This is a genomic window from Bacillus sp. ISL-46, assembly GCF_018613205.1.
Window position 1 is genome coordinate 1 of record NZ_JAGGQR010000025.1, and the last position, 47,439, is coordinate 47,439.

Below are 47,439 nucleotides of genomic sequence, written 5' to 3' on the forward strand. Positions count from 1 at the left end.
CGTGTTACTCACCCGTCCGCCGCTAATCAACAGGAGCAAGCTCCTATTGATTCGCTCGACTTGCATGTATTAGGCACGCCGCCAGCGTTCGTCCTGAGCCAGGATCAAACTCTCCAAGAAAGTTGATTAGCTCATTTTGTTACGTTGGCTTAGTTTCTTAATTGAAACTAAAATTTTTGTTTGTTTGCACGATTTTGTTTGTTTAGTTTTCAAAGAACAATTATTAAAGGTAATTTGGAGCGGGTGAAGAGAATCGAACTCTCATCATCAGCTTGGAAGGCTGAGGTTTTACCACTAAACTACACCCGCATAAAATATATTCAACTGGTCGGGAAGACAGGATTCGAACCTGCGACCCCTTGGTCCCAAACCAAGTGCTCTACCAAGCTGAGCTACTTCCCGTAAAAATGCGCCCTGAGAGATTCGAACTCCCGACCTTTTGATTCGTAGTCAAACACTCTATCCAGCTGAGCTAAGGGCGCATGTATTGAAGTCAACTTTTAAAGTATACCAGACTCGGTATTGTTTGTCAACAATTTATTTGGTGCGGCCGAGAGGACTTGAACCTCCACGGGGTTGCCCCCACTAGGCCCTCAACCTAGCGCGTCTGCCATTCCGCCACGACCGCACGATAATTAGCGACAAAAAACAATCATAACATACTAACCAAATTAATTCAAGTAAAACATTTGGTGCGGGTGAAGGGAGTCGAACCCCCACGCCTTGCGGCGCCAGATCCTAAGTCTGGTGCGTCTGCCAATTCCGCCACACCCGCATTTAATATTGATTTATAAAAAAATGGCTGGGCTAGCTGGATTTGAACCAACGCATGTCGCAGTCAAAGTGCGATGCCTTACCGCTTGGCTATAGCCCAATATTGATGTTTATAAAGATTAAGAAACAGGAAATGAATCAATGTCACTCCCCGTCCCAGATGACCCCTACGGGACTCGAACCCGTGTTACCTCCGTGAAAGGGAGGTGTCTTAACCGCTTGACCAAGGGGCCGAAAAATTATATGGCGGAGAAGGAGGGATTTGAACCCTCGCGCCGGTCACCCGACCTACACCCTTAGCAGGGGCGCCTCTTCAGCCTCTTGAGTACTTCCCCATATGGCTCCGCAGGTAGGACTCGAACCTACGACCGATCGGTTAACAGCCGATAGCTCTACCACTGAGCTACTGCGGAATAATACTATTAAAAACCTTAAATCAATTAGGCAATCACCTTATCGACTCTTTACATTATAATGACGTTATAATAGAAAGTCAATATAGTTTTTAGATAAAGATTTTTTCCAAATTCTTACGTCATTTAAAATTATTTCTTTTATTTTCGTCAACTTTCCCCTACATTTTCCACAAACATATCTACTTGTATCAATGCTTCTTTTTCGCCTGTAAGATAGCTGACATTTCGTGCATTGATATAGAAGAATTTTTTTGGATGTTCGCTTTACTGGTCTATCGGGTAATTGTGCACAAAATCGCGGTGCTCCTACTTTTTTTAATAATTGCTTAAACTCTTGGTCTCTATGCTGATACCCCTTCCCTTCAAGGTGAAGATGATAATGGCATAGCTCATGTTTAATAATCCCCACTAATTCTTTTACACCTAGCTGCTCGTAATATTTTTTATTTATTTCAATATTATGTGTGCCAAGAAGGTATCTGCCGCCTGTTGACCTTAGTCTTGGATTGAAAGACGCTATGTGTCGAAACTGCTTCCCAAATGATTCAACAGATATCTTTTCAACTAATGATTGAAGTTCTTGTTGTTCCATTTCGGGACCCTCACTTTCTTCGCGAACATGACAACCTATTATAGCATATATTGTATATACCTTTAATAATGATGTACTTTTCGGGAGGTTTTATTATGCCAACTTGGTTGCAAAACCAAATGAAAAGAGCTTTCTATGAGAAGGATCGCTATCAGATCAAGATGCTAAACCAGTGCTGGTTCTTTTACAGAAAAAAACACTTCTCTTAAGTTCATGAGGACAATTTATGCACTTCTCTTCCTATTTTTGTCCTCATGAACGCCTCATGAGGACAATTTACACCATTCTCTTCCTATTTTTGTCCTCATGAACGCCTCATGAGGACAATTTACACCTTTTCATTCCTATTTCTGTCCTCATGAACATCTCATGGGGACAATTTACACCTTTTCCTTCCTATTTCTCTCCTCATGAACATTTATGAGACCCTTTCCCTTCACATCTAATAATTATTTCTAAGAGTTAGTTGATTGGGACAAAAATAAAAAAGAAGACCCACTCGCTTTGCGAAATGGTCTTCTATAATGCTGATAATGTTATTACAGGAACCCGTTACTTCCAACTAGTTCGAAGGCGCCAGCATTGTTAACGCAACCCGGCCTTTTTTCATATCAACGGAATCCACCCATACAGTGACTACATCCCCTACTGACACAATGTCCAATGGATGTTTTACAAATCTATTGCTTAGTTTGGAAATATGCACAAGCCCGTCCTGCTTAACGCCGATATCAACAAATGCACCGAAGTCCACAACATTCCGAACCGTACCTTGCAGCTCCATACCTGCTTGTAGATCTTCTAACTTAAGGACATCTTTTTTCAAAAGAGGGCGTGGTAAATCATCGCGCGGATCTCGTTCCGGCCTTACCAAAGCATCAATAATATCCTTTAGGGTTAATTCCCCGATAGCAAGTTCTTCTGAAACAGCTTTTAAATCAATCCCATTAAGAGCAGTTATTAACTCATCCGAACCAAGGTCATCAGTTGTAAATCCTAGACTCGCTAATAATTTCTTCACTTCGTCGTAATTTTCCGGATGAATCCCTGTTCGGTCAAGCGGCTGCTTGCCATCTAATACGCGCAAGAACCCAATCGCCTGCTCATAGGTTTTTGCACCAAGACGAGGTACTTTCTTTAATTGAACCCTGCTCGTAAATTTCCCTTCCTCTTCACGCTTTTTGACAATATTATTTGCAGCAGTCTTGTTAAGCCCCGCTACATACTGTAAAAGTGATGGAGAAGCAGTATTCACATTTACACCGACCCTGTTAACGGCTGTTTCGACCACAAAATGCAACGATTCTGACAGACGTTTCTGGGAAACATCATGCTGGTATTGACCGACACCAACCGATTTTGGGTCAATTTTCACCAATTCCGCTAATGGATCCTGCAAGCGGCGGGCAATGGAGGCTGCACTTCTTTCTTCTACCTGCAGATTTGGAAACTCTTCTCTAGCAAGTTCAGATGCAGAATATACACTGGCACCGGCTTCATTAACAATTAAATAGAAAATCTCCTCATCCATTTCTTTTAAGATATCAGCCACAAACTGTTCTGTTTCTCTTGAGGCTGTGCCATTTCCGATGGCTGCCATTTCAACTTTGTACTCGCGGAGGATGTGAATAAACTTTTCGCGCGCTTCTTTGGCTTTGTTAACCGGTGGGTGGGGATAGATCACATCTATCTTCAGCACCTTACCTGTTTCATCTACTACTGCTAATTTACAGCCTGTCCTGTAGGCAGGGTCGACACCGATGACGACTTTGCCTTTCAACGGTGGCTGTAAAAGTAAGTTACGAAGGTTTTCAGAGAATATATGTATGGCTTGCTCTTCACCCTTATCCGTTAATTCACTGCGGATTTCCCGCTCAATGGAGGGCTGAATTAATCTTTTGTAGCTATCCTCCATCGCTTCTAGCACAATGGGTGCTGATGGTGAGTGCTGGACACGGATCCATTTTCTCGACAAATATGACAGGATTAAATCGGCATTCATTTTAATCGAAACTCTTAAAATGTCCTCTTTTTCACCGCGATTTAAAGCGAGAATTCGATGCGGAACAATTTTATTTACAGGTTCTTCATATTCATAGTACATTTCGTAGACGTTTTTCTCGTCTTTTTCCGCTTCTTTAACCACCGATACAACTGCACCGGATTTAAACGTTTCTTTACGAATCCATTTACGGCTTTCAGCATCATCAGAAACCCATTCCGCAATAATGTCTTTCGCGCCTGCAATCGCATCCTCAACCGTAAGGACTTCTTTTTCTTCTGATAAAAATTGTTTTGCTTTTTCCTCCACACTTTCTTTTGTAAAAGTCAGAAGCCACTCTGCTAAAGGTTCCAAGCCCTTTTCTTTTGCAATCGTCGCTTTTGTCCGTCTTTTTTGTTTATATGGCCTGTATAAGTCTTCAACCTCTTGAAGCTTTTCGGCTTTGGTAATCGCCTGGTTAAGTTCATCTGTTAATTTCCCTTGTTCAGCAATGATTCGAATAACCTCTTCTTTTCTATGCTCAAGGTTTTGGATATACTGCCAGCGTTCTAAAATATTGCGAATCTGTACTTCATCAAGCGCTCCTGTCATTTCTTTACGATATCGAGCAATAAAAGGAACTGTATTGCCTTCATCTAATAAAGAAATCACACTCTTTACTTGTTTATAAGAAATTGTCAGTTCAGCAGCAATTTTCTTTAACAATTGATCATCTTTTACGATTGTATCATTCACAAAACAATCCTCCATTCCTTTTCATTCTATTGTATCAGAATCATTAGACCGTTTCATTAAAGTGCCTTCTGCAATTTATTCAAAAAAAATAGGCGAGCATATGAGCTCGCCTAAGCAGAAGTAGAAAATGAGGTCAGGATATGTATGAAAAAACGCTCTTCCTAAAAAGAGCGTGCTTTAAATTAAAATTCGATGAGACCCAGGCTAACCTGCAAGGCTTCATACACTTTTTCCATCATTTCGTCATCGAGATGGGTGATTTTATCGGTTAACCGCTGCTTATCAATTGTACGAATTTGCTCTAACAGAATGACCGAGTCTCGTTCAAATCCGTAGCGCTTCGCATCAATTTCTACATGAGTAGGAAGCTTGGCTTTTTGAATTTGAGCTGTAATCGCTGCAACAATCACTGTGGGACTAAACCGATTCCCGATGTCGTTTTGGATGACAAGTACAGGTCGGACGCCGCCTTGTTCAGAACCAACAACTGGGGATAGGTCCGCGAAATAAACGTCACCACGTTTGACTATCAAAGGATTATCCTCCGCTTACAAGACGTTCAACTGTGTGTTCTGCCTCATATTCTGCTAAAAATGCTTCTGATGCAATTCTAAGATTTATCTTTGCCATTTCCATGTATCCACGTCTCATCGACTCGCGAATTTGTCTCTTTTTTCGTTCGCGTAAATACATTTTTGTTGCTTGGTAGATAAACTCGCTGCGGTTTACATTTTCTTGTTTAACAAAACCATCTAATTCCGTTAAAAGATGTTGCGGTAACTTCACTAAGATTTCCGTAGTTGCGCCTGACTCAGCCACAAACATACACCTCCACCATCACTACACACCATTTTTATCTAACCTGAATTCCTTCTGACGCATAAATTTAACACACTACATGAATCGACCCAGAGTTTGTTTCATACAGTGAGTTTCACTTATCTATCTGTACCATATACAATAATAACACTTATCAAACTTATTGCATAGACTATTTATAATACTACTGTATTATAAGCCAATAAAACACTCTTTTATGCACAAATTACCGCAATATCATAAATATGACTGGAAATCTTCATTTAGCCCATTAATCTTCAAGAAGGTAATTTTTTAAATCGACAATTTTCCCACCCTTTTTATAAAGGCGCGGAACTCGATTTGCAATGATACATGGAACTTCATAATTAATTGTGTCAAGCTTTTGGGCGATTTCATTAACGGAAATAAACTGATCCTCGTCCCCGCCGATTAATGTTACGGTGGTCCCAATTGGAACATGATATGGGAGACGAATCATACATTGATCCATACAGATTCGACCGACAATCGGCGACCTCGTCCCCTTAACAAGCACCTCTTGACCTTGCAGTTTGCGAATCCAGCCGTCTGCATAACCAATCGGAATGGTCCCAATCCACTCTTCTTCACCGGTTTCATACGTTGCCCCATAGCTCACTTTTTCGCCCTTTTGCAACTTCTTTACATGGACAAGTCGTGACCTGAGTGAAAATGCTTCCCGGAGCGGAAAAGGAATTTCACTTTCCATTTCAAGTGAAGGTGTCAGGCCATACATTGCAATGCCAATCCGAACGGCATTAAAATAAGCGCTAGGATATCTTAGTGCAGCAGCACTATTGCTTGAGTGGATATACTTCGGTTGTTCTTTTAGCCCATTTGCCATACTGTCAAATAACGCTAATTGCTGACGAAAATAGGTTTCATCCAGTTCATCAGCCGTAGCAAAGTGTGTATAAATCCCTTCCAATATAAATTGGTCATTTTCGGAGATGATTTGTTCGATTGCAGTTAACTCTGGTAAGCTGCGAACACCAATTCTCCCCATCCCTGTATCTACTTTGATATGAAAAGAAATGCGATCCTCTGTCTTTAGATGTTTTATGGCCTCTTGCAGCCATTCCTTCTGGAAAGCAGTAAGGGTAATATTAAATTTCGCTGCCACTTGAACATCTTCAGGCCGTGCAGCACCCAAGACAAGAATAGGAGCAGTAATTCCTTTCTTTCTTAAGGCTATCGCTTCATCCATAAAAGCAACAGCTAAATAGGCTGCACCTGCTTCAAGGGCTGTTTCTGCCACTTGAATATCCCCGTGGCCATATGCATTTGCTTTGACAACTGCGATCATATTCACGTCTTGAGGCAAATGCTTTTTGACGGAGGCAACATTGGCAAGAATACAATCTAAATCTATTTCCGCCCATGTATCTCTATAAAAAAAACCTTGCTCTTCCATGTTTCCACTTCCTAATAGCTTTAATTAAATATCATTCCATTTTATCACAAAAATTATCATACTGCTGTTTACTTTCATTTACAAATAAAAACAGGCCCTGTAAAGAGCCTGCTAGTATCAATATTTATTTTACTGCTTCACCTTGGACAGATGCTGCAACTTCAATCATTTCTTCCTTCGTTAGGTTTTTCGATGCAATCAAGTAATCCACACCATTATGCGACCAAGAGAGGGAGTGTTCCGAAACTGCTCCGATCGTCATACCTAAGTCGACAATATCACCTTCAATATAAGTTGGATTCGCAGACGCTGTTTTTGCTGTTACCTTTTCCTGGACAAGCGTGAACGATTTTTTGCCATCATAGGTGAGGACAACCCTCTTGCCATCTTCTAGCGCCACTTCTTTTTCCTCAATCAATTTTGTCCCTTTAAGTTCTGTAGTTGGATACATAACGGTAAAGGCATCATCGCCGCCATCTGCCATAGCAGGCAAATTAAGCTGCGCACGTGTCATGTTTTTCTTCATATCGAAATCATCCTTGTCAAAGCTAGCATTAAATTTCACTTTGGAAAACTCAACAGTTACAAGGGCATTTCGATCCGGATCCATTACTTTTACCATAGCAGGTGATAAATCACTCTTATTCAATTTGATTTCTTGGAATGGCAGCATTGTATTGTTTTGATAGCGGGTCTTCGTTTCGAATACATAATATTCTTTAGTGGTGGAGAATTTTGCACTTTTATCGGCAACAATATCCTTAATCAGCGATTCATACAAGTAGGCCTGGCTGCTGTTTTGCGGCCAATCGCTTTGGAAGCGGAAGCTCTTATTTAGAGCAGGTGTAAGAACAAATACCCCTTCGTTATTCCTTAATATCATCTGACTTTGGTCTTTTTGAGCATTTTTCAAATTCACACGGTAAAAGGTAGGATCCTTATGCCAAATTTCAACCTTATAAATTTGTGAATCAGATCCCATTTTCAACGTCATTTTTGCATTCACCTTATAGCCACTTAAGTCATCTAGTTTCCCCGTTAGCTCTTTTACCACATCACCTTGTGATTTAGAACCGCAGGCCGCTAGTACAAAAATGACCATGAGCCCCGTGATTAGCAGCAATAACTTTTTCCTCATTCCTTCAACCCCTTCTTGTCTCATTTCATATGATTATAGAGAAGAGAAAGGCAGGGGTCAGGCAATGGAGTTTGCTTTCCAAAATGACCATGGCTGACCTTGTCTCTCCTGTTTCCCTATGAATATATGAGACAACCTAAAGGAATATGATAAGGAGTTGCCAAGCTATTTAATTTTACAGCTATGTTAAATCCCATTGTTAAATCAACATACAAGTTTAACAAAACTAATATTATAAAAATTTATATGCACTAAATTTCTTCAATAATTACATGCGCTACGGCGTAATCTCTACTATGTGAAATAGATAAATGGGCATGCCTCTCTGGCTTTGCAAAAAAGGGTTTTCCAGATCTATCATTTTCAATTTCAATATCTAAAAATGATAACTCTTCTCCAATACCTGTGCCATTCGCTTTTGAATACGCTTCTTTCGCCGCAAAGCGCCCTGCTAAAAATTCTACTTTTCTGACATCCGATAAATCTTCAAATTTTAGCCGCTCATTTGGAGTTAACACGCGGTCCACAAACTTCTTTTGTCGATTGAGGATGTCCTCAATCCTTGAAAGTTCAATAATATCGATCCCAATCCCTTTAATCATCGTTCATCTTCCTTCTATTTGATATACAATGAGCATAAGTAATAGTGTACGAGGACGGAAATTAGTTTATTAATAGTTAATGTGAAACTCAGGAGGTTTTTATCATGTTTACGAGAACGGAAAGTTTTCGCGATTTTATCCGCCTTTATCCGATTGTTTCTATTATTATTACCATTCATGTAGGATTATATCTTTTAACGAGTATAACCATCTTCCCTAACTCTTGGTTCTTTGAAAATCTTTCTGGAGTTAATCTTTATATTAAGGAAGGGGAATATTGGCGGCTGATTACACCAACCCTTATTCATAGTGGTTTTTCACACATGCTGTTTAATAGCTTTTCACTTGTGTTATTTGGACCGGCACTGGAGCGCATGCTTGGAAGCGGCAGATTTTTATTTGTCTATCTGCTGTCAGGTTTTATTGCAAATGTCGCCACACTGCTGCTCCAGCCGCTCACCTATACCCACGTTGGCTCAAGTGGAGCGATATTTGGTTTGTTTGGTTATTACCTGGCGGTTATTATGTTTCGGAAACATATGCTTTCTAAGCAAAACTCGCAAATAATCCTTACTCTTTGTGTTGTCAGTCTCATTATGACATTCTTACAGCCGAATATTAATATTACCGCCCATCTTTTTGGATTACTTGGTGGTTTTTTAATGGGGGCGATTCCTTATTTTAATAAAAAAGATTTATCCGATTCGATTCGAGGCACCGCGAACTGGGCCAGCAGTAAGAAAAGCAGCATCTCCTATCAATCTCCATTGAAAGTGATCATTTGGGCGTCGATTATTATCATTGCTATTCTTGGATTACTAGCACAAAAATAACAGGGATTTGCAGTCGAAACTACCTTTCACTGCAAATCCTTTTTTCTTTGCCGCTAGAATACCAATCATAAATTTTCGCTAGATCGCCCTTTTCTATATCAACGACAGTGCCGCCTGCATCACCGACGCCCGATTTCACAAAGGCTTCGAATGTTCCTAGTTCTTGTTTCTGCTGAAAATAACTTTCTCTTATTTCCAAGCTTTGAATCTTATTTTTCTTCATTATAACCGTCGTTCGAATCAACATTAACGTCCGGTATCTTAGCGTTAGCTGCTGTTCAGCAAGAGTCCAACCAGCTGCCTTATATTTTAAAACAGCCCCAAGCGTCATCGCACCAAGCAGAATGATGGAAAGAAGGCCCCAAGTCTTCAAAAATATTAGGGACACAATCACGATCGGAATAGCAATGTACCAGTGCCTGAATATATAGCGCCACATCGACCGTTTCGGTAGTGGGGTAAAGGTGGTCGGGACAAGGTAATCTGTAATGGCCGGTTCAAGGATGGAAGCGATCTGATCTAGCTTGACGATCGGCAAAAGGGTCACTTTAGAACCCTCTTGATTGGCCGATGACCCGCCAGCACTTTCCGCATATACGGTCGCATAACCGAGGAGTTGTCTGACAATATTTTCACTGATGCGAATCGCTTGGATCCGCTTCAATGGAATTGTTATTTGTCTTCTCTCCAACAGACCCTGAGTAATAACTAAATCATTGTCTTTTTTGATCACAGTAAAATTAGCATACTTTAGCATAGTACCAATGAGCGCGATTACCCATGCGAGAAAAAATCCAATAACCACAAGGATCATAAGCAGGATCAGACTAGGGGCCGTCCATTTTTCAATTCCGCTGGCTAATCTTCGAAAGGGAATCAGGTCATCCACTTGACTTAATAACGCAAGGACAGCTGAGATGACCACCCCAACACCGCCTGAGGTTAGGGAAAGAATCAATAATTGTCCGGTGGAAATTTTATAAACGGATTGACCCTCAGGTAGATCTTTTCCTTCGATTGCCCCGTTCCCTTTAGCTGCTGCCGTAAATTCCTGGATTACCAGAGCCTCCTCTTTCGATATCCCAGAAAGGACGGCTTCCGCTTCTTCTGCTCCCATTCCGCCAGCCGTTTCAATTTGGAGTTTTACCAACCCGAACAATCGTTGTAAAATACCTTCGGAAAGATCGATACTTTGAATTCGTTCATATGGAATGTATCTTTTCTTTCGAATGAAAATCCCATCTTTAATCCGGAGTTCATCCTGTTCCAAATTATATGTATACCGTAACCACGAGAGGAGACTGGTGATAAAAATAATAATAATCGATATAAAGGATACACCCAAGGCGAATAATAACGGGCGCCCACTATCGCGAGTAACCGAAAATGTAAAAGCAGCAATTGGAAAAATAAAGTTTTTTATTCTTTTACCCATATATCCCAAAATGGCTATGGGATGAAGTCGTTTTGGTTTAGACATCATCTTCAGCAACCCTTGCTAGTTTCGATATATTGAACCTTAATTGTTCTGCTTCTGTTTCTTCCAAAGCAGGAATTTGATGGGCTGTGGCCGCCGTATGAACAATCACTGAGGCTAATTTGTACTTCCTTAGGATAGGTCCTTGGACGGTATCTACATGCTGGACGCGAACCATTGGAATTAAGGTACGACTCCGGATAAAGAAACCCTCCTGCAGCTCTATTTCTTCCTCACGAACTTCATATCTCCACCATTTCCATCTGAGAGTAGGAAACAGAAAAATATGTAAATATGTAAAAATAACTCCTAATATGATAAGGGTAAGCGAAATCCAGAAGGGGCCATTGAAAATGTCTAATAGTAAAACAACAACTGCTGTGATCACCCATTCTATGACAACCTTGATTACCGCAGAGATTCTCCATACCTTTAAGGCCTTTTCCGAAAGTCGATTTTGCGGTTCAACCATGCATCTCTCTCCCTACTTCACAATCTCCAAATCAATTTAAGTATACATGGTTGGGGAGTACGGCACTACTACTTATTCGATAATAAAACTGGACTGGTCGATCCACGTAACTCCTTCACGCTCTTGCAAATCCTTTACCAGTTGAAAAAGCGCCGCATCTTTTTGCTTCGCTTCAATCATACAGTGGATCTCTGGAACCGTTCCCTTAACTTGATTTAAAAACCGAAGAAACATTTGTGGATCAATTGTGTCCGCATGGGCTCTAAAATCCTTTTCGGAGCGCGGACTGGATATATGTATCTTTATTGGCAGAGGAGACTGTGTCCAGGTCGCAACAATCCGCTCCCAATCAGCCGTCCAGTCTTCCTCTTCATGATTAGCAAGATGATGATGATAATCAAACACCATCGGCAAACCCAACTTTTCACAAAGGTATAGTGTCTCCTTTATTGTAAATGTCGTATCATCATTTTCGAGCATAATCATTTTTTGGATCGCAGGGGAAACATAGGCCCAATTATGAATAAAGTACTCCAGGGCTTTCTCCTTATCGTTATACCCTCCACCGACATGAAGTACGCAACGGTGTTCCGTATCAATTTCCATTCCTTTTAGGAGTCTTTCATGCATGGCAAGCGTCTTTAAGGAATTAATCAAAATATCCTTATTCGGTGAATTAAGCACCACAAAATGATCTGGATGAAAGTCAATCCTAGAAGGGTGCTCTTTTATATAATTGGCTAGTTTTTTGAGTGGTTCTTTCAATGGTTTGATGTAGTCCCAGTCCAGTAATTCCTCATGATTAGCCAGGGGAATGACCCGCGAGCTTAGCCTGAAAAAATGAATTTGGTTACCCTCATTGTGCTTTAATAACCGCAAGCAATTTTCTAAGTTCGATATAGCGATTCTCTCTAATTTCCGAATCGCTGCGTCCCGGTCTTTTATTTTTTCAAATTGAGCAAATGTCATCGTTTGTGAGGGGGAAGCATTCTGAAGCTCTACACTCATTGCAACATATCCAAGTTTTACAATCGTCATAAAATCACCCCAACTAGAATGCGTTTATGTTTACTGTTCCCCTTTTGGTCAAATAAAAAAAGCATGAACGATATCGTCCATGCTTTTGTATTTTAGTGGTTAAAAGTTCTTGGCTTTGATGCTGACTTACCGCCGCCGCCAGTTCTTTTTTCACCACTGCGTGGCTTTGCTGGTGCTTTTTTTCTATTACGGTCCCCACCGTATGAACCTGAACCTCTAGAATCATCTCTTCTTCTACGGTCACGATCTTGGGGTTTTCTTTCTCGCCTTTGTGGAAGCTGTTCTTCTGTCAGCTTAACCGGTGTTGTATCCGGTTCTTTTGTTAACATTTTCAACACAGCTGCGATAACAGTTGCTGCATCATTTTCTTCCAACAATTCTTGAGCTGCTGCTTTATAATAATGTAAGTTGTTCGATTCAATCGTTGCAACGATCTTTTCTACAACTGCTTTTTGTTGACCTTCTAAAGCTTCATCAAGCGTAGGAGCTTTCATTTTTTCCATCTTGCTTCTAGTAGTTCTTTCCACGACAGCAAGATATGATTTTTCACGTGGTGTAATAAATGTTAAAGCTACACCCTTTTTACCAGCACGACCTGTACGTCCAATACGGTGAACGTAGCTCTCAGGATCTTGAGGGATATCAAAATTGTATACGTGAGTTACTCCGGAGATATCAAGTCCCCTTGCTGCTACGTCCGTTGCAACAAGCACGTCAATTGTTCCTTCTTTAAATTTACGAAGAACTGACATACGCTTTGCCTGAGTTAAATCGCCATGAATTCCTTCTGCAGTATAACCCCTTAAAGTTAATGCTTCTGATAATTCATCGACCCGGCGCTTCGTACGACCAAAAACAATCGCTAGTTCAGGGGATTGAATATCAAGAAGTCTTGTTAATACATCAAACTTATTTCTTTCCACTACTTCAAGGTAATACTGTTCAATTGAAGGAACGGTCATTTCTTTCGTTTTGACACGAATAATTTGCGGATCCTTCATGAACTTTTCTGCCATTCTTTGAATCGGCCCTGGCATGGTTGCAGAGAAAAGTAATGTTTGACGTTCTGCTGGTGTTGAAGCAAGAATCGATTCAATATCTTCAATGAATCCCATGTTTAACATTTCATCTGCTTCATCAAGAATCACTGTGTTTACCGTTTCGAGGCGCATCGTTTTTCTGTTGATATGATCTAATACACGACCTGGAGTACCAACAATGATATGTGGTGCTTTCTTTAATGAGCGAATCTGGCGGCTAATATCCTGCCCGCCATATATTGGCAGTACGCGAACTCTTTTGCCTGAACCTAGTTTATATAGTTCTTCTGATACTTGAATCGCAAGTTCACGAGTTGGCGCAATAATGATACCTTGGATTGCATCCGCACTAATATCGATTTTTTCAATCAATGGAATCCCAAATGCAGCTGTTTTACCTGTTCCTGTTTGAGCTTGCCCGATCAAATCAATACCTTTTAGCCCCAATGGAATAGTTTCTGTCTGAATTGGTGTTGCCTCCTCAAAACCCATTTTGAGGACAGATTGTAACGTGGCCTGACTTAGACCTAATTCTTCAAACTTTGTCAATGTTTTCATTCTCCTTCATCTATGTGAAAATATTTTTTAAGTGCTGAATATTTTCGCCTAATACTCAGAAAAGCGGAAGCGCCTGCTCTTAGAGGCGAAAAGCGCTGGAGGGCCCAAGTTGAAGTCCTATTTTGACTTAATTAAAAATGGTATAGGTTATATTTCATCTTTGATCAAGTAGGTTTAAAGTTCATCAAGGATAAAATAAGTTTAAAATTTTATCACATGGATGGCAGTGGATTTTTATACTTCATCTTAGGCAGGACCGAAACGGCTCAGTCCCTTTGGCGCTTGAGCGGACACGCATCAAAATGCCGTAACTAGGTAACATCTTTATTTTACCAAAAAAAAACATGCTCCCTCAAGGAGTATGCCCTTTAATAATCGTTCTTTAGACACGTTGATGAATATCATACCACTGTTGCTAGTATTTTGCAATAAAGACAAGTTTGTTACAATTTCAAACCGATCCTATTACTTCATCAAATTGTCCAATACTCGATAAGAAGGGCAACTTCTCCACACAAGGGGGGTCTCAGTTATTTTTCTTTTATCAAGCTTAAATCATTCATAAATTCGTCAGTTTTATTTTCCTTTATTTTTTTTGCAAAGCCGTAACGATTTCCTCTAATTTCATACCTCTTGATGCTTTGACAAGGATTAATGTGTTTTTATTTACATGCCGCTTTAATTCTTGAATAAGTGGTGCTTTTTCTGTAAAAGCAAATACTCTTTCTTCTCCCAAAACAGTTCGGGCTGAGTTTGCAATGTGCCCCCCTAAATTTCCAAAGGTGAACAGAAGATCGACTTTATCACGGTTTAAAGCAGTTCCAATTTGCTGATGATACTGTTCTTGCTGTGGACCAAGCTCTAACATGTCCCCTAAGACAAGGATTTTTCGATCATACCCTTTAAGATTGGAAACTAATTCGATAGCCGCCATCATGGAAGTGGGACTTGCATTATAAGCATCGTTAATTATTTTTTCGCCCTGTTCCCCTTCTACTAACTCCATACGCATATTCGTTAACTTAATACCAGCTAACCCCTCATTCATTTTTTCGAAAGGGATTGAAAAATAGTTAGCGATCAACATCGAGGCAAGTGCATTTAAAATATTATGCGTTCCTAATACAGGAAGTTCGAAAGTAGTCTTTGAAGCGTTGATTTTGAAACGATTCCCATTCTCTAACTGAGTAATATCAGTTGGATATAGATCATTCGTTTCATTTCTGCCGAATGTTTTAACCTGTACATTGCCTTTATGTTGTTGAATTCGTTCCATCAGCAGTGGTTCATCACCATGGAGGACAGCAAGTCCACCTTCTTTTAGCCCTTGGAGGATTTCAAGTTTTGCTTCCGCAATACCTTCTCTTGAACCAAGGTCGAGAAGATGTGATTCACCAATATTGGTAATCACCACAGCATCTGGGCAGGCAAGCTTCGTTAGGAATTCAATCTCACCCCTGCCGCTCATTCCCATTTCAAGGACGGCAATTTCAGTGTCTTCGTGTAAGCCTAAAACCGTTAATGGAAGACCAATATGATTATTATAATTTCCTTCTGTCTTTTGAACCTTATAATGCGTGGCAAGTATGCCGGCAGTCATATCCTTTGTCGTCGTTTTCCCATTGCTTCCTGTGATACCAACCACTTTTACGTTTAATTGTTTTCGGTAGTTTCTTGCTAATTCCTGTAAGGCCACAAGACAATTATCGACAATCAAAATGGGCAAATGGGTAGGCGGGTTCGGCACATCCTTTTGCCAAAGGGCAGCAGCCGCTCCTTTACTGATGGACTCTTCGACATATTTATGTCCGTCAGAAACCTCTCCTTTAAAAGGAATAAACAAGTTTCCATTTTCAATCTTACGAGAATCAATAGAAACACCCGTGATCATCGTTTCAGCAAACGGACTCATATCATTTTGGGCAGCAACCATTTCAGCAATTTGTTTTAACGATCGTTTTATCATTGATATCCTCCTTTTTATTTATTTCTTTGAACTTTGTTTACTGTCTAGCTACAGCGCCCAGCGGCTAGTGGACTTTGCTAAACGGGCGCTTTCGCTTTTCTAATAGAAATGGACACGGCACTTCAGCCGTGTCTCCGTTTTTTAAAAAGTAAACTTTATCTGTTGTTTCTCCGCATGTCTTTCTTTCGCCAGACTAACTAATCGTTCTATCAGTTGCGGATACTCTAACCCTGTGTGCTTCCACAAGAGCGGGAACATACTAAATGGGGTGAAGCCAGGCATCGTATTTACCTCATTAATTAGCGCTCTTCCATCTTTTGTTAAGAAGAAATCGGCACGGACCAAACCAGAACAATCTAAAGATTTAAAAGCTTGGATTGCCATTTGTTTAATTTGTTGTGATTCTTCGTCTGTTATGTCAGCAGGGATGATCAGCGCTGTATCCCCACTTTCATATTTCGCTTTATAATCATAGAAATCCTTTTTCGGAACAATTTCACCGGCAACCGAACATTCAGGCTCATCATTCCCAAGAACCGCCACCTCGATTTCACGAGCAACGACGCCTTCTTCAATGATGACTTTGCGGTCAAATTGAAAGGCCTCGGCAAAGGCGGTTTCTAATTCCGCACGATTTGTACATTTGCTGATTCCGACACTGGAACCAAGATTAGCAGGCTTTACAAAGCAAGGATAGCCAAGTTCTGTTTCGACCTTGCTATACGCCTCTGCTTTTGCTTTCTCCCATTCACTTTTAATAAAAGCAACATAGTTTACTTGAGCAAGCCCTGCCTGTGCAAATACATTTTTCATCATAACCTTATCCATTCCTGCCGCTGAAGCTAGTACTCCATTGCCTACGTATGGCAGGTTTAATAGTTCTAATAAACCTTGTACCGTTCCATCTTCCCCGTTTGGTCCGTGTAATAACGGGAAGATGACATCAAGTGTTTCCTGCTTTTCAGCTTGGAAAAGTGCTGGGGCTAACGATAAAGGAGATAATTGATTCCCCTTTGAAAATTCAAGCGCCTTCACGTTTTCAACCGGTTCACTTAACTGCGGTCCTTTAATCCATTTTCCTTCTGTATTTATGTAAATAGGATGAATTTCAAATTTTTCAAGGTCTAACGCTCGAATGACAGCCAGTGCTGTCTGCAGAGACACCTGGTGTTCGGCTGATTTTCCTCCATATAATAAACCTAATTTTGTTTTCATACGAAAACCTCCATTTTCTCATTGACGGTTATATTTTAACACTTATTTTAAAAAGAAAGGAAATGTAGTCCACCAATTTTTTATATGTTTTTTCCTACTGAATATTTTATGATGGCCATAGCTTGCTTAAAAACTAGCGCTGGTTAAATTGTCAATTTTCTCATTCTCATTTATCCTAATATTTCATGTATAATTATTTTAAAACGCTAATCTGGAGGCACATAATGACGGGATCACTTTTATCCATATTATTATTAGGCTTTTTGCTGGGAATTAAGCATGCAATCGAGCCTGATCATGTTATTGCAGTTTCAACCATCGCAAGCGAATCAAAAAATTTAAAGCGCTCGATCTTTGCCGGTGTTTACTGGGGTATCGGGCACACGGCTACACTTTTCATTGTCGGAATGTTTTTGATTGTCTCCAAAAACACAATCACAGACATGGTCGCTCTGAGTCTCGAATTTATCGTGGGGATCATGCTTGTTAGTCTCGGCCTAAATAGTATTTTGGCATTTATGAAACATCGCCATCATCACCCACACACCCACGATAACCAGAACCATGGAAAAAAAAGTCGGACTCATTTTAAATCCTTTTTCATTGGGCTCATTCACGGGCTTGCCGGCAGTGCAGCAATGGTTCTACTTACAATGAGTACCGTTACGACCGCGTGGCAAGGTGCTTTATACATACTTATTTTCGGTTGCGGCACCGTTGTTGGTATGCTCAGCTTTTCAACTGTTATTGGTATCCCCTTTGTTTTGACATCCGGTAAACAGTTGAATAGGTATTTGAATCATCTCGCAGGCATTATCAGCATATTATTCGGAATTTATTATATGTATAACTTAGGCGTGAACGAAGGATTGTTTAATCTTTGGTTTTCATAAGAAGAAGTCCCACCCAAATGGAGTGGGACTTTTTTATCAAGCCAAATGATTTAGATTACATTTAATTTCCATTCTTTTGTCTTCTTGTCAAAAATAATTTTCGCGTGATATGGTTTAGATGATATTTGATCATATTCCTCCACCATGTCATCCATATTGGCGAAATCACCAATTACCCAGATGGGAATTTCAATTTTCCCCCGCTGGTGATCCGCAGCTCGTAATGATATGCAAATTCCTTCTTTAATGAAAGGTGTTAATGAAAGCAGGATTTCTTTATTCACCTGAGGATACGTTCTTTTCTTACGAAATCCTAGGATCGATTTTTCAATCTTAAGATCTCCTAATTTTACGGCCACTACTTCGCTAAGCACATGAAAAAAATCTTTGAAGCTGCGGTAATAAGTTTTGTTATACCAGCCATCATCTTGTGCTAAATAAACAAAACGGTTCCCTAATTTATTATAAAAAGGCAATTTCAAATGATGCTTTTGATGACCTAAGTACAATAATTCAGCGATTTCCTGTCCCGTCAGTTCATTCAACACATCTTCCTCAATAAAATCAATCCAGCAAAAGTTTTCGTAGCTATAAACATTGTCCGCCGCTAACTTTTTAATTCTTTCTTCAGGGCAATATTCGAGTTGTGTATGCATATTAAAATCAGCATCATCAAAGCGGTGCTTTAGTAAAAGCAAGTGATTTAATGAACCTGAAAAAGCAGCAGCGAATTCAGCAAATTCGATACCGGAAGACATTACATACTGGTCTGTTTGGTTCAAATGGACATAGATGAGATCCTGTATGTCTTGATGATGCTTCTTCAAAGCAAAACTCCTCCGATCAACACATGAAATGATTTAGTCAATACTTCCTTATTTTATCAAATAATAGTCCAAATAGCTTATTTCAATTCTTTTACAAATAATAAGTTTGATTAACACATACTAGATTTATGCCTATTGATTATTATTTGTTAACTTTCCTTTTTCATCTATATTTCTTTATCAAATTAGAATCTATGCATTAGCAAGATAAGGAGCTGGTCTATCACATATGATTAAAGATATGACTCAAGATGAATTAAGTCTTTATATTATTAAAACCTTAAAAGAAAATAAAAAAACTGAATTCGAAAAAATACTCGAAGAACTCCAGCCCTATGATATAGCGAAGATATATGAAGATCTACCTGAAAAACACAAAGGACGATTTCTCCTGTTTTTAAAATTTGATATTCTAGCTGACCTAATGGAAGAGCTTGATAAAGAAGACCAGCTCGGCTTATTAAATATTTTAGGAATTGAAAAATCAAGTAAGGTCCTTGATTTAATGGATAATGATGATTTGGCGTTATTGCTGCATGAATTATCACCGGAGAAGAAGGATTCCCTCCTATCTGGGATGAAAGCAGAGGAGTCTAATGCCGTCCAAGATATCATGAAATATCCTCCGGAAACAGCCGGAAGAATCATGACCAACCGATTTGTTTGGATCCGAAGCTATTTTACGGTTCGAGAAGCAGTTGATAAGTTTAAAGTATTCGCAGAATTTGCCGAGTCTATTAACTATTTATATGTGATTGATGAAGAGCGAAAACTTGTCGGCGTAGTTTCTTATCGTGATTTACTATTAGCAGAGCCAGACGAAAAGATACGAACGATTATGTATGAAAGGATTATTTCCGTTACGGTGGCAACAGACCAAGAGGTTGTGGCGCAAATCGTGGAGCGGTATGATTTCCTAGCCATCCCGGTTGTGGATGAGAATAATGTCCTCGTTGGGATTGTCACGGTCGATGACATTATCGACATCGTGATTCAGGAAGCAAATGAAGATATCGAAAAATTGTCTGCTACTGGGAAATCAATCGACTTTGAAACCAAAACATTAGTTGCGGCTGCAAGAAGACTCCCTTGGCTCATCCTGCTATTGTTCATCGGTGTCATCTCTGGGAGAATTATCAGCAGTTTTGAAGATACCCTCAAGCAGGTTGTGGCACTTGCCTTTTTTATGCCGATGATTGCAGGGATGACGGGAAACACTGGAACCCAATCCCTTGCGGTCGTAGTAAGAGGGCTGATTTCCTACGATATTGATAAGGGCGTAATTACCCGCTTAATCGCAAGGGAGCTTGGTGTTGGGATTACGATCGGGATCACCTGCTCTGTTCTGATCGCGGTCATCGCATATATATGGCAGGGAAGTCTCATTTTAGGTGCCGTTGTCGGCTGCTCGCTATTTTTCACGTTAATCATCGGGACACTTGCCGGGACGATTATTCCGCTTATTCTTTTTCGTTTAAAAATTGACCCTGCCGTTGCCTCAGGACCACTGATCACCACCTTGAATGACATTTTTTCATTGCTTACCTACTTTGGCATTGCAACCATGTTTTTAAAGTATTTAATGTAGGAAAAAATGAAACCTTTTTTGAAGTTAATCGTTATGTAATGTAGACGTTTCAAAATTTTCATAAATTAAGAATGTCTCAATGATAAACACCATATTTATATCATTATGAGACAAACTGTTATAGAATTATTAAGTTAGACTGATTATTTTTTAATAAGTGAAGGTGGATTATGGCAGACTTTATTAATAATATTTTGGAGTTTTTATCACAATTAGGATATTTCGGCATTGCCTTAGGATTAATGATAGAGATTATTCCAAGTGAAATCGTCTTGGGTTATGGTGGGTATATGATTTCACAGGGGCATCTTAATTTTATCGGGGCAGTGATTGCCGGGACGATCGGCGGAACGCTCGCCCAGTTATTTTTATATTGGGCGGGTTATTACGGGGGCAGACCTTTCTTGGAAAAATACGGAAAATACGTCCTTATTAAAAAGAATCATATTGACATTGCTGAACAATGGTTTGAAAAATATGGCGCAGGAGTGATTTTTTCAGCAAGGTTCATTCCAGTTGTCAGACACGCGATTTCCATTCCGGCGGGTATTGCCAAAATGTCAGCAACTAAATTTACTCTCTACACCGTGGCAGCCATTATCCCCTGGACCATTCTGTTTCTATACCTAGGTAAAGTCCTAGGCAGTAACTGGGCACATATTAAAGAATACGCACAACCCTATGTGATGCCAGCCATCATCGGAGCCATTGTTCTAGGGGCGATTTACTTTTTAATCAAAAAAACAAAGAAAACCACCGATTAATCCCGGTGGTTTTGCCTTGCTGAGAATTTCCTTTGTGCCCATGTATCAAGCCTTTTCACATGGTTTCTCCCAAGTGTAAATCCATATAAAATGAGTAAAACAATGATTAACGTGAAGAGGTCGACTTTCTTGGTTGCTATAAAGTTTACGATCCCCATTAACACCTGTGGAATAACCCCTGTTAGCGCAAATAAAACCGTTGCTATCTTAAACCAGAAGCTTGATTTCAAACCATACCTGGCATATAACATAAAGAATGTCGATGACCACGCTAATACTTCAAGACTGACTAGTATGGTCCATTTATTTTCGACCAAAAAATCCATATCCCACCCCACCTATTACTTTTTAAAATGAAATGGCAGTGTGGACACAATAACCCTCTTTTTAAGAATAAGATAGGTACGAATTAATAAACTTGATTGATTGTGCAGGATATTATGCCAACTCTTTTTGGTAATAAACTGCGGAATCAAAACCGTTACACGATAATTGTTTTCCTCTGCCTTATGTTCTACAGTATCAATAAATTTCGATAAGGGAATTAGTATACTTCGATAATGTGACTGTAAGGTAACGAGTCTAACATCCGGCTGCCATTGCTGCCATTTTTCTTCAAAACGCTTTTCATCCTCACGGTCAAACGACACATAAACAGCAAAGATTTGATCAGTTAATGATTTCGCATAATTAATTGAGTTTTCAACCACTTTCGTAATCCCTGCAACAGGTACAATAATGACATTTCCCTCAATCGGTAGCGCTGGATGGTCGGGATGAATCCTCAATTGTTCACCAACTGCTTCATAATGATAATTAATTCGTTTGAAGGCAAAAACGATTATTGGTAAGAAGATCACCACAAACCATACTTGACTAAATTTCGTCAGGAAGAAAATGATTAATACTGCTAAGGTGATGAGCGCGCCAATAAAATTGGCACTAAGTTTAGCAACCCATCCGGCTGGTTTTTCCCGTAACCATTTAATAGTCATTCCCGTTTGAGATAAGGTGAACGGAATAAATACACCAACCGCATAAAGCGGGATTAAGTGCTCTGTTTGACCTCTAGAGAAAATAATAAGCAAGATGGAAGCTACTCCTAAGGAAACAATCCCGTTCGAATACCCGAGCCTGTCCCCCCTAATCGTAAACATCCTTGGCATATACTTATCCTTGGCAAGTGCATACGCTAATAACGGAAAAGCCGAATATCCAGTATTAGCAGCCAGAACTAAAATAAGGGCGGTTGTTCCTTGGACAAAAAAGTAAAGATAATTACGCCCGAAGGTTTCTTTGGCAATTTGCGAGACGACCGTTTCGTCATGCCTTGGCGATATACCGTAATAATAAGCTAGGAAAGTAATACCCGTAAATAACAACGCAAGAAGCGTCCCCATTAATACTAATGTTTTGGCCGCATTCTTTGGTGCCGGATCTTTAAAACTTGGGATCGCATTCGATATGGCTTCTACCCCAGTTAATGCCGAGCATCCCGACGCAAAGGCGCGTAACAGCAAGAAAAGCGTAATCCCTTGAACAGGCGCCCCAATTGGTGCATGCTGGACAGTCAGTGATACATGGCCAGTCATGATTTTAAAGAGACCCACACCAATTAAAATGAACAGGGCAACAACAAACAAATAGACCGGATAAGCTAAGATTGACGCTGATTCTGTTAAACCGCGTAGATTGAGAATTGTAATCAGAACTACCAGAACACACGCAATCCCGACGGTATGTGTATGTAAGGTTGGAAAGGCTGACGTAATCGCATCCGTACCAGCAGAAACACTCACTGCCACTGTTAATATGTAATCGACTAAAAGGGATCCCCCGGCAATTAATCCTGCTTTCTCACCGATGTTCTCTTTTGAAACAATATAGGCCCCACCGCCATGAGGGTACGAATAGATAATTTGTCGATAGGAAAGGATTAGCGCCGCTAATAGAAATAATACTCCAACTGCAATCGGAACCGAATACCAATAGGCAATGACGCTTACCGTTGCCAACACAATTAGAATTTGTTCAGTTCCGTAAGCTACAGATGATAAGGCATCGGAAGAGAGAATCGCTAAAGCCTTGAAAATGTTTAATTTTTGTTCGCCTAGTGCCGTTGATTTTAACGGCCGGCCGATTAAGAATCTCTTAAAAGAAGAGAGCACCTGATTCACCCACCACATTTGAAGTAGAATTACCGATTGATTTTAACACAAGACAGTAGTTAATATGAAGTGTTTTCTTTTGACGAAGTACCAAATTTTTCTTGTAATGTCGATAATAATTAATATTACTACTTAGTCTTATCCTAAATAGCACGATTATGAAGAAAATTATTAGTTGAGGGCATATAATATTTATTATTACCACCTATTTGCAAACAAAAAAGCATGGAGACATTATTTAGTCTCCATGCCAATCACACCAATTTTCAAATAAACTTATTTTGCCGCTGCATTAATGACACGTTTCATTGCCTGGATTTGGCCTAAATGAATACTTTCATGGAAAATCGCAAAATTTGTTAGTTCTCCAAACGTTTCCTGACCAAGGAATGGTGTTTTTAGCCTTTGGTTAAAACTCTCCGCTGGAATTTCTTTAATCCGTGTCACTTGTTCCTGCAGCTGCACGACCAAATCCTGCAGCTGAGGAACATCTCCGTCCCAAGCAGCTGGACTAGTACCCGAGGCAAATAGCGCCATATAGTTTGCTGGCAGCTGAGTAGATTTTTTCGGGAAGCCAAACATAAATTGCTCGGCAACAGTTAAGACATGGCCAACATGCCAATGGATGGTATTATTAAACCCTTCCGGTTGAACGTCAGCGATCCCCTCTTCTAGTGCATCAACACTTTTAACAAACCTATCCCTTGCTAACTCATAATGCTTAATTAATAATTCACTCATTTTGTTTTCCCTCCCATTCGATTACATAGCTATAGTTAAATTGATTTTTGCCTTGTCTGGAAACTACATTTCAACCGGAGCTTCCAATCCTAATAAACGTAATCCTTCTTTCAAAACTTCCGTTACTGCATAGACAAGTGCTAACCGTGCTTCCTGTTCTGGAGTGTCTTCAAGGATTTTTACCTCAGCATAATATTTATTGAAGGCTTGTGCTAGATCAATAACATATTTAGCCACTTGGGACGGGTCAAAGTTTATACAAGCTCTTCTAATAGCTGGCGAAAATTCCATTAAGAGGCTGGTTACCTTCCATTCCTTCTCCCAAGTATTTTCGTAGGTTAAAGCCCCTAACTCCGCATTTACATCCGCTTTTCGTAAAATAGAACAGGCACGAGCATAGGTATATTGAACATATGGACCTGTCTCTCCTTCGAAGCGGAGCATCTCTTCTAACGAAAATTCAATATCATTCATTCGATTGTTCTTTAAGTCATGGAAAATTACTGCTCCAACACCGACCTGTTTAGCCACATCCTCTTTGTTTGTGAGATTTGGATTTTTCACTTCAATATTATGCCTAGCCATCGCAATTGATTCATTTAAGACCTCTTCTAATAAAACTACCTTGCCTTTTCGCGTGGACATTTTCTTTCCATCTTTTAGCATCAACCCGAATGGAATATGATGCATTTGTTTCGACCAATCGTAGCCCATCTTTGCTAACACAGCCATTAACTGTTTGAAATGGAGGCTTTGTTCATGGCCAACCACATATAAGGATTGGACAAATTGGTATTCCTCCTGGCGATAAAGAGCCGCCGCTAAATCTCGGGTCGCATACAGCGTTGCCCCATCAGATTTTTTGATCAGGCATGGCGGCAGCTGTTCTTCGGTGAGCTCGACCACCTGTGCCTGTTCGGATTCGACCAATAGCTGTTTTTCTTCAAGAAGCTTGACGACACGCTCCATTTTGTCATTATAAAAGGCTTCGCCGGCATAAGAGTCAAATTCGACATTCATTAACTGGTATATTCGCGAAAACTCTTTTAATGACTCATCACGAAACCATTTCCAGAGTTTTAATGCTTGTTCGTCTCCATCTTCTAGTCTTTTAAACCAGCTGCGCCCTTGGTCTTCAAGGCTTGGATTCGTCTCCGCTTCTTCATGAAATTTTATATACAGGGTTAATAGCTCTTTAATCGGATTCTGTTTGACCTTTTCGGCATTTCCCCATAACTGATAGGCAGTGATCAGCTTCCCGAACTGTGTCCCCCAGTCACCAAGATGATTGATTTTAATGGGCTTGTAACCACATTTCTCGACAATTAATGCGAGCGAATTGCCAATCACGGTTGAACGCAAATGTCCCATTGAAAAGGGTTTAGCAATATTAGGGGAGGACATGTCGATGGTGACAGCACCTCCGTTCCCAAACGTAAGCGCACCATACTTCCCTTTTGCTGAGATGATATCATTCACTACTTTTTCAGAAGCCGTCTTTTTGTTTAGAAAGAGATTAAGATAGGCTCCCACCACTTCTACTTTTTCAAAAATGGGAGAGTTAATCTTCTTACTTAATTCCTCTGCAATTAGATTGGGGGATTTTCTTTTCACCTTCGCTAGTGTAAAACAGGGAAAGGCTAAATCACCGAGCTCTTGGTTCTTAGGTTTTTCAATCATCAGTTCCAGTTCTGTTTGTGAAATCTCATGGTCAAGCACTTCATGTAAAATGGCTGCAAGCTCCTGCTTAAAATTCATCTTTAAGACCTCCATTTATCTTTTAAAAAACAAAAAACTCCCGTCTCTACTAAAAGAGACGAGAGTTCATAATCCCGCGGTACCACTCTAATTGTTCAAAAGAACCAGCTTTCCTTTGTAACGGAGGATCCTCCGGCATACCCTACTCGAGTTCAGGTACACATCTCAAAAGTGCGCTTCATTATCTGTTCTGTTTCAGGCTCCCACCACCCCTGAATCGCTGGTACATCATAGATAACTACTCTCTTTATCATTGATTTTATCCGAATTTATTATCCGTATTATACTGGATTAAAATGGATTTTTCCAGTGATTTTGATTATTTTTTACATTCAGGTAATCCTACAACTAAAGGAGGGATTTTTATGGTGAGAAGAAGAAATAAAATCCTTGTCCCCGAGGCGCGCAATGGCTTAGATGCGTTGAAAGCGAAGGTCGCGAATACCGGGAACCCTGAGGATGCGAAATTTGAAGCAGCAGAAGAAGTGGGTGTTCCATTAATGAAGGGCTATAATGGTCAGCTCACGTCTGAACAGGCCGGTAAGGTTGGCGGCAGGCTGGGTGGCAGCATGGTCCGTGAGTTGGTCAAAATGGCACAAGAAAACTTAGCGAAGAAAAAGTAACGCCCGGGGCCTAAATTTGTTAGGTCCCCTTTTAATTTTTGGCTGTGTTAAAGGTCATTGTTGATTTTATAGCAAAGTTGATTGGTGCAAAAATCAACAGCCAAGTTTAACAGAGCAAAATTTTTAAAAAAAGTTTGACAATTTTGTGACAATTGATAGAATATTCTTACAAGGAGTTGATGGTGATGCAGGAAAAACACTTAAAGAGTATCTTCACATTTAAGAAAACAGCAATCTTTGGAAGCGGCCTAGGGCTCATTCTTATTTTGTTAGGTCAATTTGTAAACGGTTACAGTAATACTTATTTCTTAACTGCACTAGGATTTGGAATACTTGCCGGTTCTGTGGTCAATTACCTTTTTGGAACATTTTTAAGTTTAATGGAAGAACTCACTGGCAGCCGTAATAAGAATAGGCCAAAAATTGCCACTGCTTCAAAAAATATTTATCTTTTAAAATAAGAAATCGGTAGCGCCACTTAGTGTCGCACCAACTAGCTAAAAGACTTGTATAGAGGTACACACAAGTCTTTTTTTATGTGGACAAACCTTTTACTAAAAATACTTTCATGATTTCCGCGATTTGTTCCGAGCTCAGCGGCTGATGATTTCTTTCCCAGTCTGAAACTAGGGCAATATACATTTTTAAAAGAAGAAAGCTGGTAATTTCGGTGTCGTTCGGTGGGATTGCCCCTTTCGTGATAGCCGTGTCAATTTTCTGCTTTAAATAGGCAATGATTTCATCCTCAACATGCTGCAGCATTTCCGAAACCGCTAGAGTCCCCATTTCCGCTTCCTCTTGGACCAATTTAATCATCAGTTGGTGCTGAGCGCGAAACTCTAATAAACGATAAAGTGCCCGATGCACGTTTTCTGTGAAGGGTAACTCTGGTTCGATGACGGATTCTGCCTCAGCAATCATTTCTTTGACCAAAGTGGAAATAATCTCTTCGAATAATTCTTCTTTGTTTTTAAAAAAAGTATAAATCGTCCCTTTGCCAACATTGGCCAGTTTTGCGACTTGATCCATTGTTGTTGCTTTATAGCCAAATAATGAAAAAGACTTGGTTGCCGCTTCTACAATCATCTTTCTTCTATCTGTTGCCATGTCCACACCCCTACTGACCATTTCAGTTTTTCAGTCATTTGTTTAAATATAACATAAGATAGGTTTAGTTTCCAAATAGGTCAAAAGTAAAGCCGAGTTCCCTCATAAATAGGAACTCGGCTATTGTTTTACGAACCCGTGGAGCGATAATGTTTTACCCCAACTTGCCAGACAAGGAGACACGGGAGAATAAACAAGCTGCCAGCTGCCGGGATCAGCATATATAGGAGGTCGTTCCCACTGTTCTTCCCTAGAATAAACAACAACGGTAGATAATTCACCGTTCCAAACGGGATCACAAAGGTAAAAAAACGGGCCACCCATTTTTGATAAATATTTAATGGGTATTGCGCCATTTCTCTTCCGCCATCGGTAAATATATTAACCACCTCAAGACCTTCAATCGTCCAAAAACACAGGGTGGCCGCCAAGATGTAGATGCCTGTAAAAATAAGCACACCGCTAGCGATCATCAACAAGAGGGTGGCTGCTTTTACTACACTCCATTCAATGTTGAGATTGGTCAGTGCCCAAACTAAAACAATTGCACTTTGAAGGAGCCGGCCAAATCTCGTAAACTCGAATTTGGACCCGAGTACTTGAATAAACGTACTGCGAGGGCGAACGAGTAATCGATCAAATTCACCATTCCGAACCAAGCTGGAAAAAGTATCAAAACCTCGGGCAAAGCATTCACTCAGCGCAAACGACATATGAATGATCCCGAAGCAAAGTGCTACCTCAAAGAATTGCCATCCTTTTATTTGCCCAAACTGTTCGAATAAGAAGTATAGACCTGCAAAGATCGAAAAAGGAATAAAAAATTGACCCAGCGATAATAGCCAAAACGATGTCCGATATTGCATTTGTGATTTAAAGAGAATCAATAAGTATTTAAAATATATTCTCATTTTTGGTTAACCTCCTTGGACGACAGCTTTCTTCAATACTCCATTTAGTGCCGTCCTCCCTAGCCAGACAAGACCCGCAAGATAAATCAATTGGATGATGATACCGATGATGGCGTCATGCGGTGGGATATGTCCTGAGTAAACCCTGAACGGGAAATCCGCCGTCCAGCGAAACGGCAGGACATTAGCTATTTTTTGAAGCCAAGTTGGCATAAGCGGTACAGGAATGATTAATCCAGCAAAAAATTCGCCGAGGACACCAAATATTAATAGCGATCCCATCGGGGACAAGGTCACAAATACGGATATATATAAGAACATCGAGATCGCTACTAAGAGAAGCAGGCCTAACAGTAAGGCGCTTAAGAATAATAAAAAGGCTGTTGGGCTGGGTGGAAGAGTCATATTGTACGGCTTTGGCAAGAAGAATGAAACAATTAGAATCGGAAAGCAGCGCAAGAAGGCACTGGATAGTCGCTGCGCCAGCAGCTTAGCATACCAATAACCATAGAGCTCACATGGCCGGCATAGTTCGTAAGCAATATTGCCACTTGTTATCAGATCAAATAGCTCGTTATCGCGAAACCAGATGGTAACGAACACAAGAAAGGCCTGTTGCAGCCAGATATAGGTGATTAATTCTTTTAAGGAAATAGGAGGAGTTTTCGTTGCATATTCGTAAAATGCTTCAAATACCATAATCGTTATAAAACCCCAGAAAAATTGAGTAACTACCCCTGCCAATGCAGCAGTCCGGTACTGCATTCCAATGTTTAACCGCAGCTTCAAAACAGATAGATACACCCTCATATTTTGTACTCCTTATAAAGCTGGAGAATGGTTTCCTCAATCGGTTGGGATTCAATCGAAATATCAATCAACTCAAGCTTATCGGACAACTGAGTAATGATTTCCGAAGTGTTAACCTGCTCCGTATCAATGCTGAGGATGACCCGTTCCGGCGATCTCGAAAGCACGGTTGCATGTGTGATTTTGATTGGGTTTTCATTTTTGCGGAAATCAGCGGTGATCGTTTTTTGGGAACCAAATTTTCTTCTTAATTCCTCTAAACCGCCGTCGTACAATAAGCTGCCTTTTCCAATTAATAGAACCCTGTCAGCCAACGCTTCGATATCATTCATATCGTGCGTAGTCAGGATGACGGTGACATCCTTTTCTTTGTTGATTGTTTTGATGAATTGGCGGACAGCTATTTTAGAAGCAGCATCAAGGCCGATCGTTGGTTCGTCTAAAAATAGGATTTTCGGATTATGTAGGAGAGAAGCTGCTATTTCACAGCGCATCCGCTGCCCTAAGCTTAATTGACGGACGGGTGAATTGATAATGTTTTGCAGTTCTAGCGTTTCAATGAGTAGATTAATCGTAGTTTGATATTCTTGCTGGGGAACCTTGTAAATGTCTTTTAGGAGTTCGAAGGAATCCATTACCGGAACATCCCACCATAGCTGTGAGCGCTGACCGAAAACAACTCCAATATTTTGGACATAATGCACCCGGTCTTTCCACGGTGTGTAACCCATGATCGTGCAATTCCCGGTGTCAGGCACCAGGATCCCGCTCATAATTTTTATTGTGGTGGACTTCCCCGCTCCATTCGGGCCAATGTAACCGACAATTTCTCCTGGATTAATCGAAAAAGAGAGATCCTTCAGAGCGTCAACAACCGTATGTTCCCGATAAAAAAGGGACTTCGCTGCCTGCCGTAAGCCTGTCTGGCGCTGGGCCACCTTGAAAGATTTGCTTATCCCTTGTAGATGAATCAACCGTTATCCCCTCCAAATCTATTCTGAGTCACAGAGGAAAATAATAACATTTTATCTTTATTGTCGTCAATAATTTTCTGAATAATAAAATAACTTTTTTTGTAATGTTAACAAAATATACACTCATTTAGACCTATAAATTTTATAAAATGAACTTGGGAATCTATAAAGTTAGAAAGGAAGTGGCAAATGCTATTTAAATCCCGCACCAAATCAGATGAATTAAAGATTCTGTCTTACTTAAACACACGAATGAGTTTACCCGAGAATGACAAGAAGTACTTTTTAAACCTTAAAAAGGGGTTTGAAGGGGAAGTGATGTTTGACTTGTTAACCGAAAAACTTCAGTGTGATTGTTTAATACTGAATGATTTGTTGCTTAAGGTTAACAATACCACGTTCCAAATAGATACATTGATAATCAAGGACTCTCTTCACGTTTTTGAAGTAAAAAATTATAAGGGCGATTATTATTTTGAAGATGACAAATTTTACTCGAAACCAGGCAATGAAATTCTCAATCCTCTCGACCAACTAAAACGAGCTGAATCTTTGCTCCACCAATTGCTCCTTAGACATGGTTTTCATTTCCCCACTGAAGCAAAGGTTGTTTTTATCAACCCCGAGTTTACCCTCTATCAAGCACCTAAAAACAAACCTATTATTTACCCAACACAACTTAATAGTTTTTTAAAAAATTTTGGTAGCACTCCTTCAAAATTGAATAGTAAACACAAAAAGCTAGCAGAACTATTAGTTTCACTGCATATTACTAAGTCTTCTTTTACTCAGGTACCCATTTATAATTATGATCAGTTGAAAAAGGGGAACACTTGTAAAGTTTGCAACTCATTTTTCATAACTGTGGAAGGAAAGAAATTAGTGTGTGATGATTGTGGATGCCAAGAAGATTTGGAATCAGCTGTATTAAGGAGTGTAAAGGAATTAAAGCTTCTTTTTCCAATGAAGAAAATTACGACTAATCTTGTTTACGAATGGTGTATAATAATTGAATCTAGAACGAAGATCAGCAAGATTTTAAATAAACATCTTGATGCTAAAGGGTATGGTCAATGGACCGAGTAATTAAGGTTAGCCAGTTGTATTAAGTATATTAATTAAATTTAAGCGTAAAAAATCGCAATCTTTCAGCCAGGTGGAGAATATTTTACGCTTTTTCATTGATCAAAGATTTTGGTTGAATTGGCCGAATATTACCCTTTTCCTATTTATATTTTATGGTCAATAGCTCTATTGGATTCTTTTTTCCCTTCTTCCCACCGATTTTTATCGCCAATAGCCTTTATTGGATTCTTTTTTCCCTTCTCCTCACCGATTTTTATCGCCAATAGCCTTTATTGGATTCTTTTTTCCCTTCTCCTCACCGATTTTTGTCGCCAATAGCCTTTATTGGATTCTTTTTTCCCTTCCCCTCACCTACTTTTGTAGCCAATAGCCTTTATTGGATTCATTTTTCCCTTCTTCCCACCAATTTTTGTCGCCAATAGCCTTTATTGGATTCTTTTTTCTCTTTCCCTCACCGATTTTTGTAGCCAATCCATGTCCTCATCCCTTCTCTGTTTACCTAACACGAGGCTCTTCATAGAATCATGAACAATCTCATACTAAAAAGCATGAATTTTCCCACTACCGTGCATAGGTTATTTTCCCTTATGATAACAATACAATAAAAATATTATTTATATGTCTTCCGAAAGGGATTGAAGCAAATTGAAAATAATCATAATTATGATTATTATCCTCGTCATTATTGGTCTTGTTCTTTTTTTCAAAATGAAGGGAAGAAAGGGTCCAATCAAAAGGGGCGGTTTCGGTATAATCTCTCCTGTTTTATTTGTATTGGTCATGTTTTCGTTTAGTATCAGTCAGTTGCTGCACATTCCAGGTGAGCCCTTTCATCTGCCCGCCTTTTGGGAAATGCTGATTGCTGGTATACTCGGCACATTGTTTGGAGCGATTATGCTAACTCAACATCATATGAGATCCGCGAAGATGGATTGATTTATTCAAAGCCCAATAAAACGTTTAAGTATGTAATCATCGCCATCATTGTCATTCGCATCGCGTTAAGTCAGTATTTCAAAAGTATGGATTACATCGAGTTTACAGTGCTAACGATGACAATTGCATTTCTATATATCTGCGTTTGGCGAATTGGAAGCTATATTAAATTTCGCAAATTACATGCAGGCAATCGACCAGCGGAAACTAGATGATTGTAATATAAAAGCTCTTCTTTCTACTTTTTTACAGAGAGAGGGGCTTTTTTTGTACGAACACTTCATTATCGATTAGAGTGGGTTACATGCCTAACAGATTTGAGGTATTATTCATAGTAGATGTTTTTGTGCGGAAAGTTTATCGATCCGCAGGGAAGGATGAATGTAGACGCATATCATTTATGATTTTGGAGGAAGTTTCTTGATTACTCTAATCAAACCACTGTTAGTTAACATCACGATCTTATTATCTTTTACATTTAATGCCAACTTATTTTTCCCCTTTCAAACGAAAGTTCCAAATACTTTAAAACAAAAAGTGATTTATGGTTTGATTGGTTCCTTAGGAACGCTTTTTTGTATGTTTTATCCAATTGAAACCTTGGGGGCAACCCATTTTGATTTAAGGATGTGCTCCATTCTGATCCTCACTCTGTATGGGGGTTGGTTACCTGGGGGCATCGTTTTAGTAAGTGCATGCCTTGTCCGCTATTTTATCGGTGGAAAATTCCTAGCGATTGGCATCCTGGTATCCATTGTCGCGTTCTTATGTGGCCTTGCTTTCCGGAGATTTTTTCATAAATCACCTTCTAAGCTTGTGGCAGGAACAATGGTCGTTGTTTGCTATTTTATTATTTATATTACGATTCTATATTTTAGTATCAATTTTTTAAGTCTATCTTTTTATTTGATTTACTTTATTGCCTTATATATAACGGTTATGGCCCTGATCTTTGTGATTGAAAACTTGATAAAAATTAATAAGCAATTTGAGGAAATGGTTTATCTTGATAAATTGACGATGGTGGGCCAACTTACCGCCTCGATTGCGCATGAAATTAGAAACCCTCTCGCAACCATTAGAGGATTTATCCAATTTTTAAGTAAAGATACAAACGATGAGCGATTTAAAAAATTCTCGCCTCTAATAATAGAAGAACTAGATCGGACCAACAGTATAATTACAAACTATTTGAAAGTTGCCAAGCCTGAACCTTTTCAATTGGCCATTATTTCCATTAACGATGTGATGAGTGACTGCGTTCAATTAATGAGGCCTCTTGCCTCCTATTCAAATGTCATCATCGACTATGAAAATATTGAACCATTTTATGTAAATGGAGATGAGGCCCATTTAAAGCAAGCGATCATGAATGTGATCAAAAATGGGATAGAATCGATATCCAATCGGGGAATGATTAAGATTGAGTTACATGCTGACCACTTCAAAAATACTGTTGAAATTAGTATTAAAGATAACGGAAAAGGAATGACGCCCGAGCAGTTAAAACAGATAGGATTGCCCTTTTACACTACAAAAACGAAAGGGACCGGATTAGGGAGCATGGTTACCAACAAAATCATCCGGGAGTTGAACGGGTCAATTGAGTATGAAAGTGAAACTAATAAAGGTACCACTGTGAAAATTGTTTTCCCTTTAAGAAATAAATAATATATGAGCCAAAGTAAAAAGACACCATTCATAACAAATGAACGGTGTCTAAAGATTCCTGTTATTTATGAACAACTAAATGCGCAAAATGAAAATGGTCGAAGGCGTGTAATCCATCTTCTCTTCCCTTAAAATACATATCCTCGATATTAGCAGGAGAAAGATTTTCATAGAGTAACATATTACAATCCTGCAGCTCCCTATCGAGTTCAAACGGATCAAAGCCCGTAACCATTGGTTCACCTGTATGTGCAGTAATTTGTCGCATTTGGGTTAGCTTCTTAGAGGCAATACTGTCATCAAAAGCAGTATCATCGAGGTAGTCAAATATGAAAGAGCTTCCGTTTATAGACATTTCCGAAACAGAAGATAGAAGTTGATAGAAATCCTTTTTATTTAGGTACATTACAACGCCCAACAAACTAAAAAAAGTATATTTTTGGTCATCATAGCCGCTTTTCTTCAATCCATCATGAAGGGAGTCATTTTTAAAATCTACCGGAACAAACCTTACATTTTCGGGGATTTCAATGCCTAATTCCTCTAGCCGATTTATTTTAAAAGCTTGAGTTGCAGGGTGATCGACTTCGTAAATGACAAAATCCTCCGGCAGTCTATCTTGCCTTAAAGCAAAGGTATCGAAACCTGCACCGAGGATGACATATTGTTTAAAACCACGCTGGATTGCTGCGTTGAGTCCATCTTCCACATACCTTGCCCGACTGACTAATTGTGGAATGGTCTGGTTGCTCATCACCCAGTGCAGTTTATCTTCAAACTTCGTCAATGTTTCGCTTTTTTCTTGATCAAAGAAGGCGATAGCGTTTGCCCAATTGGCGGCGATTAGCTGTTTTTCTTCATCCATTAAAAGAGAATTAGCAATAAAGTCATTAAAAATCGGCTCACTGCTGTACGATGCATGATATCCCCTCGCAAAGCAACTAACTAATGCGGTTAAACTTTCCTTTTTAGTCTCCAAACAAGCTCCCCCTTTTTTATAAAAATAAAAAAACTCCTCGCAAAATTCTGCTAGGAGTTTATTATATGATGATATGTATTTTATGTCAATTAATAATTATTTTAACACATATTAATGAAAATGTCAATAAAAAATCAATGATAATCTCTAAAAAAATTTAAATAAGGGGAAAAGGCAGGGGCAATCGGACATATATTCGGACTTCCCTACGGGCTTTTCCTCTGGCAAATCTGCTTCAATTTTGGCTCCCTTAGATTTCTCCATTTCCTCTCCCGCTCCTAATCATTGATGTATCGGGCTTTCTCCGTTGTTAATCAATCGTTTAATTAGTATTTGACCTAAACTAATTAAACGTTTGATTAATAAAAAAAGAACCAGGAAGTACGTACCGACGGTACGTTTCCTGATTCTTTTGAGCCATTTTAAACTACATAGTTGCCTCTCCCGTCCTTCCCGTTTTGGAACCAATTAAGTTTCAGCAGGTCCCAACTTTGTTACTGAAGGAAGGAGATTGTTACGGGGAGACAGTTTATGTTATAAGACAAAAAAGTAAGGAACTATGAAGCCTTGAAACCCGCATTCTTACGTTCAAATTTGCAATCCATAAAAATAAAAGTCGGGAACTGTGTTTTTTTCTGCTGTACAAAAAAGTCGGGAACTGGAATAGAACTATTCTGGACTATATTGAAATCTAAAACAAATAGACCACTACCAGTGATTTTTTTGTTTTAAGTAATGCACTCGTTTAAGTACAATCCTTTACAAACTAACTAATCGCGATTCCTTTTGCTGTTTTAAGACTGGTTTTCGTCTTTACACCTTCTTGGACTTCCCCAATTATTAAATGAACTATATCCCCTTTGTCTTTTCCATTGATGATAGAAGCCGTTTCTAACATATTGAGCTGCTTTTCTGTTCATATTTAAATAACCTGCTTCGGTAGCTCAATAAGAAAAGGGCTGCATCAGCAAGCCCTCTTTATTGTAGTAAAGCACCCGTTAGCCATCCATGAAGCGCAAAAATCAGCGCTTCACCACAGAGAATGAAAATGGTCACTAAACGTCAATACTGATTCTACGGCTGGAGAGGAAGGTCGCTGAACTATGGTGCGTTAGAGCCCATCCGTTAGTCTGACTCCACCGACCACGGTGCACCACTGACTGTCGCTCCCTTACGGGAAGCACACATGGTAGATTAATCCTATTCTGGTTGTTGCACCAGCCTCTAATTATAATGATCGCCGTAGAAAGGATGTTTTCAATGGATGTAGTCATTGAAAGAGCATGCGGTATGGATGTCCATAAGGACAATATTACTGCCTGTATTTTGACACCTGAAGGAAAGGAGATTCAAACGTTCTCTACTAAAACTGTATTTCTATTACAGTTGGTTGACTGGATTAAACAACATAATTGTACCCATGTCGCCATGGAGAGCACGAGTGTTTATTGGAAGCCTATTGTGAACTTACTAGAAGCTGAGGATATTGAGTTTTTAGTGGTGAATGCCCAACATATGAAGGCAGTTCCAGGACGAAAGACAGATGTGAAGGATGCAGAATGGATCGCCAAACTTCTTCGCCATGGTCTACTTAAAGCCAGTTATATCCCTGACCGAAATCAACGTGAATTGCGTGAACTCGTTAGATATCGTCGAAGTATTATCGAGGAGCGTGCCAGACAACATAATCGAATCCAAAAAGTGTTAGAAGGCGCGAACATTAAGTTGGGATCTGTGGTTTCAGATGTGTTGGGTGTTTCAGCACGAGATATGCTTGATGCCATTGCCGATGGTGAAGAGGACCCTGAAAAACTAGCAAACTTCGCTCGACGCAGCATGAAGAAAAAGAAAGAAGAACTGGAACTCGCCCTAAAAGGCTATATCAATTCACATCAACGCCTCATGTTAAAAACCATTTTAGGTCATATTGATTTTCTTACTGAGCAAATCGAGATGCTTGATAAGGAAGTTGCGGACAGAGTCAGCTCTCATCAAGAAGATGTATCACGATTGGATTCGATTCCAGGTATAGCGACCAGAATGGCTGAGCAAATTCTATCCGAAATTGGGACTGATGTGAAGAAACAATTCCCCACTGCAGCTCATATGTGTTCTTGGGCAGGATTAGTTCCTGGGCAAAATGAAAGCGCTGGAAAAAGAAAATCAGCCAAAACTAAAAAAGGAAATAAGTATTTAAGATCGGCGTTAACAGAAGCAGCTCATTCAGTAAGAGGATCCAAAAACTATCTCGGAGCACTGTATAGACGTACAGCATCCCGAAAGGGTAAGAAACGTGCTGGTATTGTAGTCGCTCACGCAATGTTACGTATCTCTTATTATCTCTTAACCCGAAAAGAAATGTATGTAGACTTAGGCGAAGACTACTTTGATAAGCAGAGACAACAATCTATCGTTCGGCATTCACTGAGACGACTCGAAAGTTTAGGATACACCGTTACGTTAGAAGAACCTAAAGCCTCTTAATCCAGTCACTTTCTAAACCATAGATCAATGAATCTGGCGCTCTCCCCTTTCTCCTTTCAAATTTTTTTTGAAATCTTTATTAACAAAAAAAGACCCAACCCAGAAATTGGATTGAGTCTTACTTGATCAAATTTTTATGCATACTTGTTGATTGATAATTTTTTAAGTCAGTTCCCGACTTTTTTGTCTTTCAACAGTTTATTAATTAAAACTCTTATTTTTACTCAACAGTCACCGATTTAGCAAGGTTACGTGGCTTATCGACGTCACAGTCGCGGTGCAGTGCAGCGTAGTATGAGAGTAACTGCATTGGTATAACAGAGATCAGAGGTGTTAATAATTCATTTACTTCTGGAATCACAAAGCTGTCTTCGTCGCGATCTAATCCCTTCATCGAAATGATGCATGGATTAGCTCCACGAGCAACTACTTCCTTCACATTTCCGCGCAGGTTCATGTTTACACTTTCTTGAGTAGCCAAGGCAACAACCGGTGTACCTTCTTCAATTAAGGCGATCGTACCGTGCTTTAATTCGCCGCCCGCAAAGCCTTCTGCTTGAATATAGGAAATTTCTTTAAGTTTCAAGGCACCTTCTAAACCAACGTAGAAGTCAATCCCACGGCCGATGAAGAAGCAATTGCGAGTTATGGATAAAAATTCTCTTGAGATATGCTCAATAAGCTCTTTCGAATCACAGAGAACTTCCATTGCGTTCGCAACAATACCAAGCTCTTTTACAAGATCAAAGTCAATTTCTAAGCTGCGGCTTTTGGCAGCAACTTCAGCTAAAATAACTAATACTGCTAACTGTGCTGTATATGCCTTCGTTGAAGCAACAGCAATTTCAGGACCTGCATGTAATAAAAGCGTATAGTCCGCTTCACGAGAAAGCGTTGAACCTGGAACATTTGTAATCGTTAGTGTAGGGTAACCCATCTCTTTTACATTAACAAGAACGGCACGGCTGTCAGCTGTTTCTCCACTTTGTGAAATGAAGATAAATAACGGCTTTTCAGAAAGAAGCGGCATGTTATAACCGAATTCACTGGAGATATGAACCTCGACGGGGATTTTTGCCATTTTCTCAATGAACTGCTTCCCGACAAGTCCTGCATGATAGGAAGTACCAGCTGCAATAATATACAGACGATCCGCTCCGTTTAAAGTATCGATGATTTCACGGTCAATGGTTAATTCACCTTGCTCATTTTGATATGTTTGGATAATACGGCGCATCACAAGCGGCTGTTCATCAATTTCCTTCAGCATGTAATGGGGATATGTTCCTTTTTCAATATCACTAGCATCAAGTTCAGCTGTATATGGTTCACGGCTGATAATTTCACCGTTCAGATTCTGTATTGTTACTTTATCCTTTGTTACGATAACAATTTCTTTGTCCATTAATTCCACGTACTGGTCAGTTACTTGCAGCATCGCCATTGCATCACTTGCCACAACATTGAAGCCTTTACCTAAACCAACAAGCAGTGGGCTTTTATTTTTGGCCACATAAATGGTTTCATTATCTTCTGCATCTAAAAGCGCTAGTGCATAAGAACCATGTAAAAGAGTCAACGTTTTACGGAAAGCCTCTAATACTTCCAAACCTTCGTTTACAAATAACTCAATCATTTGAACAATAACTTCTGTATCCGTTTCACTTTCAAACGTTACGTCAGATAAATATTCCTGTTTTAAAAGATCGTAGTTCTCAATGACCCCGTTATGAACGAGCGTAAAACGGTCAGATGTACTTTGGTGCGGATGGGAATTTCCTTTACTTGGCACCCCATGTGTTGCCCAGCGTGTATGTCCAATCCCGATATGTGCATGTACATCCTCATCAACAATGCTGCGTAAATCAGCAATACGACCTTTTTCCTTAAAAACATGAATTCCGTTCTCATTCTTTACAGCGATTCCAGCTGAATCATAGCCTCTATATTCGAGTTTTTCTAAGCCTTTTAGTAAAATCTCTTTCGAGTCTCTATTCCCAATATATCCAACAATTCCACACATTCTTCTGTTTCCTCCCTATCCAGGGGGCAATAATGCTTGGAGGCAATACTTGCCCCCTGATCAATGTTATGGTCAGGTATCTGTCTATACCCTTTTGAAACATTACTTCTAGTATGCGCATTTTCTTCTCTTTGTGCACAGAGTTGCCCCTGTGTTTTAAAGAAGAAATTTTCGGTTGTGCGTCTCAACCGGGAGGTATCCGCCGAACATTCGATACTCCTCCTCCTCGTCAACTAACCTCACCACTTTAGGTTAGTCCAGGCGCTTTTAAAAGGACAATTCTCTTCCTACCCACCTTTCATTAAAAATATGCATTCATTCTGCTTTGAAAAAACAAAGCAAATTAATACTACTATGATTGAGCGTCTCCGTCAACCAAAATTAGGGATTTTCACCTTTCTCCTTACTTATAACTCATACATAATAAAATATGCATAAAGGAAGCAGATCGTTCCTTTATGCATATATATGGGTTTTATTCTTCCTTTAATTCCATTTCTTCTTTGACAACTGCCACAATCCTGTTCACATAAGATTCACAAAGTTCCTCTGTCGATGCCTCTGCCATGACGCGAACAAGCGGTTCCGTTCCTGATGGTCGGACGAGAATTCTCCCGTTTCCTGCCATTTCTGCTTCAACTTGCTCAATAACCTCTTTTACCTTTGCATTATCGGTTACATGATGTTTATCGGTTACTCTCACATTGACAAGCTTTTGCGGGAATTTTTTCATTTCACCAGCTAACTCAGAAAGAGGCTTCCCAGTTGCCTTCATAATATTGACTAATTGCAGCCCTGATAATAAACCGTCACCTGTGGTGTTATAGTCTAAGAAAATAATATGACCTGATTGTTCGCCGCCCAGATTAAACCCATTTTTCTTCATTTCTTCGACAACATAACGGTCACCTACCGCTGTCGGTACACTATGGATCCCATGTGACTCAAGTGCTTTATAGAAGCCTAAATTACTCATAACGGTTGATACAATCGTCCCATGCTTTAAGCGGCCTTGTTCTTTCATATATTTGCCGCAAATGTACATGATTTGGTCCCCATCAACAATTGTTCCATTTTCATCAATCGCAATCAAACGGTCTCCATCTCCGTCAAAGGAGAGACCTACATCGGCACCTTTTTCTTTGACTAAGGCTGCTAGTGCTTCAGGGTGTGTTGAGCCCACTCCTGCATTGATATTTAAGCCATTGGGAGAGGCGCCCATTGTTGATAGGTCCGCATCTAAATCGGCAAATAAGTGTGCCGCTAGCGACGACGTTGCCCCGTGTGCACAATCTAAGGCAATATGGATTCCTGTAAAATCTTCATCCACACTATTTTTCAAATATTGGAGATACTTTTGACCGCCCTCGAAATAATCCATGACTTGACCAAGTTCCGAACCCACTGGTCGAGGCAGTTGATCTTCTGGTAAATCGATGAGCGTCTCAATTTCTAATTCCTGCTCATCGGAAAGCTTAAAGCCATCGGGACCAAAAAATTTAATGCCGTTATCAGCCACTGGATTATGAGAAGCAGAAATCATGACTCCTGCTTGGGCACCTAAAGCTTTGGTTAAATATGAAACACCTGGAGTAGATATAACTCCTAAACGCATAACTTCGGCTCCAATGGATAATAACCCTGCCACAAGGGCTCCTTCTAACATATGGCCAGATATACGCGTATCCCGTCCGATGAGTACTTTGGGACGATTTTTATCCTTTGTTAAAACATATCCGCCATAGCGGCCTAATTTAAAGGCCAACTCAGGTGTTAATTCGCTATTTGCTACTCCACGTACCCCGTCGGTCCCGAAATATTTTCCCATTTTAAAAATCTCTCCTTCAACATGTGTATTGCTAGATATTAGGCATTATTTTTTTCGATCGTAATTTTCGCTGATGATTTAATAGGTTTCCACTTTACAGCCGAAGGTCCTTCCACGTGAATGTCCACTATATGATCCCCTTCTACAAGGCCAGACAAATCAATAAAGACTTTGAAATCCTCAGGCCTAATGCTGCTAACTGCCGAAGAGGGACCATTAATAAGTATATTTATCATTTGATTTCCCGGATCGTTAATCGTGGCCTTATATTCTTCGGATAATCCTTGAATGTTTAACGGTACATCCGAAACTGTTTTTTCTTCTTGTTTTTTGACCACAACGGTTGCTTTTACGATTTGCGGGGTAACCTTTGTAATTCCATTAGAGATGATGACAGGCAATGTAAGGGTGGTGTTATCGGTAATTTTACTGAGATCAACCTCAACACGGACATTATCCGTATTTTTAAGAACATCTTCATCCCCTGTGATTGTTGCCTCTTTTTCATCGATATCAATCGATTCAATCGTCACACCTTCTGGGGCAGTACCATTTCTAACAATTTTTATCGGTACAGTCTTACTGTTGCTTTTTATTGGTATCGTGATTTCTACCGTTTCCGGATCCACCACTACATTTAACTTATTTAGATCTTTGTCAAGAACTTGGACATGAGCCTCTTCTGAAATGGTTTCTTTCAGCTGATCTTTTTCCTCAAGGGCAGCCTTTACATAAGTAATCCGGTCGATGACACTTTTGGCACCGGTAATCTTCACTTTATTTGGCTCGACAACGGGTTGTCCTGCAGAATAACCAGCTTCTATTTGGCTCGCATTAAATTCTGCCTCAACTTTAAATTCCTTAGTGATTTTTTCCTGAACAGATACATTTACACTAGCTGGTTTCACAGTCGCACTCAATTTATCTGACAGGTCTCTTACTTTTAATTTTACTTTCTGTTTCCCAATTTTAGCTTTTGATAAATCTACGTAAACCTCAAAGTTCTTCAACGCTTTGGCAGACTGAATGTGCGTTATAGGTCCTTTTAAAGTGATATCAACCGTGGCTGGAATTCCTGATACCACTAGATTTTCCGTATCATAATAAACCTTTACAGGAATATTGGTAATGGTTTCTGTTGATTGCTCTCCTGGCACATTAACATCCGTTATTTTTTTACCTGTATGTGGTACAGAAGAATATAAAAGTACCGCTAACAACAAGGCAAGAATTTTAATAAACCAAGGATTATCCATCAATTTATCCATTATTTTTCCCCCTCCAGTTCCAACGAGCTGAAGAAGCTTGTTTTGTTTTCAAATGAATTAACAATTCACTCGTAAGTAATTCTTTCAGTTGCTCTGTATTAATCGCTCGGTGAAGCTCCCCGTTCTTTGTAAGGGAAATATGACCTGTCTCTTCAGAAACAATGACAGTGACACTATCAGTCACTTCACTTATTCCTAATGCAGCCCGATGTCTGGTTCCCAGCTCCTTAGAAATAAACGGGCTTTCGGATAACGGCAGATAGCATGCGGCTGCTGCGACATTATTTTTTTGGATAATTACCGCACCATCATGGAGCGGTGTATTTGGGATAAAAATATTAATCAACAATTCAGAAGAAATATTGGAATTTAGCTGGATCCCCGTTTCTATGTAATCGCCCATTCCCGTTTCTCTTTCGATCGAGATTAACGCCCCAATGCGGCGCTTTGCCATATAATCAGTTGCCTTAACAATCGCCTCAACCGTTTTTTCCGGATCTTCATCATCCAGATTACTGCTTCTTGAAAAGAACTTCCCCCTGCCTAATTGCTCAAGGGCCCTTCTAAGTTCTGGCTGAAATATAATAATAATCGCAAGAAACCCGTATGTTATCGCCTGTTCCATCATCCAGCTTAATGTTTGGAAGCCTAGAAACTCGCTGACAACTCTGACTAGAAGAATAACGAGAATGCCTTTTAGTAATTGAACGGCCTTCGTTCCTCTAATCACATTGATCAGCTTGTAAATGACATACCATACGAGGACAATATCAACAATACTAGCTAAATACTTCCATAGTTCGAAATCAGCAAACGGCATTGTTCTTCCTCCGTAATTTTCTTTAACACAAATAAATTACAACCTATTTATTATACCATAAATACCTCTTGTACCTATTATATGTATCTGGGTAAAAAAACAAATCACCCGGTCAGAGTGATTTGTTTTTTTATTTGGTTTCCGGTTGGTCTTCCAATATTTGAACCACATCTTGTGCGGTCCTTTTAATATGATACCAAATCCAATCGAACACTTCATTTACCTCTTCAATCTGCCCTGTTACATGTCCTGCAGAGGCCAAATATTTTTCACCATTGATAACTGTCACATCACCTTGGACTTCACCTTCAATTTCTAATGTCCCATTTCGAACAATGACATCGCCCTTGACCGTCTCACCTTTAGGTACAATAACCGTATTATTTTTAACTACTAAGTTTTTTTGCTTCGATACAGAAAACTCTCGATCTTGATTCCAAGTAGAAAATACGCTTCCCATCATTAATATGAGAAATAAAGAGGCAGCTGCAAGCAAAGGATGGTTTTTCAACCAACGCTGCATCCAAATCTTTCGTTTCTCTTTTGGTAAACGAGACAATACATTCGCTGTAAAGTCATCAGGTACCTGCATATGTGACACACTCTTTACAAAAGCGATCGTCTTATTTAGCTCATTAAATATAGCTTCGCATTCTTTACAGTTTTGGAGGTGTTCTCTTAATATTCGTTCTTGATCAGGTGTAATTTCTTCATCTAAGTATTCATGCATTAGTTCGATGATTTGTTCTGGACACATTAACAGTTTCACCTCTTATCACACATATCGTAATTGTTGTCTTAACGCTTCCCGGCCACGGTGAATCCTTGTTTTAACCGTTCCAAGTGGTAAATCAAGAATTTCGCTAATTTCATTTAAGGACAACTCTTCAATATATTTTAATACGATGGCTGTCCGATATTTATCGGGCAGTTTTAATATCTCTTTCTGGACCGTATCCTGCAGCTCTAAGCTTTCTACTTCTGACTCTGGCAGTGGTGTGTTCGAAGGGATTTGCGAATACATTGTTAATCCTTCTGTCCCTGCAACCTCTGCATCTAAATAATGATCCGGTTTCTTTTTTCGCATTCGGTCAATACACAGATTGGTTGCAATCCGAAAAAGCCAGGTTGAAAATTTCATGTCTTGATTAAAGGTTTTGATATTCACATAAGCACGAATAAAAGCTTCCTGTGCCATATCCTCAGCTTCATGACGATTTCCAAGCATCCGAAAACATAGTTGATAAATACTATTTTTATATATTTCAACGATTTCACCAAAGGCGTCTTGGTCCCCTTTGATTACTTGTTTTATTCTCTTTTTTACAATTGCGTCCATTACATTACCTCAGCTCCATTGCTGCTATCCGATAATACGAATCGTTAGCAAAAAAGTTTCGTTTTACACGAAAAAACTTCTCAATACCTTTAATATTAACAAAAATTTACTAAAAGGGCTTAATAATTAGTTTAAAGATTTTATGAAGGGAGATAAATTGGCACGGTTTTTAATTCTTTGACAAGAAGAAAATAGAAAAAAGCTGCATCTCGCTAGAAGAACAGGTTGGCCCGTTTACTTACGAAATGCAGCTTTACTTATTTATTTTTTATAATAATTTTTCTCCGAATAATGAGCCCATCAATTCAACTGCCACTTTAGCAGTTTTATTTTTTTCATCTAAAATTGGATTTACTTCTACAAATTCTGCTGAGGTAATGATTTTTGCTTCTTCTAACATCTCCATAGCAAGATGACTTTCTCGGTAGCTGATTCCACCCATAACTGGTGTTCCAACGCCTGGAGCATCATTTGGGTCTAGGCCATCTAAATCAAGTGAAAGGTGGACACCATCTGTCTTCTCTTTCAGGTAAGCGATGGTTTCTTCCATTACTTTGGCCATCCCCATCCGATCAATTTCATGCATTGTATAAACTTTGATTCCTATTTCCTTTATTAAATCTTTTTCTCCATCATCCAGCGCTCTTGCACCAATAATGACTACATTTTCAGGTTTAACTTTAGGACCATATCCACCAATCTCGGTTAACAAGCTGTGCCCTAACCCGATACTTACGGCTAGTGGCATTCCATGGATATTACCAGATGGGCTTGTCTCAGCCGTATTTAGATCCCCATGTGCGTCATACCAAATGACACCAAGATTTTTATAATGTTTAGAGACACCTGCTAAAGTACCAATAGCAATACTATGATCCCCGCCAAGCACTAGCGGAAACGCACCCGACTCGACAGCAGCATCTACTTTTTCAGCCAACAAAGCACTTTTCTCAGCAACTAAATCAAGATTCCGCAAATTGGATTCTTTATCCACCACAACTTCAGGCCTGCCAATTGGAATATCACCTAGATCATGTATTTCATCAAATAGTGGCTTAAGTCGTTCAACCATCCCAGCATAACGGATGGCACTTGGCCCCATATCTACCCCTCGTCGCATTTGACCTAAATCCATTGGCATTCCAATAATTGAAAGCTTACTCATATTAATTCCTCCTACCCCTTTATGTATCTATTTTAACCGCTTTCATACCAATGACTCAACTCGACAAAATTATGTATATATATACGATAAAAAACCTTAAACCATTGGTTGGTTTAAGGCAGGGATGTACAATAAGAAAAAATGAACGTTCGGTTCCATTTTGACTAACGAATTCAAACTTCACAGATATGATTGGCGACAGTTTGATTGTTATTTCATAAATTTTTGCCGCCAATAGCCCTTATGGTCGATACTTTATTCTTTTTTCATGCATTTTTGCCGCCAATAGCTCTTATTGGCGATACTTTATTGCTTTTTTCATGCATTTTTGCCGCCAATAGCCCTTATTGGCGATACTTTATTGCTTTTTTCATGCATTTTTGCCGCCAATAGCCCTTATTGGCGGCACTTTGATGCTTTTTTCATGCATTTTTGCCGCCAATCGCCCACTGACGACACTTTGTTTCTTTTTCATAAAAAAAGAACCTTGGAGATTTCTCCAAAGTTCCTGGCTGTTACTATATGAGCCATGAAGGACTCGAACCTTCGACCCTCTGATTAAAAGTCAGATGCTCTACCAACTGAGCTAATGGCTCTCTGGCTGGGCTAGCTGGATTTGAACCAACGCATGTCGCAGTCAAAGTGCGATGCCTTACCGCTTGGCTATAGCCCAATAGAGATGTAGTATTATCTAGTATGTCCAACTTTTTTAAAAATATAAATGGTGGAGGGGGACGGATTCGAACCGCCGAACCCGGAGGGAGCGGATTTACAGTCCGCCGCGTTTAGCCACTTCGCTACCCCTCCATATTAAAATTTAAAAAAGCAGTGCCGGCGAGAGGACTTGAACCCCCAACCTACTGATTACAAGTCAGTTGCTCTACCAATTGAGCTACCCCGGCATGTAGTTAACATAATTATATTATGGTGGAGAATGACGGGCTCGAACCGCCGACCCTCTGCTTGTAAGGCAGATGCTCTCCCAGCTGAGCTAATCCTCCACAGCAATGAAAGTTATTTTACGCTAGTGCATAAAAAACTTTGGTGACCCCTACGGGACTCGAACCCGTGTTACCTCCGTGAAAGGGAGGTGTCTTAACCGCTTGACCAAGGGGCCATACTATTATAAAAATAGGAAAGCTTCCAAGCGGGCTCGAACCGCTGACCTCTTCCTTACCATGGAAGTGCTCTACCTACTGAGCTATGGAAGCATAGCTATATATAAGTTTACATAAAAATGGCTCCGCAGGTAGGACTCGAACCTACGACCGATCGGTTAACAGCCGATAGCTCTACCACTGAGCTACTGCGGAACAATAATATTTCAGCCTGGCAGCGTCCTACTCTCACAGGGACGCGTGTCCCAACTACCATCGGCGCTGAGAAGCTTAACTTCCGTGTTCGGTATGGGAACGGGTGTGACCTTCTCGCCATTACTGCCAGACTATTTTCAAGACATTATTTATTATAATATCTTTTTGAAATTTTTCAAGAGGAAAATTAATTTTTTTCATTCCCTCAAAACTAGATAATGCAGAAGAAGTTGTAAAAACGAGTATACCTT

General features: G+C 39.7%; 41 protein-coding genes, 17 tRNA genes, 2 rRNA genes, 1 pseudogene and 1 other annotated feature. Of the genes and pseudogenes, 11 read left to right on the plus strand and 50 right to left on the minus strand.

Translation table 11 applies throughout. From position 1 onward, the window contains the following. From J7E67_RS14175 to J7E67_RS14225, 11 genes are all read right to left on the minus strand, one after another. A 16S ribosomal RNA gene (locus J7E67_RS14175) occupies positions 1-120 on the minus strand; the annotation flags it as partial. 115 nt (positions 121-235) lie between these two features. Then, positions 236-309: transfer RNA gene (locus tag J7E67_RS14180), tRNA-Gly, on the minus strand. A 16-nt stretch (positions 310-325) separates the two neighbouring features. Beyond that, positions 326-402, minus strand: a tRNA-Pro gene (locus tag J7E67_RS14185). Between the two features lie 6 nt (positions 403-408). Then, positions 409-482, minus strand: a tRNA-Arg gene (locus tag J7E67_RS14190). A 60-nt stretch (positions 483-542) separates the two neighbouring features. Continuing rightward, positions 543-628: transfer RNA gene (locus J7E67_RS14195), tRNA-Leu, on the minus strand. A gap of 62 nt (positions 629-690) precedes the next feature. Further along, positions 691-775 (minus strand) — tRNA-Leu (locus tag J7E67_RS14200). Between the two features lie 24 nt (positions 776-799). After that, a tRNA-Gln gene (locus J7E67_RS14205) sits at positions 800-874 on the minus strand. A 61-nt stretch (positions 875-935) separates the two neighbouring features. Then, positions 936-1,007 (minus strand) — tRNA-Glu (locus J7E67_RS14210). 11 nt (positions 1,008-1,018) lie between these two features. After that, positions 1,019-1,109 (minus strand) — tRNA-Ser (locus J7E67_RS14215). A gap of 3 nt (positions 1,110-1,112) precedes the next feature. Further along, positions 1,113-1,187, minus strand: a tRNA-Asn gene (locus J7E67_RS14220). 67 nt (positions 1,188-1,254) lie between these two features. Beyond that, positions 1,255-1,782, minus strand: a complete 528-nt coding sequence (locus J7E67_RS14225) for a SprT family protein (protein ID WP_214732173.1) — start codon at positions 1,780-1,782, stop codon at positions 1,255-1,257. A 95-nt stretch (positions 1,783-1,877) separates the two neighbouring features. Between J7E67_RS14225 and cmpA the strand changes: the two genes are divergently transcribed. Beyond that, on the plus strand, positions 1,878-1,991 hold the full coding sequence (cmpA, locus tag J7E67_RS14230; protein ID WP_088085061.1) for a cortex morphogenetic protein CmpA: 114 nt from the start codon (positions 1,878-1,880) through the stop codon (positions 1,989-1,991). 353 nt (positions 1,992-2,344) lie between these two features. Here the strand turns inward: cmpA and J7E67_RS14235 are convergent, their stop codons facing one another. The 6 genes from J7E67_RS14235 to acpS form a co-directional block, all read right to left on the minus strand. Next, positions 2,345-4,519 carry a Tex family protein gene (locus tag J7E67_RS14235; protein WP_308160469.1) on the minus strand — a complete coding sequence of 725 codons (2,175 nt, stop codon included), beginning with the start codon at positions 4,517-4,519 and terminating at the stop codon, positions 2,345-2,347. 182 nt (positions 4,520-4,701) lie between these two features. Continuing rightward, entirely contained in the window at positions 4,702-5,052 is a 351-nt protein-coding gene (gene ndoA, locus J7E67_RS14240; protein ID WP_214732174.1) for a type II toxin-antitoxin system endoribonuclease NdoA, read from the minus strand. 4 nt (positions 5,053-5,056) lie between these two features. Continuing rightward, positions 5,057-5,338: a CopG family ribbon-helix-helix protein gene (locus tag J7E67_RS14245; protein ID WP_066097189.1), complete on the minus strand. Its 282-nt coding sequence runs from the start codon at positions 5,336-5,338 to the stop codon at positions 5,057-5,059. A 271-nt stretch (positions 5,339-5,609) separates the two neighbouring features. Beyond that, the gene (alr, locus tag J7E67_RS14250; RefSeq protein ID WP_214713438.1) at positions 5,610-6,773 is read right to left on the minus strand and encodes an alanine racemase; all 1,164 of its coding nucleotides are present in this window, start codon (positions 6,771-6,773) and stop codon (positions 5,610-5,612) included. Between the two features lie 124 nt (positions 6,774-6,897). Then, positions 6,898-7,911, minus strand: a complete 1,014-nt coding sequence (locus J7E67_RS14255) for a LolA family protein (RefSeq protein WP_214713439.1) — start codon at positions 7,909-7,911, stop codon at positions 6,898-6,900. Positions 7,912-8,162: 251 nt separating this feature from the next. After that, on the minus strand, positions 8,163-8,513 hold the full coding sequence (gene acpS / locus J7E67_RS14260) for a holo-ACP synthase (protein WP_214713440.1): 351 nt from the start codon (positions 8,511-8,513) through the stop codon (positions 8,163-8,165). Between the two features lie 104 nt (positions 8,514-8,617). Here acpS and J7E67_RS14265 point away from each other — a divergent pair, with 104 nt between their 5' ends. Then, positions 8,618-9,346, plus strand: coding sequence for a rhomboid family intramembrane serine protease (locus J7E67_RS14265; RefSeq protein ID WP_214713441.1), 729 nt, complete (start codon positions 8,618-8,620; stop codon positions 9,344-9,346). Positions 9,347-9,365: 19 nt separating this feature from the next. Here the strand turns inward: J7E67_RS14265 and J7E67_RS14270 are convergent, their stop codons facing one another. From J7E67_RS14270 to J7E67_RS14295, 6 genes are all read right to left on the minus strand, one after another. Next, positions 9,366-10,829 (minus strand): PH domain-containing protein, encoded by a 1,464-nt coding sequence (locus J7E67_RS14270; protein WP_251026775.1) that lies wholly within the window; start codon positions 10,827-10,829, stop codon positions 9,366-9,368. After that, positions 10,819-11,295 (minus strand): PH domain-containing protein, encoded by a 477-nt coding sequence (locus J7E67_RS14275; RefSeq protein ID WP_214713442.1) that lies wholly within the window; start codon positions 11,293-11,295, stop codon positions 10,819-10,821. The genes J7E67_RS14270 and J7E67_RS14275 overlap by 11 nt, the downstream gene beginning before the upstream one ends. A gap of 72 nt (positions 11,296-11,367) precedes the next feature. Then, positions 11,368-12,333, minus strand: coding sequence for a UV DNA damage repair endonuclease UvsE (gene uvsE / locus J7E67_RS14280; protein ID WP_214713443.1), 966 nt, complete (start codon positions 12,331-12,333; stop codon positions 11,368-11,370). Positions 12,334-12,425: 92 nt separating this feature from the next. After that, positions 12,426-13,922 (minus strand): degradosome RNA helicase CshA, encoded by a 1,497-nt coding sequence (cshA, locus tag J7E67_RS14285; RefSeq protein WP_214713444.1) that lies wholly within the window; start codon positions 13,920-13,922, stop codon positions 12,426-12,428. Positions 13,923-14,517: 595 nt separating this feature from the next. Continuing rightward, entirely contained in the window at positions 14,518-15,897 is a 1,380-nt protein-coding gene (locus J7E67_RS14290; protein WP_214713445.1) for a UDP-N-acetylmuramoyl-tripeptide--D-alanyl-D-alanine ligase, read from the minus strand. Between the two features lie 141 nt (positions 15,898-16,038). Continuing rightward, positions 16,039-17,112 (minus strand): D-alanine--D-alanine ligase, encoded by a 1,074-nt coding sequence (locus J7E67_RS14295; RefSeq protein WP_214713446.1) that lies wholly within the window; start codon positions 17,110-17,112, stop codon positions 16,039-16,041. 224 nt (positions 17,113-17,336) lie between these two features. Here J7E67_RS14295 and J7E67_RS14300 point away from each other — a divergent pair, with 224 nt between their 5' ends. Then, positions 17,337-18,005 (plus strand): sulfite exporter TauE/SafE family protein, encoded by a 669-nt coding sequence (locus tag J7E67_RS14300; protein WP_214713447.1) that lies wholly within the window; start codon positions 17,337-17,339, stop codon positions 18,003-18,005. Between the two features lie 50 nt (positions 18,006-18,055). Here the strand turns inward: J7E67_RS14300 and J7E67_RS14305 are convergent, their stop codons facing one another. Next, positions 18,056-18,832, minus strand: coding sequence for a hypothetical protein (locus J7E67_RS14305; RefSeq protein ID WP_214713448.1), 777 nt, complete (start codon positions 18,830-18,832; stop codon positions 18,056-18,058). 229 nt (positions 18,833-19,061) lie between these two features. Between J7E67_RS14305 and mgtE the strand changes: the two genes are divergently transcribed. Further along, positions 19,062-20,420, plus strand: coding sequence for a magnesium transporter (gene mgtE, locus J7E67_RS14310; RefSeq protein ID WP_214713449.1), 1,359 nt, complete (start codon positions 19,062-19,064; stop codon positions 20,418-20,420). A gap of 170 nt (positions 20,421-20,590) precedes the next feature. Next, the gene (gene uptA / locus J7E67_RS14315; protein WP_251026777.1) at positions 20,591-21,184 is read left to right on the plus strand and encodes an undecaprenyl phosphate transporter UptA; all 594 of its coding nucleotides are present in this window, start codon (positions 20,591-20,593) and stop codon (positions 21,182-21,184) included. Here the strand turns inward: uptA and J7E67_RS14320 are convergent. The 4 genes from J7E67_RS14320 to argS all read right to left on the minus strand — a co-directional run bounded on the left by J7E67_RS14320 (position 21,181) and on the right by argS (position 25,851). Then, complete coding sequence (locus J7E67_RS14320; RefSeq protein ID WP_214713450.1) at positions 21,181-21,510, minus strand: hypothetical protein; 330 nt, start codon at positions 21,508-21,510, stop codon at positions 21,181-21,183. The genes uptA and J7E67_RS14320 overlap by 4 nt on opposite strands. A 15-nt stretch (positions 21,511-21,525) precedes the next feature. Further along, complete coding sequence (locus tag J7E67_RS14325) at positions 21,526-23,352, minus strand: APC family permease (protein WP_214732175.1); 1,827 nt, start codon at positions 23,350-23,352, stop codon at positions 21,526-21,528. A 276-nt stretch (positions 23,353-23,628) separates the two neighbouring features. Continuing rightward, on the minus strand, positions 23,629-24,093 hold the full coding sequence (locus J7E67_RS14330) for a DinB family protein (RefSeq protein WP_214732176.1): 465 nt from the start codon (positions 24,091-24,093) through the stop codon (positions 23,629-23,631). Positions 24,094-24,156: 63 nt separating this feature from the next. Further along, positions 24,157-25,851, minus strand: a complete 1,695-nt coding sequence (argS, locus tag J7E67_RS14335; protein ID WP_214713453.1) for an arginine--tRNA ligase — start codon at positions 25,849-25,851, stop codon at positions 24,157-24,159. A gap of 51 nt (positions 25,852-25,902) precedes the next feature. Continuing rightward, positions 25,903-26,114 (minus strand) — a binding site (T-box leader). Between the two features lie 105 nt (positions 26,115-26,219). On the opposite strand from argS, the gene J7E67_RS14340 reads away from it, so the two are divergent. Together J7E67_RS14340 and J7E67_RS14345 are read left to right on the plus strand one after the other, a co-directional pair. After that, positions 26,220-26,474, plus strand: coding sequence for an alpha/beta-type small acid-soluble spore protein (locus J7E67_RS14340; protein ID WP_214713471.1), 255 nt, complete (start codon positions 26,220-26,222; stop codon positions 26,472-26,474). Positions 26,475-26,659: 185 nt separating this feature from the next. Further along, positions 26,660-26,935: a hypothetical protein gene (locus J7E67_RS14345; protein ID WP_214713454.1), complete on the plus strand. Its 276-nt coding sequence runs from the start codon at positions 26,660-26,662 to the stop codon at positions 26,933-26,935. Positions 26,936-27,008: 73 nt separating this feature from the next. On the opposite strand, the gene J7E67_RS14350 is transcribed toward J7E67_RS14345, so the two are convergent. The 4 genes from J7E67_RS14350 to J7E67_RS14365 form a co-directional block, all read right to left on the minus strand. Then, the gene (locus tag J7E67_RS14350; protein WP_214713455.1) at positions 27,009-27,581 is read right to left on the minus strand and encodes a TetR/AcrR family transcriptional regulator; all 573 of its coding nucleotides are present in this window, start codon (positions 27,579-27,581) and stop codon (positions 27,009-27,011) included. Between the two features lie 128 nt (positions 27,582-27,709). Further along, a complete protein-coding gene (locus J7E67_RS14355) occupies positions 27,710-28,492 on the minus strand; it encodes an ABC transporter permease (protein WP_214713456.1) in 783 nt (260 codons plus the stop codon). A gap of 6 nt (positions 28,493-28,498) precedes the next feature. Next, positions 28,499-29,302 (minus strand): ABC transporter permease, encoded by an 804-nt coding sequence (locus J7E67_RS14360; protein WP_214732177.1) that lies wholly within the window; start codon positions 29,300-29,302, stop codon positions 28,499-28,501. Further along, positions 29,299-30,276, minus strand: a complete 978-nt coding sequence (locus J7E67_RS14365; protein ID WP_214713458.1) for an ABC transporter ATP-binding protein — start codon at positions 30,274-30,276, stop codon at positions 29,299-29,301. The genes J7E67_RS14360 and J7E67_RS14365 overlap by 4 nt, the downstream gene beginning before the upstream one ends. Before the next feature lie 189 nt (positions 30,277-30,465). Here J7E67_RS14365 and J7E67_RS14370 point away from each other — a divergent pair, with 189 nt between their 5' ends. From J7E67_RS14370 to J7E67_RS14380, 3 genes and pseudogenes are all read left to right on the plus strand, one after another. Then, positions 30,466-31,362 carry a nuclease-related domain-containing protein gene (locus J7E67_RS14370; protein ID WP_214713459.1) on the plus strand — a complete coding sequence of 299 codons (897 nt, stop codon included), beginning with the start codon at positions 30,466-30,468 and terminating at the stop codon, positions 31,360-31,362. A 708-nt stretch (positions 31,363-32,070) separates the two neighbouring features. Beyond that, positions 32,071-32,513: pseudogene (locus J7E67_RS14375) on the plus strand (CcdC protein domain-containing protein). 205 nt (positions 32,514-32,718) lie between these two features. After that, entirely contained in the window at positions 32,719-33,969 is a 1,251-nt protein-coding gene (locus J7E67_RS14380; protein WP_214713460.1) for an ATP-binding protein, read from the plus strand. Between the two features lie 61 nt (positions 33,970-34,030). Here the strand turns inward: J7E67_RS14380 and J7E67_RS14385 are convergent, their stop codons facing one another. Both J7E67_RS14385 and J7E67_RS31845 read right to left on the minus strand, forming a co-directional pair. Then, complete coding sequence (locus J7E67_RS14385; protein ID WP_214713461.1) at positions 34,031-34,948, minus strand: class I SAM-dependent methyltransferase; 918 nt, start codon at positions 34,946-34,948, stop codon at positions 34,031-34,033. 766 nt (positions 34,949-35,714) lie between these two features. After that, positions 35,715-35,846, minus strand: a complete 132-nt coding sequence (locus J7E67_RS31845) for a hypothetical protein (RefSeq protein ID WP_285290507.1) — start codon at positions 35,844-35,846, stop codon at positions 35,715-35,717. A gap of 362 nt (positions 35,847-36,208) precedes the next feature. On the opposite strand from J7E67_RS31845, the gene J7E67_RS14390 reads away from it, so the two are divergent. Next, on the plus strand, positions 36,209-37,432 hold the full coding sequence (locus J7E67_RS14390) for an IS110 family RNA-guided transposase (protein WP_214732178.1): 1,224 nt from the start codon (positions 36,209-36,211) through the stop codon (positions 37,430-37,432). Between the two features lie 220 nt (positions 37,433-37,652). Here J7E67_RS14390 and glmS read toward each other — a convergent pair whose 3' ends face one another. The 16 genes from glmS to rrf all read right to left on the minus strand — a co-directional run bounded on the left by glmS (position 37,653) and on the right by rrf (position 47,319). Next, the gene (gene glmS / locus J7E67_RS14395; protein ID WP_214713462.1) at positions 37,653-39,455 is read right to left on the minus strand and encodes a glutamine--fructose-6-phosphate transaminase (isomerizing); all 1,803 of its coding nucleotides are present in this window, start codon (positions 39,453-39,455) and stop codon (positions 37,653-37,655) included. Positions 39,456-39,930: 475 nt separating this feature from the next. Further along, positions 39,931-41,283, minus strand: a complete 1,353-nt coding sequence (gene glmM, locus J7E67_RS14400) for a phosphoglucosamine mutase (protein ID WP_214713463.1) — start codon at positions 41,281-41,283, stop codon at positions 39,931-39,933. Positions 41,284-41,321: 38 nt separating this feature from the next. Next, positions 41,322-42,551, minus strand: a complete 1,230-nt coding sequence (locus tag J7E67_RS14405; RefSeq protein WP_214713464.1) for a CdaR family protein — start codon at positions 42,549-42,551, stop codon at positions 41,322-41,324. Continuing rightward, positions 42,544-43,371, minus strand: a complete 828-nt coding sequence (gene cdaA, locus J7E67_RS14410) for a diadenylate cyclase CdaA (RefSeq protein WP_214713465.1) — start codon at positions 43,369-43,371, stop codon at positions 42,544-42,546. Before cdaA ends, J7E67_RS14405 begins: the two co-directional genes overlap by 8 nt. 130 nt (positions 43,372-43,501) lie before the next feature. Next, positions 43,502-44,128 (minus strand): anti-sigma factor family protein, encoded by a 627-nt coding sequence (locus J7E67_RS14415; protein ID WP_214713466.1) that lies wholly within the window; start codon positions 44,126-44,128, stop codon positions 43,502-43,504. Between the two features lie 18 nt (positions 44,129-44,146). Next, positions 44,147-44,710, minus strand: a complete 564-nt coding sequence (gene sigW, locus J7E67_RS14420; protein ID WP_214713467.1) for an RNA polymerase sigma factor SigW — start codon at positions 44,708-44,710, stop codon at positions 44,147-44,149. A gap of 268 nt (positions 44,711-44,978) precedes the next feature. Continuing rightward, on the minus strand, positions 44,979-45,875 hold the full coding sequence (gene rocF / locus J7E67_RS14425) for an arginase (protein ID WP_214713468.1): 897 nt from the start codon (positions 45,873-45,875) through the stop codon (positions 44,979-44,981). A 523-nt stretch (positions 45,876-46,398) separates the two neighbouring features. Continuing rightward, a tRNA-Lys gene (locus tag J7E67_RS14430) sits at positions 46,399-46,471 on the minus strand. 2 nt (positions 46,472-46,473) lie between these two features. Beyond that, positions 46,474-46,548, minus strand: a tRNA-Gln gene (locus J7E67_RS14435). Between the two features lie 49 nt (positions 46,549-46,597). Continuing rightward, a tRNA-Tyr gene (locus tag J7E67_RS14440) sits at positions 46,598-46,682 on the minus strand. Positions 46,683-46,704: 22 nt separating this feature from the next. Beyond that, positions 46,705-46,777, minus strand: a tRNA-Thr gene (locus tag J7E67_RS14445). A 23-nt stretch (positions 46,778-46,800) separates the two neighbouring features. Beyond that, a tRNA-Val gene (locus J7E67_RS14450) sits at positions 46,801-46,876 on the minus strand. A 41-nt stretch (positions 46,877-46,917) separates the two neighbouring features. Continuing rightward, positions 46,918-46,992 (minus strand) — tRNA-Glu (locus J7E67_RS14455). 21 nt (positions 46,993-47,013) lie between these two features. Further along, a tRNA-Thr gene (locus J7E67_RS14460) sits at positions 47,014-47,086 on the minus strand. 27 nt (positions 47,087-47,113) lie between these two features. Further along, positions 47,114-47,188, minus strand: a tRNA-Asn gene (locus J7E67_RS14465). Positions 47,189-47,202: 14 nt separating this feature from the next. Further along, positions 47,203-47,319: ribosomal RNA gene (rrf, locus tag J7E67_RS14470) — 5S ribosomal RNA — on the minus strand. Positions 47,320-47,439: the final 120 nt, after the last annotated feature.

What these genes read in the sequence shown, in the direction of transcription:
- J7E67_RS14295 (WP_214713446.1), bottom strand. Translation starts at nt 17,112, where the DNA reads ATGAAAACAAAATTAGGTTTATTATATGGAGGAAAATCAGCCGAACAC.
- uptA (WP_251026777.1), top strand. Translation starts at nt 20,591, where the DNA reads ATGGCAGACTTTATTAATAATATTTTGGAGTTTTTATCACAATTAGGA.
- alr (WP_214713438.1), bottom strand. Translation starts at nt 6,773, where the DNA reads ATGGAAGAGCAAGGTTTTTTTTATAGAGATACATGGGCGGAAATAGAT.
- glmM (WP_214713463.1), bottom strand. Translation starts at nt 41,283, where the DNA reads ATGGGAAAATATTTCGGGACCGACGGGGTACGTGGAGTAGCAAATAGC.
- J7E67_RS14225 (WP_214732173.1), bottom strand. Translation starts at nt 1,782, where the DNA reads ATGGAACAACAAGAACTTCAATCATTAGTTGAAAAGATATCTGTTGAA.
- mgtE (WP_214713449.1), top strand. Translation starts at nt 19,062, where the DNA reads ATGATTAAAGATATGACTCAAGATGAATTAAGTCTTTATATTATTAAA.
- J7E67_RS31845 (WP_285290507.1), bottom strand. Translation starts at nt 35,846, where the DNA reads ATGTTAGAAACGGCTTCTATCATCAATGGAAAAGACAAAGGGGATATA.
- J7E67_RS14265 (WP_214713441.1), top strand. Translation starts at nt 8,618, where the DNA reads ATGTTTACGAGAACGGAAAGTTTTCGCGATTTTATCCGCCTTTATCCG.
- J7E67_RS14290 (WP_214713445.1), bottom strand. Translation starts at nt 15,897, where the DNA reads ATGATAAAACGATCGTTAAAACAAATTGCTGAAATGGTTGCTGCCCAA.
- J7E67_RS14270 (WP_251026775.1), bottom strand. Translation starts at nt 10,829, where the DNA reads ATGATGTCTAAACCAAAACGACTTCATCCCATAGCCATTTTGGGATAT.
- cmpA (WP_088085061.1), top strand. Translation starts at nt 1,878, where the DNA reads ATGCCAACTTGGTTGCAAAACCAAATGAAAAGAGCTTTCTATGAGAAG.
- J7E67_RS14360 (WP_214732177.1), bottom strand. Translation starts at nt 29,302, where the DNA reads ATGAGGGTGTATCTATCTGTTTTGAAGCTGCGGTTAAACATTGGAATG.
- J7E67_RS14350 (WP_214713455.1), bottom strand. Translation starts at nt 27,581, where the DNA reads ATGGCAACAGATAGAAGAAAGATGATTGTAGAAGCGGCAACCAAGTCT.
- J7E67_RS14415 (WP_214713466.1), bottom strand. Translation starts at nt 44,128, where the DNA reads ATGTGTCCAGAACAAATCATCGAACTAATGCATGAATACTTAGATGAA.
- J7E67_RS14370 (WP_214713459.1), top strand. Translation starts at nt 30,466, where the DNA reads ATGCTATTTAAATCCCGCACCAAATCAGATGAATTAAAGATTCTGTCT.
- J7E67_RS14345 (WP_214713454.1), top strand. Translation starts at nt 26,660, where the DNA reads ATGCAGGAAAAACACTTAAAGAGTATCTTCACATTTAAGAAAACAGCA.
- J7E67_RS14255 (WP_214713439.1), bottom strand. Translation starts at nt 7,911, where the DNA reads ATGAGGAAAAAGTTATTGCTGCTAATCACGGGGCTCATGGTCATTTTT.
- argS (WP_214713453.1), bottom strand. Translation starts at nt 25,851, where the DNA reads ATGAATTTTAAGCAGGAGCTTGCAGCCATTTTACATGAAGTGCTTGAC.
- acpS (WP_214713440.1), bottom strand. Translation starts at nt 8,513, where the DNA reads ATGATTAAAGGGATTGGGATCGATATTATTGAACTTTCAAGGATTGAG.
- glmS (WP_214713462.1), bottom strand. Translation starts at nt 39,455, where the DNA reads ATGTGTGGAATTGTTGGATATATTGGGAATAGAGACTCGAAAGAGATT.
- J7E67_RS14320 (WP_214713450.1), bottom strand. Translation starts at nt 21,510, where the DNA reads ATGGATTTTTTGGTCGAAAATAAATGGACCATACTAGTCAGTCTTGAA.
- J7E67_RS14405 (WP_214713464.1), bottom strand. Translation starts at nt 42,551, where the DNA reads ATGGATAAATTGATGGATAATCCTTGGTTTATTAAAATTCTTGCCTTG.
- J7E67_RS14300 (WP_214713447.1), top strand. Translation starts at nt 17,337, where the DNA reads ATGACGGGATCACTTTTATCCATATTATTATTAGGCTTTTTGCTGGGA.
- J7E67_RS14390 (WP_214732178.1), top strand. Translation starts at nt 36,209, where the DNA reads ATGGATGTAGTCATTGAAAGAGCATGCGGTATGGATGTCCATAAGGAC.
- uvsE (WP_214713443.1), bottom strand. Translation starts at nt 12,333, where the DNA reads ATGACGATTGTAAAACTTGGATATGTTGCAATGAGTGTAGAGCTTCAG.
- J7E67_RS14355 (WP_214713456.1), bottom strand. Translation starts at nt 28,492, where the DNA reads ATGAGAATATATTTTAAATACTTATTGATTCTCTTTAAATCACAAATG.
- sigW (WP_214713467.1), bottom strand. Translation starts at nt 44,710, where the DNA reads ATGGACGCAATTGTAAAAAAGAGAATAAAACAAGTAATCAAAGGGGAC.
- J7E67_RS14330 (WP_214732176.1), bottom strand. Translation starts at nt 24,093, where the DNA reads ATGAGTGAATTATTAATTAAGCATTATGAGTTAGCAAGGGATAGGTTT.
- J7E67_RS14275 (WP_214713442.1), bottom strand. Translation starts at nt 11,295, where the DNA reads ATGGTTGAACCGCAAAATCGACTTTCGGAAAAGGCCTTAAAGGTATGG.
- cdaA (WP_214713465.1), bottom strand. Translation starts at nt 43,371, where the DNA reads ATGCCGTTTGCTGATTTCGAACTATGGAAGTATTTAGCTAGTATTGTT.
- rocF (WP_214713468.1), bottom strand. Translation starts at nt 45,875, where the DNA reads ATGAGTAAGCTTTCAATTATTGGAATGCCAATGGATTTAGGTCAAATG.